The 57,671-nt window shown below is 40.7% G+C and carries 58 protein-coding genes, 6 tRNA genes, 1 other RNA gene, 2 pseudogenes and 1 riboswitch (1 of these 68 running past the window's edge); of the genes and pseudogenes, 41 read left to right on the forward strand and 26 right to left on the reverse strand.

All coding sequences use genetic code 11. From position 1 onward, the window contains the following. A pseudogene (locus tag FTU16_RS16455) lies at positions 1 to 138 on the reverse strand (hypothetical protein); the annotation flags it as partial. A gap of 84 nt (positions 139 to 222) precedes the next feature. Beyond that, positions 223 to 1,113 (reverse strand): annotated as a pseudogene (locus tag FTU16_RS00130) (MBL fold metallo-hydrolase); the annotation flags it as partial. Positions 1,114 to 1,374: 261 nt separating this feature from the next. On the opposite strand from FTU16_RS00130, the gene FTU16_RS00135 reads away from it, so the two are divergent. Continuing rightward, positions 1,375 to 1,749 carry a diacylglycerol kinase gene (locus FTU16_RS00135; protein WP_078191329.1) on the forward strand — a complete coding sequence of 125 codons (375 nt, stop codon included), beginning with the start codon at positions 1,375 to 1,377 and terminating at the stop codon, positions 1,747 to 1,749. A 140-nt stretch (positions 1,750 to 1,889) separates the two neighbouring features. Here FTU16_RS00135 and FTU16_RS00140 read toward each other — a convergent pair whose 3' ends face one another. After that, complete coding sequence (locus FTU16_RS00140; protein ID WP_168378085.1) at positions 1,890 to 3,494, reverse strand: isocitrate lyase; 1,605 nt, start codon at positions 3,492 to 3,494, stop codon at positions 1,890 to 1,892. A gap of 683 nt (positions 3,495 to 4,177) precedes the next feature. Here FTU16_RS00140 and FTU16_RS00145 point away from each other — a divergent pair. From FTU16_RS00145 to FTU16_RS00155, 3 genes are all read left to right on the forward strand, one after another. Beyond that, positions 4,178 to 5,170, forward strand: a complete 993-nt coding sequence (locus FTU16_RS00145) for a LysR family transcriptional regulator (protein ID WP_078191331.1) — start codon at positions 4,178 to 4,180, stop codon at positions 5,168 to 5,170. Between the two features lie 129 nt (positions 5,171 to 5,299). Further along, positions 5,300 to 6,628: a hemolysin family protein gene (locus tag FTU16_RS00150; protein WP_180055751.1), complete on the forward strand. Its 1,329-nt coding sequence runs from the start codon at positions 5,300 to 5,302 to the stop codon at positions 6,626 to 6,628. 599 nt (positions 6,629 to 7,227) lie between these two features. Then, positions 7,228 to 8,568: a CitMHS family transporter gene (locus tag FTU16_RS00155; RefSeq protein ID WP_180162442.1), complete on the forward strand. Its 1,341-nt coding sequence runs from the start codon at positions 7,228 to 7,230 to the stop codon at positions 8,566 to 8,568. A gap of 97 nt (positions 8,569 to 8,665) precedes the next feature. Here the strand turns inward: FTU16_RS00155 and FTU16_RS00160 are convergent, their stop codons facing one another. Beyond that, the gene (locus FTU16_RS00160) at positions 8,666 to 9,172 is read right to left on the reverse strand and encodes a hypothetical protein (protein WP_180055753.1); all 507 of its coding nucleotides are present in this window, start codon (positions 9,170 to 9,172) and stop codon (positions 8,666 to 8,668) included. Positions 9,173 to 9,367: 195 nt separating this feature from the next. Here FTU16_RS00160 and FTU16_RS00165 point away from each other — a divergent pair, with 195 nt between their 5' ends. From FTU16_RS00165 to FTU16_RS00175, 3 genes are all read left to right on the forward strand, one after another. After that, positions 9,368 to 10,102, forward strand: coding sequence for a hypothetical protein (locus tag FTU16_RS00165; RefSeq protein ID WP_180162443.1), 735 nt, complete (start codon positions 9,368 to 9,370; stop codon positions 10,100 to 10,102). Between the two features lie 169 nt (positions 10,103 to 10,271). Next, positions 10,272 to 10,357: transfer RNA gene (locus FTU16_RS00170), tRNA-Leu, on the forward strand. A 506-nt stretch (positions 10,358 to 10,863) separates the two neighbouring features. Further along, positions 10,864 to 11,115, forward strand: coding sequence for a hypothetical protein (locus FTU16_RS00175; RefSeq protein ID WP_180162444.1), 252 nt, complete (start codon positions 10,864 to 10,866; stop codon positions 11,113 to 11,115). A 59-nt stretch (positions 11,116 to 11,174) separates the two neighbouring features. On the opposite strand, the gene FTU16_RS00180 is transcribed toward FTU16_RS00175, so the two are convergent. From FTU16_RS00180 to rlmE, 4 genes are all read right to left on the reverse strand, one after another. Beyond that, entirely contained in the window at positions 11,175 to 11,489 is a 315-nt protein-coding gene (locus FTU16_RS00180; protein ID WP_180109489.1) for a DUF5713 family protein, read from the reverse strand. An 87-nt stretch (positions 11,490 to 11,576) separates the two neighbouring features. After that, positions 11,577 to 12,431 carry a dihydropteroate synthase gene (gene folP, locus FTU16_RS00185; protein WP_218955597.1) on the reverse strand — a complete coding sequence of 285 codons (855 nt, stop codon included), beginning with the start codon at positions 12,429 to 12,431 and terminating at the stop codon, positions 11,577 to 11,579. A 112-nt stretch (positions 12,432 to 12,543) separates the two neighbouring features. Beyond that, complete coding sequence (gene ftsH, locus FTU16_RS00190) at positions 12,544 to 14,442, reverse strand: ATP-dependent zinc metalloprotease FtsH (RefSeq protein ID WP_078191443.1); 1,899 nt, start codon at positions 14,440 to 14,442, stop codon at positions 12,544 to 12,546. Between the two features lie 136 nt (positions 14,443 to 14,578). Then, entirely contained in the window at positions 14,579 to 15,229 is a 651-nt protein-coding gene (rlmE, locus tag FTU16_RS00195) for a 23S rRNA (uridine(2552)-2'-O)-methyltransferase RlmE (RefSeq protein WP_078192159.1), read from the reverse strand. Between the two features lie 195 nt (positions 15,230 to 15,424). Here rlmE and FTU16_RS00200 point away from each other — a divergent pair, with 195 nt between their 5' ends. Together FTU16_RS00200 and FTU16_RS00205 are read left to right on the forward strand one after the other, a co-directional pair. Then, complete coding sequence (locus tag FTU16_RS00200) at positions 15,425 to 15,748, forward strand: YhbY family RNA-binding protein (RefSeq protein WP_168378090.1); 324 nt, start codon at positions 15,425 to 15,427, stop codon at positions 15,746 to 15,748. Between the two features lie 6 nt (positions 15,749 to 15,754). Beyond that, a complete protein-coding gene (locus FTU16_RS00205) occupies positions 15,755 to 16,294 on the forward strand; it encodes a DOMON-like domain-containing protein (protein ID WP_078192160.1) in 540 nt (179 codons plus the stop codon). A 239-nt stretch (positions 16,295 to 16,533) separates the two neighbouring features. On the opposite strand, the gene FTU16_RS00210 is transcribed toward FTU16_RS00205, so the two are convergent. Further along, on the reverse strand, positions 16,534 to 17,019 hold the full coding sequence (locus tag FTU16_RS00210) for a hypothetical protein (protein WP_180162445.1): 486 nt from the start codon (positions 17,017 to 17,019) through the stop codon (positions 16,534 to 16,536). Between the two features lie 309 nt (positions 17,020 to 17,328). Between FTU16_RS00210 and carA the strand changes: the two genes are divergently transcribed. The 3 genes from carA to greA all read left to right on the forward strand — a co-directional run bounded on the left by carA (position 17,329) and on the right by greA (position 22,299). Then, entirely contained in the window at positions 17,329 to 18,471 is a 1,143-nt protein-coding gene (carA, locus tag FTU16_RS00215; RefSeq protein ID WP_180162446.1) for a glutamine-hydrolyzing carbamoyl-phosphate synthase small subunit, read from the forward strand. 13 nt (positions 18,472 to 18,484) lie between these two features. Continuing rightward, positions 18,485 to 21,715: a carbamoyl-phosphate synthase large subunit gene (gene carB, locus FTU16_RS00220; RefSeq protein ID WP_180162447.1), complete on the forward strand. Its 3,231-nt coding sequence runs from the start codon at positions 18,485 to 18,487 to the stop codon at positions 21,713 to 21,715. Positions 21,716 to 21,822: 107 nt separating this feature from the next. After that, a complete protein-coding gene (gene greA, locus FTU16_RS00225) occupies positions 21,823 to 22,299 on the forward strand; it encodes a transcription elongation factor GreA (protein ID WP_078192164.1) in 477 nt (158 codons plus the stop codon). A gap of 78 nt (positions 22,300 to 22,377) precedes the next feature. On the opposite strand, the gene FTU16_RS00230 is transcribed toward greA, so the two are convergent. Continuing rightward, a complete protein-coding gene (locus tag FTU16_RS00230; RefSeq protein ID WP_180021942.1) occupies positions 22,378 to 22,965 on the reverse strand; it encodes a TetR/AcrR family transcriptional regulator in 588 nt (195 codons plus the stop codon). A 139-nt stretch (positions 22,966 to 23,104) separates the two neighbouring features. Here FTU16_RS00230 and FTU16_RS00235 point away from each other — a divergent pair, with 139 nt between their 5' ends. Further along, the gene (locus FTU16_RS00235; RefSeq protein ID WP_180005422.1) at positions 23,105 to 23,515 is read left to right on the forward strand and encodes a RidA family protein; all 411 of its coding nucleotides are present in this window, start codon (positions 23,105 to 23,107) and stop codon (positions 23,513 to 23,515) included. Between the two features lie 84 nt (positions 23,516 to 23,599). Next, a complete protein-coding gene (locus tag FTU16_RS00240) occupies positions 23,600 to 24,223 on the forward strand; it encodes a CatB-related O-acetyltransferase (RefSeq protein WP_180009716.1) in 624 nt (207 codons plus the stop codon). Here the strand turns inward: FTU16_RS00240 and FTU16_RS00245 are convergent. Further along, positions 24,220 to 25,641, reverse strand: coding sequence for a P-loop NTPase fold protein (locus FTU16_RS00245; RefSeq protein WP_180048746.1), 1,422 nt, complete (start codon positions 25,639 to 25,641; stop codon positions 24,220 to 24,222). The genes FTU16_RS00240 and FTU16_RS00245 overlap by 4 nt on opposite strands. Before the next feature lie 161 nt (positions 25,642 to 25,802). On the opposite strand from FTU16_RS00245, the gene FTU16_RS16460 reads away from it, so the two are divergent. Both FTU16_RS16460 and FTU16_RS16465 read left to right on the forward strand, forming a co-directional pair. Continuing rightward, on the forward strand, positions 25,803 to 26,066 hold the full coding sequence (locus tag FTU16_RS16460; protein WP_257227071.1) for a hypothetical protein: 264 nt from the start codon (positions 25,803 to 25,805) through the stop codon (positions 26,064 to 26,066). Beyond that, on the forward strand, positions 26,039 to 26,380 hold the full coding sequence (locus tag FTU16_RS16465; RefSeq protein ID WP_257227072.1) for a hypothetical protein: 342 nt from the start codon (positions 26,039 to 26,041) through the stop codon (positions 26,378 to 26,380). Before FTU16_RS16460 ends, FTU16_RS16465 begins: the two co-directional genes overlap by 28 nt. Positions 26,381 to 26,447: 67 nt before the next feature. On the opposite strand, the gene FTU16_RS00255 is transcribed toward FTU16_RS16465, so the two are convergent. The 4 genes from FTU16_RS00255 to coaD all read right to left on the reverse strand — a co-directional run bounded on the left by FTU16_RS00255 (position 26,448) and on the right by coaD (position 27,760). After that, positions 26,448 to 26,524 (reverse strand) — tRNA-Met (locus FTU16_RS00255). 73 nt (positions 26,525 to 26,597) lie between these two features. Next, positions 26,598 to 26,977, reverse strand: an RNA gene (rnpB, locus tag FTU16_RS00260) — RNase P RNA component class A. 26 nt (positions 26,978 to 27,003) lie between these two features. Then, entirely contained in the window at positions 27,004 to 27,267 is a 264-nt protein-coding gene (locus FTU16_RS00265; protein ID WP_180076745.1) for a YfhL family 4Fe-4S dicluster ferredoxin, read from the reverse strand. A gap of 1 nt (position 27,268) precedes the next feature. Further along, positions 27,269 to 27,760: a pantetheine-phosphate adenylyltransferase gene (gene coaD / locus FTU16_RS00270; RefSeq protein WP_078191350.1), complete on the reverse strand. Its 492-nt coding sequence runs from the start codon at positions 27,758 to 27,760 to the stop codon at positions 27,269 to 27,271. A gap of 137 nt (positions 27,761 to 27,897) precedes the next feature. Between coaD and smpB the strand changes: the two genes are divergently transcribed. Continuing rightward, positions 27,898 to 28,371, forward strand: a complete 474-nt coding sequence (gene smpB, locus FTU16_RS00275; RefSeq protein WP_078191351.1) for an SsrA-binding protein SmpB — start codon at positions 27,898 to 27,900, stop codon at positions 28,369 to 28,371. A 53-nt stretch (positions 28,372 to 28,424) separates the two neighbouring features. Here smpB and FTU16_RS00280 read toward each other — a convergent pair whose 3' ends face one another. From FTU16_RS00280 to rluD, 4 genes are all read right to left on the reverse strand, one after another. Further along, positions 28,425 to 29,774 carry a hypothetical protein gene (locus FTU16_RS00280; protein WP_373683875.1) on the reverse strand — a complete coding sequence of 450 codons (1,350 nt, stop codon included), beginning with the start codon at positions 29,772 to 29,774 and terminating at the stop codon, positions 28,425 to 28,427. A 229-nt stretch (positions 29,775 to 30,003) separates the two neighbouring features. Next, a complete protein-coding gene (locus FTU16_RS00285; RefSeq protein WP_180162448.1) occupies positions 30,004 to 30,555 on the reverse strand; it encodes a flavodoxin family protein in 552 nt (183 codons plus the stop codon). 40 nt (positions 30,556 to 30,595) lie between these two features. After that, positions 30,596 to 31,336, reverse strand: coding sequence for a peptidoglycan editing factor PgeF (gene pgeF / locus FTU16_RS00290; RefSeq protein ID WP_180023235.1), 741 nt, complete (start codon positions 31,334 to 31,336; stop codon positions 30,596 to 30,598). A 45-nt stretch (positions 31,337 to 31,381) separates the two neighbouring features. After that, complete coding sequence (gene rluD, locus FTU16_RS00295; protein ID WP_078191355.1) at positions 31,382 to 32,434, reverse strand: 23S rRNA pseudouridine(1911/1915/1917) synthase RluD; 1,053 nt, start codon at positions 32,432 to 32,434, stop codon at positions 31,382 to 31,384. 71 nt (positions 32,435 to 32,505) lie between these two features. Here rluD and FTU16_RS00300 point away from each other — a divergent pair, with 71 nt between their 5' ends. Together FTU16_RS00300 and FTU16_RS00305 are read left to right on the forward strand one after the other, a co-directional pair. Further along, entirely contained in the window at positions 32,506 to 33,498 is a 993-nt protein-coding gene (locus FTU16_RS00300) for an outer membrane protein assembly factor BamD (RefSeq protein WP_078191356.1), read from the forward strand. A 211-nt stretch (positions 33,499 to 33,709) separates the two neighbouring features. Continuing rightward, positions 33,710 to 35,638, forward strand: a complete 1,929-nt coding sequence (locus tag FTU16_RS00305) for a DNA primase (RefSeq protein WP_180162449.1) — start codon at positions 33,710 to 33,712, stop codon at positions 35,636 to 35,638. Between the two features lie 55 nt (positions 35,639 to 35,693). Here the strand turns inward: FTU16_RS00305 and hemA are convergent, their stop codons facing one another. Continuing rightward, the gene (hemA, locus tag FTU16_RS00310) at positions 35,694 to 36,977 is read right to left on the reverse strand and encodes a glutamyl-tRNA reductase (RefSeq protein WP_180162450.1); all 1,284 of its coding nucleotides are present in this window, start codon (positions 36,975 to 36,977) and stop codon (positions 35,694 to 35,696) included. 78 nt (positions 36,978 to 37,055) lie between these two features. On the opposite strand from hemA, the gene FTU16_RS00315 reads away from it, so the two are divergent. From FTU16_RS00315 to panD, 11 genes are all read left to right on the forward strand, one after another. Further along, positions 37,056 to 38,768: a hypothetical protein gene (locus FTU16_RS00315; protein WP_180162451.1), complete on the forward strand. Its 1,713-nt coding sequence runs from the start codon at positions 37,056 to 37,058 to the stop codon at positions 38,766 to 38,768. Between the two features lie 9 nt (positions 38,769 to 38,777). After that, positions 38,778 to 39,356 (forward strand): lipoprotein insertase outer membrane protein LolB, encoded by a 579-nt coding sequence (gene lolB, locus FTU16_RS00320; RefSeq protein WP_180005450.1) that lies wholly within the window; start codon positions 38,778 to 38,780, stop codon positions 39,354 to 39,356. 28 nt (positions 39,357 to 39,384) lie between these two features. Beyond that, positions 39,385 to 40,224: a 4-(cytidine 5'-diphospho)-2-C-methyl-D-erythritol kinase gene (gene ispE / locus FTU16_RS00325; RefSeq protein WP_180162553.1), complete on the forward strand. Its 840-nt coding sequence runs from the start codon at positions 39,385 to 39,387 to the stop codon at positions 40,222 to 40,224. 3 nt (positions 40,225 to 40,227) lie between these two features. Continuing rightward, a tRNA-Gln gene (locus FTU16_RS00330) sits at positions 40,228 to 40,302 on the forward strand. A gap of 38 nt (positions 40,303 to 40,340) precedes the next feature. Then, a tRNA-Gln gene (locus tag FTU16_RS00335) sits at positions 40,341 to 40,415 on the forward strand. Between the two features lie 28 nt (positions 40,416 to 40,443). After that, a tRNA-Gln gene (locus FTU16_RS00340) sits at positions 40,444 to 40,518 on the forward strand. A 91-nt stretch (positions 40,519 to 40,609) separates the two neighbouring features. Next, positions 40,610 to 40,684: transfer RNA gene (locus tag FTU16_RS00345), tRNA-Gln, on the forward strand. Positions 40,685 to 40,721: 37 nt separating this feature from the next. After that, entirely contained in the window at positions 40,722 to 41,675 is a 954-nt protein-coding gene (locus FTU16_RS00350; protein ID WP_078191360.1) for a ribose-phosphate pyrophosphokinase, read from the forward strand. 98 nt (positions 41,676 to 41,773) lie between these two features. After that, the gene (rplY, locus tag FTU16_RS00355) at positions 41,774 to 42,070 is read left to right on the forward strand and encodes a 50S ribosomal protein L25 (RefSeq protein ID WP_180005449.1); all 297 of its coding nucleotides are present in this window, start codon (positions 41,774 to 41,776) and stop codon (positions 42,068 to 42,070) included. A gap of 20 nt (positions 42,071 to 42,090) precedes the next feature. Next, a complete protein-coding gene (gene pth, locus FTU16_RS00360; RefSeq protein WP_180162452.1) occupies positions 42,091 to 42,666 on the forward strand; it encodes an aminoacyl-tRNA hydrolase in 576 nt (191 codons plus the stop codon). Positions 42,667 to 42,816: 150 nt separating this feature from the next. Continuing rightward, positions 42,817 to 43,197 (forward strand): aspartate 1-decarboxylase, encoded by a 381-nt coding sequence (panD, locus tag FTU16_RS00365; protein ID WP_078192181.1) that lies wholly within the window; start codon positions 42,817 to 42,819, stop codon positions 43,195 to 43,197. Between the two features lie 135 nt (positions 43,198 to 43,332). Here panD and FTU16_RS00370 read toward each other — a convergent pair whose 3' ends face one another. Together FTU16_RS00370 and FTU16_RS00375 are read right to left on the reverse strand one after the other, a co-directional pair. Then, complete coding sequence (locus FTU16_RS00370) at positions 43,333 to 43,944, reverse strand: GDYXXLXY domain-containing protein (RefSeq protein WP_180162453.1); 612 nt, start codon at positions 43,942 to 43,944, stop codon at positions 43,333 to 43,335. Next, positions 43,944 to 45,785, reverse strand: a complete 1,842-nt coding sequence (locus FTU16_RS00375) for a DUF2157 domain-containing protein (protein ID WP_180162454.1) — start codon at positions 45,783 to 45,785, stop codon at positions 43,944 to 43,946. The genes FTU16_RS00370 and FTU16_RS00375 overlap by 1 nt, the downstream gene beginning before the upstream one ends. 170 nt (positions 45,786 to 45,955) lie before the next feature. Further along, a riboswitch (FMN riboswitch) is annotated at positions 45,956 to 46,109 on the forward strand. A 103-nt stretch (positions 46,110 to 46,212) separates the two neighbouring features. Here FTU16_RS00375 and ribB point away from each other — a divergent pair. Further along, the gene (gene ribB / locus FTU16_RS00380; RefSeq protein WP_078191365.1) at positions 46,213 to 46,872 is read left to right on the forward strand and encodes a 3,4-dihydroxy-2-butanone-4-phosphate synthase; all 660 of its coding nucleotides are present in this window, start codon (positions 46,213 to 46,215) and stop codon (positions 46,870 to 46,872) included. A gap of 86 nt (positions 46,873 to 46,958) precedes the next feature. Here ribB and FTU16_RS00385 read toward each other — a convergent pair whose 3' ends face one another. After that, positions 46,959 to 47,570: a LysE family translocator gene (locus FTU16_RS00385; RefSeq protein ID WP_180162455.1), complete on the reverse strand. Its 612-nt coding sequence runs from the start codon at positions 47,568 to 47,570 to the stop codon at positions 46,959 to 46,961. 62 nt (positions 47,571 to 47,632) lie between these two features. Continuing rightward, positions 47,633 to 48,121, reverse strand: coding sequence for a DUF1289 domain-containing protein (locus FTU16_RS00390; RefSeq protein ID WP_168378110.1), 489 nt, complete (start codon positions 48,119 to 48,121; stop codon positions 47,633 to 47,635). Between the two features lie 188 nt (positions 48,122 to 48,309). Here FTU16_RS00390 and FTU16_RS00395 point away from each other — a divergent pair, with 188 nt between their 5' ends. The 5 genes from FTU16_RS00395 to FTU16_RS00415 all read left to right on the forward strand — a co-directional run bounded on the left by FTU16_RS00395 (position 48,310) and on the right by FTU16_RS00415 (position 51,679). After that, positions 48,310 to 49,242 (forward strand): rhodanese-related sulfurtransferase, encoded by a 933-nt coding sequence (locus FTU16_RS00395; protein WP_180162456.1) that lies wholly within the window; start codon positions 48,310 to 48,312, stop codon positions 49,240 to 49,242. Between the two features lie 194 nt (positions 49,243 to 49,436). Further along, entirely contained in the window at positions 49,437 to 49,733 is a 297-nt protein-coding gene (locus tag FTU16_RS00400; protein ID WP_180162457.1) for a hypothetical protein, read from the forward strand. Between the two features lie 362 nt (positions 49,734 to 50,095). Beyond that, positions 50,096 to 50,707, forward strand: a complete 612-nt coding sequence (locus tag FTU16_RS00405) for a DedA family protein (RefSeq protein WP_180162458.1) — start codon at positions 50,096 to 50,098, stop codon at positions 50,705 to 50,707. 21 nt (positions 50,708 to 50,728) lie between these two features. Further along, positions 50,729 to 51,139: an ABZJ_00895 family protein gene (locus tag FTU16_RS00410; RefSeq protein ID WP_078191370.1), complete on the forward strand. Its 411-nt coding sequence runs from the start codon at positions 50,729 to 50,731 to the stop codon at positions 51,137 to 51,139. A 123-nt stretch (positions 51,140 to 51,262) separates the two neighbouring features. After that, a complete protein-coding gene (locus FTU16_RS00415) occupies positions 51,263 to 51,679 on the forward strand; it encodes an ABZJ_00895 family protein (protein ID WP_180162459.1) in 417 nt (138 codons plus the stop codon). An 80-nt stretch (positions 51,680 to 51,759) separates the two neighbouring features. Here the strand turns inward: FTU16_RS00415 and FTU16_RS00420 are convergent, their stop codons facing one another. Together FTU16_RS00420 and FTU16_RS00425 are read right to left on the reverse strand one after the other, a co-directional pair. Beyond that, complete coding sequence (locus FTU16_RS00420; protein WP_078191372.1) at positions 51,760 to 52,284, reverse strand: YecA family protein; 525 nt, start codon at positions 52,282 to 52,284, stop codon at positions 51,760 to 51,762. Between the two features lie 69 nt (positions 52,285 to 52,353). Next, positions 52,354 to 52,563: a PA3496 family putative envelope integrity protein gene (locus FTU16_RS00425; protein ID WP_078191373.1), complete on the reverse strand. Its 210-nt coding sequence runs from the start codon at positions 52,561 to 52,563 to the stop codon at positions 52,354 to 52,356. Between the two features lie 399 nt (positions 52,564 to 52,962). Here FTU16_RS00425 and rpoD point away from each other — a divergent pair, with 399 nt between their 5' ends. From rpoD to FTU16_RS00450, 5 genes are all read left to right on the forward strand, one after another. Then, positions 52,963 to 54,852, forward strand: coding sequence for an RNA polymerase sigma factor RpoD (gene rpoD, locus FTU16_RS00430; RefSeq protein ID WP_078191374.1), 1,890 nt, complete (start codon positions 52,963 to 52,965; stop codon positions 54,850 to 54,852). Positions 54,853 to 54,979: 127 nt separating this feature from the next. After that, on the forward strand, positions 54,980 to 55,267 hold the full coding sequence (locus tag FTU16_RS00435) for a YbeD family protein (RefSeq protein ID WP_078191448.1): 288 nt from the start codon (positions 54,980 to 54,982) through the stop codon (positions 55,265 to 55,267). A 157-nt stretch (positions 55,268 to 55,424) separates the two neighbouring features. Continuing rightward, entirely contained in the window at positions 55,425 to 56,084 is a 660-nt protein-coding gene (gene lipB / locus FTU16_RS00440; protein WP_180183115.1) for a lipoyl(octanoyl) transferase LipB, read from the forward strand. 75 nt (positions 56,085 to 56,159) lie between these two features. Further along, entirely contained in the window at positions 56,160 to 56,693 is a 534-nt protein-coding gene (locus tag FTU16_RS00445) for a hypothetical protein (protein ID WP_180011534.1), read from the forward strand. Between the two features lie 3 nt (positions 56,694 to 56,696). Further along, on the forward strand, positions 56,697 to 57,671 hold the 5' portion of the coding sequence (locus FTU16_RS00450) for an iron-containing alcohol dehydrogenase (protein WP_111885299.1). 210 nt of this gene lie beyond the right edge of the window; the window shows 975 of its 1,185 coding nt (coding positions 1-975); its start codon is at positions 56,697 to 56,699; the stop codon falls past the right edge of the window.

Raw genomic sequence — 57,671 nt, forward strand, 5'->3', positions numbered from 1 at the left:
AGCTGTCGGAGCTGTCGGAGCTGTCGGAGCTGTCGGAGCTGTCGGAGCTGTCGGAGCTGTCGGAGCTGTCGGAGCTGTCGGAGCTGTCGGAGCTGTCGGAGCTGTCGGAGCTGTCGGAGCTGTCGGAGCTGTCGGAGCTAAATTTAGCGGGTTCCAACGGAACTGACCATCATTCATTTCACTTATTTTACCAATACCGGGAAATGGTAAATGTGCAAATGCGACAAAAGTTTGCTCTTGAGCAAAACGTTTAAAAATTGCTAAACGAGTTTCACTGGCTTTGACCGGATCGACATCAAAATCGACAGATAATTTGGGTTGTTCAAACTGTAAATGATAGGAATGAACCACATCACCGAGGATGGCAAAACTTTTAGCTTGCGATTTTAAGATAAAAGAATAATGCCCCGGTGTATGTCCAATACTCGGTAGTACTTCTAATCCATTAATCACTGAACCAACGCTAAAAGTCTTAAAACTCCGCATGGTTTGATAAGGTGCAATCGCAGCTTTAATTTTCGCAACAGTTGCTATATAACCTTCACGCTTTTCAGCAGCTAAAGTGTCGACGGTGCTTTCACTTAACCAATACTGACTTTCTTGCTCATTGACGTAGATCGTTGCATTTGGAAATACGGCCTTACCTTGTTTCGCAATGCCACATGCATGATCAGGATGTAAATGGGTTAAGAAAACACTGCGTACACGATTAAGCTTATAGCCGGCCGCTTCAATATTTTGTGCAATAGAACCTAAGTTCGGACCAAAACAACTGGCTGCACCACTATCAACAAGACTGATACCGCCTTGTCCATCATCAATCAGATAGGCATTGACACTGGTTTGTATGCCTTTGCTCTGATCAACTGCAAGCTTTTGGAATAAAGCACTAACTTCTTCTGGAGTTAAATTTTGTTTAAACAAATCAGGACTTAATTCGAGTGTCCCATCTTTTAAAGCGATGACTTTATATGCACCCACTTGGAAAGGATAAAATCCCATGGGCTGTGTCACATTCGATTTGATTTCCGTTTGAATAACTGCCGGCTCTGCACTGACAAACTGGCTGGTTAAAAGTGTTGCTGCAAGCACAGCAAAACTAAAGTTTTTCATTGTTGACCTATATCACTTTTATTATTTCATGCAATGAAGCAAAGGCTTCAAAATTAAAAATTTTAAACGCCTGTATTGTGCCTGAAATTCAGGCAAATTTTAAGTCCAATACTGGATAAACATAGCACTAACTTGATATAGGCTTATGTAAATCATCCTAAACTTTAATGCCCAATAAAATAAAAACTGAATGCAAGAAAACTTTAAGCTTGGCATGCTATATTTTCGCCAGTTTTTAAATCTATACGTCTGTACAGTACTATGAGTGAAATTTCCCCGTTTAAAGGTAAATCTGGACTTAAACGAATTTTAAATGCAACGCAATATTCCCTCGATGGATTCAAAGCTGCTTATCAAAATGAAGCTGCATTTCGACAAATTGTCTGGATGAATATGGTGCTTATTCCCACCAGTTGTTTTCTCGATGTCAGTCGTGCTGAACATGCGCTTATGGTGGTGGTGTGTTTATTTGCCTTGATTGTTGAGTTATTCAATTCTGCCATTGAAGCCGTTGTCGACCGGGTATCTTTAGACAAGCATCCACTTTCTAAAATTGCCAAAGATATGGGAAGTGCAGCTCAATTTGTCGCTTTAGCAATTATTTTTTTTACTTGGTTAATTATCCTTTTGCCTTAAATAAAGGCTGTCTCACTCTATTTGCAGGGTTATGCCCTGCTTTTTTATATCGACACACTTTAATAAATGGATTTAAGAAGATTTTAAAGCCATAAAAAAACCCAGCTTTCGCTGGGCTTTTTTTCGAATCAGTTCAATGCTTAGTGAGCAGCGAATTGGTTCATTGTGTTTTTCGCATCGTCACCCGCTTTAAGCGCGTTGTCACCAGCGAAGATTTCTTTGTGGTCGTCACCGATGTCAGAACCAGCCATTGCTTGGTGTTTAACACAAGAAATCGTACCGCGGATTTCTTTACGTTGAACGCCAGCTACATAAGCAAGCATACCTTGGTCGCCGAAGTAACCTTGAGCAAGCTCGTGAGTAGAAAGAGCAGCTGTATGGTAAGTCGGAAGTGTGATCAAGTGATGGAACACGCCCGCTTCACGAGAAGCATCAGCTTGGAACGTACGAACTTTTTCGTCAGCTTCAGCAGCTAATTCAGAGTTATCGTATTCAGCGCTCATTAGTTTAGCACGGTCGTAAGCAGAAACGTCTTTACCTTCAGCAACCCAACGGTCGTAAGCTTGTTGACGGAAGTTTAAAGTCCAGTTGAATGAAGGCGAGTTGTTATAAACAAGTTTCGCATTTGGAACTGTTTCTTTAACACGGTTAACCATGTGAGCGATTTCTTCAACGTTTGGAGTCGCAGTTTCGATCCAAAGAAGGTCAGCACCATTTTGAAGGCTAGATACACAGTCAAGTACAACGCGGTCGATTTGCGTGTCTGGACGGAACTGGTACAAGCCAGAAGCAAGACGTTTTGGACGGTGAAGTTTACCGTTACGCTTGATTAGGATTTCGTCTTCTTGAGCTTCTGAAATGTCAATTTCAGTTGTGTCTAAGTAGCTGATGTATTGAGAAGCGATGTCGCCTGGCTCTTTAACCACTGGGATTTTTTGAGTCAAGTCAGCGCCTTCAGAGTCAGTACGAGCAACGATGATACCGTCATCAAGACCCATTTCTAAGAATGCATAGCGAAGAGCGTGGATTTTCGCGATGAAGTCTTCGTGTGGAACTGTAACTTTACCAGCTTGATGACCACATTGTTTAGCGTCAGATACTTGGTTTTCGATTTGAAGTGCACAAGCACCCGCTTCGATCATTTTCTTAGCTAGTAAGTAAGTCGCTTCTTCGTTACCGAAACCAGCGTCGATGTCAGCAATAATTGGCACAACGTGAGTTTGGAAACCGTCGATTTGAGCAGTGATTTCAGCAGCTTTAGCAGTATCACCAGCTTCGTTTGCTTTTTTAAGCGCACGGAACAAGTCGTTTAATTCTTTCGCGTCAGCTTGACGTAGGAAAGTGTAGATTTCTTCGATCAATGCAGGTACTGAAGTTTTTTCGTGCATAGATTGGTCAGGAAGTGGACCGAATTCTGAACGAAGAGCTGCAACCATCCAACCTGAAAGGTAGATATAGCGACGTTCAGTTGTACCGAAGTATTTTTTGTTCGCAATCATTTTTTGTTGTGCGATGAAACCGTGCCAGCAACCTAATGATTGAGTGTATTTGCTAGAATCAGCATCATAAGCAGCCATATCACGACGCATAATAGCAGCTGTATATTTCGCAATGTCTAAACCAGTTTTGAAACGGTTTTGCATTTGCATACGTGCAGCATCTTCTGGGCTAATATCGCGCCAAGTGCTTCCGAATTTTGCTTTTAATTCACGGATTGCATCAATCGCTGTTAAGTATGTAGACATGATATGTTCCTGTAATAATATTAGGATTTTTCTGCAACGTAAGGCTAAAATCATACCCTCGAATGATTGTTCAGATTTAGAACACTTCGTTGCGATAGACACAGAGTAGATTGACTAAAAAAATTAATCCAATATTCTGCATTAATTTTCAGTATTTATTTAAAAAATATGTAGATTAAAGTCGTATTATAATAATTAACCAATATTTGTAAGTATTTGTATTTAAATACTTTTATTAATATATTTTGCTAATTTTTTTGTCTATTTTTCAAACATTTTGATGAATTATTCTTCATTAGACTTAAGTCGACTGAGCATTCACTTTTAAAAAAAACAGCATTTTTTACGCCATTTTTGCCCAAACTTACCAAACTAAATGCATGGTTATTCCGTCCTCAAATGATCATGTAAATGAGATATTTCATCTAATTTTTTTGTTTTATGAACATCGCATCACATAAACAAAATTGCTCCGTATTTTTATTATATTTATTTAAAAATATCGTTCTAAACGGGTAATAAGTGTTTAAGAAATATGTGCTGTCGCTTCAGCAAATTTGTCTTAAAACTGCCGAATTTTAGTACAATAGTACACGTCATTTTTTCATCCATTTTTTACACAAGCCTTAGTAGTTATGGCATAATCAGATAAATTTCATGATTTTATTGTCGGTATTTATTTTATGAATCTGGAGCGGGTCGATCTCAATCTATTAATTTATCTTGATGTACTTCTTCGTGAAAAAAATGTGACTCGTGCTGCCGAGCAACTGGGTGTAACTCAGCCCGCGATGAGTAATATTTTACGTCGTCTACGCAACTTATTTAATGATCCACTTCTTATTCGTTCTTCAGAAGGTATGACACCTACAGAACGTGCGCTTGAATTACAGCCACGTATCCGTGATGCACTTTCTGACCTTTCGATGATTTTGGAACCCCGTACCGAGTTCCGCCCTTACACCTCAAATCGTGTCTTCCGCATCATGACTTCAGATTATGCTGAAGCAACACTGGTGCCGCGCCTAGTAAAAGCTTTGCGCTCAGAAGCACCCAATGTGGTTCTCGATTTTTTAACGCCTAGTGATGTGTCTTATCGAGATATGGAACAAGGTAAAGTCGACTTGGCGATTAACCGCTTTAATGAAATTCCGCAAAGTTTCCACCAAGTTTTGGTCTGGCGTGACAGTTTTTCATGCCTTTTAAATGCCAAGCATCCTGCTGCAAATAATTTAAACCTGAAAAGCTATCTGGATGCACAACACATTTGGGTGTCTAAAACAGGTATGGGTGTCGGTTTTGGTGTCAACCCAGAAAAACAAGCGGGTCTAGGTTGGATTGATCAAGCCTTAGAACGTATTGGCCAAAAACGTAAAATTTCAGTTTTCACCCGTCATTATCAAATGCCGGGCTTATTGGCATCGAATGTTGACTTGGTTGCAACTCTGCCAAGCCGCATTGCTCGACTTCAAGCCAAAAGTCAAAACCTGTTACTTCGTGATCCACCATTCTATATTCCTGAATTTGAATTAAAAATGGCTTGGTGTCCATTACTTCATCATCACCCCGCTCATCGCTGGTTACGTCAACTTATCTTGTATGTTGCACGTCAAATGATTGAAGAAGAAAACCGCGAATACTTAATGAATAACTCTCAGTTTTCACAGTATCAGTAATTAATTCTTTAATTCCTTATTAATTCAAACGTATACTGTCACTATATAGGTAGTAGTTAAGACTACTACCTTGCCCATTTTTGTGTTAGAAATACAGAAAAATAGAATGAATCACAAACAGGTGTATTCGTGAGCCTTTTCCAAAATATTGTCATTATTATTCTCCTGATCGTCGGTGCGGGTTTTCTTTCACTAACAGAAATTGCCCTTGCGGGTGCACGAAAAGTAAAACTTAAAATTTTGGCTGAATCTGGAGATTCACGTGCACAACGTGTGCTTGACTTACAAGCCAACTCAGCAGACTTTTTCGCTGCATCGCAAATTGGCTTAAATGCCGTGGCAATTCTTGGCGGTATTTTGGGTGAGGGTGCATTTCGTCCTTATTTCATTAGCTTAGTCACTCGTTTTTATCAGGGCCCGTGGACTGAAACTATCGGTTTCACCCTGTCGTTTACTTTAGTCACATCCTTATTCATTCTATTTGCTGATTTGATGCCAAAACGTTTGGCGATGATCGCACCTGAAAAAATTGCCGTTGCTGTTGTTGACCCGATTCAAATCTTTATTAAAGTGTGTAAGCCAATGGCGTGGGTGATTAATGCCATTGCCAATTTGTTGTTTCGTTTATTCAAAGTGAATACAACACGTGATGACAATATTACCTTTGACGACATTTCAGCCGTGATGGATGCCGGTGCTCAAGCTGGTGTACTACAAAAGCAAGAACACCACTTTATTGAAAACGTATTTGAGCTGGAAGAACGTAACGTCCCTTCAAGTATGACTACACGTGAAAACGTGGTGTACTTTACCCTCAAAGAATCAGAAGCCAGTATTCGTCAAAAACTCGCTGAATTTCCATATTCGAAGTTTTTGGTCTGTAGTGAAAATATTGATGACGTGATTGGCTATGTGGATGCCAAAGATATTTTGGTTCGTATCCTCAACAATCAGTCACTTCTACAGCTCAATGAAAATACTATTCGTAATGTCCTCACGATTCCAGATACATTAACATTGTCTGAATTACTCGATCGCTTTCGTTCAACCAAAGAAAAATTTGCCGTAGTAATTAACGAATACGCGTTGGTTGTCGGCGTTATTACCCTCTCCGACATTATGATTACCGTGATGGGCGACTGGGTAACACCGATTGAAGCAGAACAACAAATTATTAAACGTGATGCAGATTCTTGGCTTATCGATGGCAGTACACCAATCGAAGATTTAAAACATGCACTCGCTTTAGATGAAATGCCCGATGAAGAAAACTATGAAACCCTTGCGGGCTTTATGATGTTTAAACTGCGTAAAATTCCACGTCCAGCGGACTTTGTCACCTATCATGGCTACAAATTTGAAGTTGTGGATGTAGACCACTTTAAAATTGACCAATTATTAGTGACTCGCTTAAAGCCGGCTGAGACTGAACTTGATATACCAGAAGAATCGGATTAATTCGATTCTTCTTTTTTCTAAAACAATAAAATAAAAATACGATGGAATACGAAGATGTCTTTTTCACTTAAAGCTATTTTGACTTGCTTTAGTTTTTATACTGGGGCTTATCTAATCTATTATTTTTTCAAAGCTCATCCACAACCTTTATTTCTATTGCTCGGTGTTGCACTGATCGTCACTGCTTGGTTTTTAACGCCTTATCCTTATGAACGCGGCAGACAACATTTTGACGAAACTATGCGTTTTGGTCTGTTTTTTTATAATCCCTTAATTTTTTGGTTCCGATTTTTTAGTTGGCCGATTCGGACGCTACTGTCTATTTTTGCTTAAGCGCACTTATTGTGATCAAACTGGATCTACACACACTTACAGTTCTCTACAGATGTTGAATATATGTAAACAGACCACTTTTTTTGAATAAAAATTAAAATAAATCGAAAAACTACCCCTCCTTAATACCTTCATTATTAATGACTATTTTTCATCAAAATAGTGATGTATTTCACATTTTCTCACCTTTGTTTTGACTGATGAAATTTCTCTTTATGCTCTGCCCTTGGATTTAAAAACAGCTTTATATTTCAAAGGAATGAACCATGTTAACCGTACTCAGTTTGGGCATGATCTTGTGCTTTATGTATTTGATCATGTCGAAACGCTTAAGCCCACTTGTCGCACTGACTTTAATTCCCCTACTTTTTGCCTTGATTGCGTGGTTACTTGGTTTTTATTTTGACAGCTTGTCACACATACAAATAAATGAAATTGGCGACATGATGATTGAAGGTGTAAAAAAACTTGCACCGACTGGCATCATGCTGCTTTTTGCGATTCTGTATTTTGCCATCATGATTGATACAGGTTTGTTCGACCCTTCGGTGAAATTTATTTTAAAAATGGTCAAAGGTGATCCCTTAAAAGTTGTCCTTGGAACCATTACCCTGACGTTAATTGTCTCTTTGGATGGAGATGGTTCTACAACCTATATGATCTGTGTTGCGGCCATGCTGCCACTCTATAAGCGCTTAGGTATGAGCCCATTGATTATGGCATGTTTGATTATGCTCTCTAGTGGAATTATGAATCTTACACCTTGGGGTGGGCCTACTGCCCGCGCCGCCAGCGCGCTTCATGTCGACCCAAGTGATGTATTTGTTCCGATGATTTTACCGATGTTATTTGCCATCGGCTGGTTGTACTTCTTAGGAACGATGTATGGTCGCATGGAAAGAAAGCGTCTAGGAATTGTCCAATTGGATATCAGCCATGGTGAAAACATTCAAATCTCAGATAATCCAGATGCCAACCGCGCAGATCTACGTTGGTTTAATGCACTGTTAACCGTCGTTCTGATGATTTGTCTGGTTTTTAGTATTTTACCTATGCCTATTTTATTCATGGTGGCTTTGTGTATTGCGCTAGTCGTCAACTACAAAAATGTCGACTTGCAGAAAAAGTTAATCGCACATCATGCAGGTAGTGCTTTAAACGTGGTCGGTATCATTTTTGCTGCAGGTATTTTTACCGGTATTTTAGCCGGAACAGGCATGGTAGAAGCCATGTCCAAAGAACTCGTGGCAATTATCCCTGAAAGTATGGGTCCCTATTTAGCACCGATTACCGCTGTCATTAGTATGCCGATGACTTTCTTTATGTCGAATGATGCTTTCTATTTTGGGGTTTTGCCAATTCTTTCCGATGCTGCCGCTCATTATGGAATTGCACCTGTAGAAATGGCACGTGCCTCCATCGTAGGGCAACCTGTACACCTACTCTCTCCACTTGTCCCTTCGACCTATTTACTCTGTGGACTTGCGGGTATCGAGTTTGGACAACATCAGAAATTTACCATTATCTGGGCTGTAATCACGTGTTTTGTCATGTTAGCAGCAGGTTTGATCTTTGGAATGTTTCCGTTTTATTCGAGCTTAACTTAAAAAGTTAAAGATAAAAAAAGCACCATCAGGTGCTTTTTTTATGCTTAACAATACAGAACTAGCCAGTGCTTTACACTCACAGGTTCATTTGTAGTGGTTAATGCTTTGAAATTAATGCTTCTAGAACTGCTTCATAATGTATGCGAATGTCATCTTCTAAAATTTTATAAACATTGTCGAATTGCACCATTGGCCAGCCTTCTTTCCAAAATGGGAAAATGTTATGCAGGTCATGAGTCACCGTTGCGTCTTCACGTACAATCGCTTGTGCAACTTGCGACAATACTTGTGCAGTTTCAGCACCATCAATCGCTAAATAATCGATACCACGAACTTTCAAAATACGGATACGATCTTTTTTGTAGCGGATTTTTTTACTTTGGCCTTCATTTAAGCCTAAAGCCAAAGTCGCAGCTTCAACAAATTTATCTTCAAATGCTTGATTTAATTTCACCAAAGCTTGTTTATGAGCCTCTTGACGACCAGCTTTTCCCCCGCTACGAATCACTTCATTTGCTTCAGTATTTAAAACATCTGATTTCATCGACTGAAGAATGTCTAGAATTTCGATATCGCTTAATGTTTCAGGAGAGTGATCAGTCATAAACTGCCTATAAAAACTTAATATTCAATAAGTATGTATTTTCGCATAAAAGCAGCGTGAAAACTGCGACCTTCGCTATAGAAATTGCGTTTTCTCTTATAATGTTCAGATATACAACATGATTTAGAAAAAAATTATGTCAAAAATATCGAAATCAACTATATTACTTTCACGCTTTAATACTAACGTCACAATATGGCTCAAAAGAAACAGGCTGCACTTTACCTTCAACAACTGAAACAGCAATATCCAGCAGCCTTTAAACATAATTATTTATTTTATAGCCAACTGAAAACTCAAGGCATTTTAGACGAACTCAAAGAGCTTATTCCTTGGGTTTTGGCGGCGATGATTTTTATTTCTTTGAGCATGAGTATTGGACATGCAGTGCAACTGTATTTTCCAGAAATGAGTGAGTTTCGCGCTCATGGTATTGCTGTACTGAGTATTATGCTGTTTTTCATGCTGGTTGTGCCCTTAGTCATCAAGCAAATCAAGCACAGTTCAATGTCCCTGTATCAAAGTTTGAAAAATACGCCGTTCAGACTTGCGATCGTGATTTTATTACAATTACTCAATATCGCCTTTTTACAAAGCCCCTTCGTTCAATCTGTATTGTTCTTTTTCGCCATGAGTTTCGGCTTTGTGCGTTTTTATAAAGAAAATCTATTCAAAGGTGGAAGTAACACGCAAGAATACTATTTTCTACAAGAGACACGTCGTATTGCTTATTGGTCGTATAAACAAATGCTTAAAGCAAAATTACGTTTGACACTCAGTAATCCAAATCAAGCAAATCATAAACAGTTATCTGAGCGCTTTACCCATTTCCAAAATTTACACATACAAATGCTGCACCAGGAAAATCAGCTGTGTAAAAAGCTAAAGCACCAAAATGTTGAACATTATCTTGATGAGTTAATGAAATAAGTCGGCGTTAATGAAGTGCAATGATCTTTCAATCACTGCTTAAAAAGTCATTCAATGCATCACTAGTTTTGAATATTTTCAACTTATATGCATGAATTGATTGATTTTAAAACAAACACCATCAAATACACTTGCCAAGCTCCATTTCGTCCTCTATTATTGCGCACATGCCCGAGTGGTGAAATCGGTAGACACAGGGGATTTAAAATCCCCCGCCCACAAAGCGTGCCAGTTCGAGTCTGGCCTCGGGCACCATTCTTATACTTCTAAGATTGGTGCAATAAAAGATCCAGCAATTTGCTGGTTTTTTTATGCCTAAAATTTAAAAACTTATTATTATTCAATGCCAATACCTTCAGATTTTGATCTCCCTGCACTACAACTTAAGCATCCCGATGCTTTTTATCAACGGTTGCTGTTTGCGCATTTTAAAATCATCAATCTAACGCCCACTGCACCTATTTTAATCTTTAGCTTTTGCCTGATACTTTTTATCTCACTTGGCAGCGCAGCACTTGGGCATATACTTTCAACGGCACTTTCAATTCACGCCCCAAAAATGGCGTTCAATCTTGGTGTATTGATTATTCTTCCTTTAATCTATTGCTATGTCTGGTATGCACATTATCAAGCACGTTTTAGCAGTAAGTTTGCAGTTCAACGTCTGCAAATACAGCTGTATCTCCTTGGGGGATTCACACTTCTCCTTACTATAAACTTTAAGTATCTACAAACAGATGTATTAAACCTCATCAGTCTCTGTGGACTTTTTTTTCAGTCTGTTTTTATGTGTATTTACTGAATTATTTTATAAACCTGAAAGCAGCGCCATTGAAAGAGTAAAACTACAAAAGCTTCGCCAACTGGCATTTTGGTCTTATCAACAATCTTTAAAACAAAAAGAACATCAATCGTATTTCTACGCCCTACACTTACAAGCCATGCAAGAAGAACAGAAACTATCAGCATCGATCAAATCATCGTTTAAAGATTTTATAGACAAAGCTAAATAATTTTTTAAATCCCTAGACACAAAAAAGCCCTGTCACTACAGGGCTTTTTTAAAGTTTAATTACCATTCTCGGTTAGCAACCAACTCTTCCATTTCAATATCCATATAGCCTTCATCTTGCAGCACCATCATCATGGCTTCTGCAATATAATCTGCAGCCGTATCATCCAAAGACGAATCTAAATCTTCAAATTGAGGTTTCATCTTATTGAGCTGTGCAACCGTTTCATTGGCAAAATGGTAGATATCAGTTGAACTTAGATCTGCTTTTGCAATTTTCTTCGCAAATTGAACAACCAATAACTTCACCTCTGCAACCAACACATCTGGGTAATATTCATCATCAAACATGGGTAGCAGTAAATCTGCAAACATACGAAACTCTATCACAAAACATTCAGGGCGCTTATATAACACAAATACTACAATTCACCAAATTTATTGGGATTCAGTATTATCAAATCACACCGCGTTCTGCATGGCTTGCCAAACACGTATCGCATCTATCGTCGCTTTGACGTCATGTGCGCGAACCATACATGCACCTTGTTGAATGCTGAGTAGATGCGCTGCAACCGAGCCTACAGCGCGATTTTGTGCATCTGCACCGCCAAGTGCTTCACCGATAAAACGCTTACGAGATAATGCCGACAGGATCGGATAGCCCATGTCATTCAATTGATAGAATTGCTGTAAAAGCTTTAAGTTTTGCTGCGCATTTTTAGCAAAACCAAAACCCGGATCAATCATAATGTTTTCTGCACGCACACCTGCATCTAATGCATCTTGCACACGTTGCTTTAATTCATCAATGACATCAGCCACAACATCTTGATACTGATCTAGATTATTCATCGTGGTGGGTTCGCCGCGCATATGCATAATGATCACTGGAATATTCAGTTTTGCAGCTGTTTCTAAGGCATTCGGCCGAGTTAATGCACGTACATCATTCCAGATATGCGCACCAGCCTGAACCGCTGCCTCAATCACCTCAGGTTGTGAGGTATCGATAGAAATCACCACATTGTGTTTGGATAAGGCTTCAACGACGGGTACGACTCGTCGAATTTCTTCTTCAACCTCAACAACAGATGCGCCTGGACGTGTTGACTCACCACCGACATCAATCACTGTCGCGCCATCCACTATCATTTGTAAGGTATGTGCTATAGCTTGGTCTTTACCATTATGTTTGCCACCATCACTAAAAGAGTCCGGTGTGACATTTAAAATCCCCATCACATGTGGCTCTGACAAATCTAATTGCAAATTACCACAGTTTAAAATTTTATTAGGCAAAGACACCAACTTCATAGTACACATCCCAGATTTTGCTGCGCTTATTTTAACGCTAAGTTTGCTCAGCATTTCGTTCACATGCATTTATTTTCATATAAAAAAACCACCCGAAGGTGGTTTTAAAATTTTATGCTTTTGGCAATGACGGTAATGGTGGTGGAACATCTGGACCATCCGTTGGTGTGACATCAATCACTGGATTTTCAGCGATGTACACTTTTGGTGGTTGAGGTTCACGTCCTTCCATAATGTCACGGATTTGATCACGATCAATGGTTTCCCATTCAAGCAATGCTTTCACCATGGCATGTGCGATATCTTTGTTATTTTCAAGAATATCGCGAGCAACTTTATATTGTTCATCTAAAATACGGCGAACTTCACGGTCAACTTCAAGCTGAGTTGCTTCAGAAATCACACGACTTCCTAAACCACCCATGAATGACTGCTGTGAATCATCTTCGTAAACCATGACGCCCATTTTATCGGACATACCGTATTTAGTAACCATTGCACGTGCCATTTTCGTTGCACGTTCAAAGTCATTTGAAGCACCAGTCGACATTTGGTTAATGAAGACTTCTTCTGCAATACGACCACCAAACAAAATTGAAAGTTCATTCAACATTTTGTCTTTGTAATGGCTGGTTTGGTCATGTTCAGGCAACTGCCAAGTCACACCAAGTGCCCAACCACGCGGCATAATTGTCACTTTATGCACAGGGTCTGTACCCGGCAAGATTTCAGCAACAATCGCATGACCTGCTTCATGATAAGCCGTCGCACGACGTTCTTCTTCGCGAATCACCATCGATTTACGTTCAGGACCCATGTAAAGCTTATCTTTTGCATCTTCAAAGTCATGCATATCGACCGTATTCTTGTTACGACGTGCAGCAAACAGTGCCGCTTCGTTTACAAGGTTAGCCAACTGTGCACCCGAGAAGCCCGGTGTACCACGTGCTAAGACTTTGACATCTACACCAGTCACAGAAGGTAATTTTTTCAAATGTACATTCAGGATTTGCTCACGACCTTTAATATCAGGTAGAGACACCATCACTTGACGGTCAAAACGACCTGGACGAAGTAAAGCTTTATCCAATACGTCAGCACGGTTTGTTGCAGCAATGACGATAATACCTTCGTTGCCTTCAAAACCATCCATTTCAACCAACATTTGGTTTAATGTTTGCTCACGCTCATCATTACCACCACCTGTACCTGAACCACGGTGACGACCAACGGCATCGATCTCATCGATGAAAATGATACATGGTGCATGACGCTTTGCTTGTTCAAACATGTCACGGACACGAGACGCACCCACACCCACGAACATTTCAACAAAGTCAGAACCCGAAATACTAAAGAACGGTACTTTCGCTTCACCCGCAATCGCTTTAGCAAGTAAAGTTTTACCTGTACCCGGAGGACCAACCATGAGCACGCCTTTCGGAATGCTTGCACCAAGTCGTTTGAACTTAGATGGATCTTTTAGGAAGTCAACGATTTCAACAACTTCTTGTTTAGCTTCATCACAGCCCGCAACATCAGTAAATGTCACTTTGATTTGGTCTTCAGACAGCATTTTTGCTTTTGACTTACCAAAACTCATTGGGCCATTCTTACCACCAGCTCCACCACCCATGTTGCGCATAAAGAACATGAATAACAGAATGATTAAAAGAACAGGGAAACTTGCAATCAGAAGTTGCATCAAAATACTTTGACGCTGTGGCGCTGTACCTTCAACAACAACATTGTTCTTGATTAGGTTCGGCATAAGTTCAGGATCTTGAACCGCAGGACGGATACTTTCAAACTCAGAACCGTTTGATTTTTCGCCACGAATTCTTTCGCCATCAATGGTGACTTGTTTAATCTGACCCGCATTTACGGCTGCCACGAACTCAGAATAGTTCATCGCGGTCGGTTGATTGCGGTCACTGACGTTGCTGAAGATTAAAACCAGCACGCCTAGGATAACCAGCCACAACACGGCATTCTTAAAAAGATCGCTCAAAGCTTTATTCCCATTTCTATCTAATTCGTTCAATCCCATTTACATGGGTGACTCTAATACTTACGCTGCAGAGTAGCTTCGCAATAATTTAAAAACGTACAAAATGCACAATTTTTAACGAGTTGGCAAGTAAACTTTACTTGAAAGCTTTCTTACGTCCCTGCCCGATTAAAAACACTTCTTTAGATCGAGCACGTGAAGCCGCCGGTTTTGCTGTTTTCAGCACATCAAATGTGTCTACAACTTGCTTACGGTATTCATCAAATCCAACACCTTGGAACACTTTAACAACAAACTGTCCATTTGGTCCAAGAACCTTTTGAGCAAAGTCGATTGCTAATTCACAAAGATAGATCTGACGCGGTTGATCTACAGCCTTATTACCTGATGTATTGGGGGCCATATCTGAAATTACAACGTCTACAGTACGTCCATCTAAAATTTTTAACAATTCATCGAACACTTCTTGTTCACGAAAGTCACCTTGCAAGAAGGTCACATCGGGTAAAGCATCCATGGGTAAAATATCAGAAGCAATTACCAAACCTTTGTCGCCAACAAGTTTACCGGCAATTTGCGACCAACTACCTGGTGCAGCACCTAAGTCAACAACGGTCATGCCTGGCTTGATCAATTTGTATTTTTCTTGAATTTCAAGCAATTTATAAGCGGCACGCGCACGATATCCTTCCTTTTGTGCTTTTTTCACAAAGGGGTCATCAAGATGCTCACGCATCCAGTCACGACTACTTTTGGATAATTTCTGGTTAGTAATGCGGGTAGCCATAACTCTCTAAATAAAAAAAACTTCTCAGTCTTGATTGTACGTGAAATTCAGCACTTTTGCAGTAGACATGTGTATCTAAAAAGCATCTTAAATCATGTTTTTTTCAATAATCTTCATCGAGAAAATGCCGATTAAATACAGCGCTTCAACTTTGATTTTGCTATACTAGGTCGTTTTTAAAATTAGGTTATATTTATGGCGGCTTTATCTATTCAAGAACGTAAACGCTTACGTCAAATTGGTCACACCCTAAACCCAGTTGTAATGGTTGCGGACAAAGGCTTATCAGAAAGCGTTATTGAAGAATTAAACCGTGCGTTAAACGACCATGAGTTAATTAAAGTGAAAGTTGTGGCAGAAGACCGTGAAGCTCGTGCTGCAATGATTACTGAAATTGCGACTGTTTCAGGTTCTGAAGTTGTTCAAACGATTGGTAAGATTGCTTTGATTTACCGCAAAGCGGCAAAACAAAATGCAAAACTGTCTAACCTTGTTCGCTACGCACACCTGTCTAACTAAGCATTTATGGCAAGTTTCGAACTCAGCGCTTTTGATCGTCGCTTTCAGGCTGTATCAGTCGTTGGTGCTATCGAACAACAAAGCCCATATACTTTAAATGTGGGTTATTGGATTCGAGACCCAAACCAACTGATTCAATGGCCAGAATTGGTATCAGCTCACCCACGAATCGATTTTTTGTGGGAACAGACCTGCTTAGAAGTTTTTATTGGTGTACGCAATGAAGACTTTTATCGTGAAATCAACCTCTCCCCTTCACAAGCTTGGCAGGCTTACCAGTTTGAAGAATATCGCTATCCAGAAGATATGCCGCCACAAGCTGCTTACGATATCGAACTGAATCAGTTGAAACGGACGCACTATGGCTTAAATGTCAGTCTTGATCTGACAGAATTTATGCTGAAGTACAAACTTAAATGGGAAGATCTCTATATTGGTCTAACTGCTGTACTGAAAACCCCTCAAGGTAAACAGTACTATGCCATGCAGCATAGTAGTCCAAATGCTGACTTTCACAACAAACGTGATTGGCTACATCAGTTCTAAACTTTTTAATGTTTTGACCTTCGATAAAAAGCAAAAGTACGATCTTTTGCTTTTTTATTGCCTGCTTATTTTTAAATAAGTGCTTTGTACTTAAATGTACTATTCACAATAAGGGAGCCATTAATGGCTCCCTTATGCATATATAGCGTTAACTTTAAGTTTAATTCGCTCTCACCCAATCCAGCTCCCTGGAATGACTAGACTTAGCTTAAGCGTATTAAAATTCATGTCATTCACAATTAACTTTTAAGATCTGTGGTTTGATCCGTAACTTCAGCTTTCACTGGTGAAACTTTTTTCCACGCTTCCAAAGTATGTTCCTTAGAACGCTTAAATGTTTCTGTTAGATGATCTTTGTGCTTTCCTGAAATTTGGGTCACATCTTCTTTCAGCTCTTTTCCAAGTTTTGAAAGATCATCAATAACCGTATTAAATTCAGTTTTCACAAACTCTTTGAGTTCACTAAAATCTTTTTGCGATGAACCAAACTGAACTTTTAACTGATCAAGTTTATTCAATACATCTTGCTTCAACTGACGCAATTGATCTTGCATACTGGCATTCAACTGCTTTGCCTCTGCTCCGATCTTTTCTTTGCTTTCAGTGACCGCTTCTGTGGCTTGAACACTCGCCTCTTTTGCAACTTGTTCAAGCTTTTCAGCACCTTCGATAACGACTTCTTTCAGGGAGGATTTAGCCGCTGTTTGTTTTTGTTGTGTTGCCATGACTTTGTACCTATAGTTTTTGCTGACCGCCCCACATTAGCGCTTTTTGATAAATTTTAATTTATGATTTGTCTGACAATAATTAATTGCTTACATTTTTCTACGATTTTGCAAAACCAAACTTTATTCTAAAATGCAAGCGCTTTATCTGCTTTATTCCTGATATTTGCGATGGACTTTCTGTGGCTTTCTGCGTATAATGCCGTGTTAAGTTCAAGCGAGCAGATGTAAGGAGGGTAGGTTTTTAAGCAGCCTTCCTTTTTTTTCGTCTTCTCGCTTTTTTACAGCCTAAATTTCAGGAGCTTTGGTTTGAGCACCCCAGCAATTTTAGCCCTTGCCGATGGTACTATTTTTAAAGGTACTTCAATTGGCGCATCGGGTAGTACGACTGGTGAAGTCGTTTTCAACACTGCCATGACTGGCTATCAAGAAATTTTGACTGACCCAAGTTATGCACAACAACTTGTGACCCTAACTTACCCACATATCGGTAACACAGGTTGTAATGATGAAGACGCTGAGTCAGGTCGAATTCATAAAGTATGGGCCAACGGATTGATCATTCGTGACCTACCTTTATTGCATAGCAACTTCCGTGCAGAGCAATCACTAAGTGATTACCTTAAACAACACAATGTTGTTGCTATCGCAGATATTGATACTCGTAAATTGACGCGTATTCTGCGATCAAAAGGTGCGCAAAACGGTTGTATCCTTGCTGGTGAAAACGCGACTGAAGAAGAAGCGTTAGCTAAAGCACGTGCTTTTGGTGGTCTTAATGGTTTAGACCTTGCAAAAGAATGCTGTGATCCGACCGGTTTCGAGTGGACTGAAGGCTCTTGGGCGCTTGGTAAAGGTTTCGCTCAACCAGAACTTAAATTCCATGTTGTAGCATACGACTACGGTGTCAAAACCAACATCTTACGTATGCTCGCAGACCGCGGTTGTAAATTGACTGTTGTGCCTGCGCAAACTCCTGCTGCTGAAGTACTTGCTCTTAATCCAGATGGCGTGTTCTTGTCGAACGGCCCCGGCGATCCAGCAGCATGTGATTATGCAATTGAAGCTGTAAAAACAATTGTAGAAGACGCACGCAATGTACCTGTATTCGGTATTTGCTTAGGTCACCAAATTCTTGCACTTGCTTCAGGTGCAAAAACTGTGAAAATGCCTCACGGTCACCACGGTGCCAACCATCCTGTACAAAACTTAGAAAATGGTACAGTGATGATTACTTCTCAAAACCACGGCTTCGCAGTTGATGCAGAAACTTTGCCTGCAAACTTGAAAGCTACGCATAAATCGCTGTTCGACCAAACTCTTCAAGGGATTCATCGTACAGACAAACCTGCGTTCAGTTTCCAAGGCCACCCAGAAGCAAGCCCTGGTCCACATGACTGCGCACCATTGTTCGATCATTTCATCGAACTTATCGAAGCATCTAAGAAGTAATTAAGGAAGCATCATGGCTAAACGTACAGACATTAAAAGCATCTTAATTATTGGTGCTGGTCCGATTGTCATCGGTCAAGCATGTGAGTTTGACTACTCAGGTGCTCAAGCATGTAAAGCCCTTCGTGAAGAAGGCTACCGTGTTATTTTGGTAAACTCTAACCCAGCAACCATTATGACTGACCCTGCTATGGCAGACGCAACTTACATTGAGCCGATCACTTGGCAAACTGTAGCTGCAATCATTGAGAAAGAACGTCCAGATGCAGTTCTTCCTACAATGGGTGGTCAAACAGCATTGAACTGTGCCCTTGCACTCGATGCCAACGGTATTTTAGAAAAATACAATGTTGAATTGATTGGCGCGACGAAAGAAGCGATCGAAAAAGCGGAAGACCGTAAACTTTTCGATATCGCAATGCGTAAAATCGGTTTGGAATGCCCTCGCGCTGACGTTGCAGAAAGCATGGAACACGCACTTGAAATTCAAGCGCGTTTCGGCTTCCCTGTAATTATCCGTCCATCATTCACCATGGGTGGTTCAGGTGGTGGTATCGCGTACAACCGTGAAGAGTTCATTGAAATCTGTGAACGCGGTTTCGATCTTTCTCCAACCAAACAATTATTGATCGATGAATCTTTAATTGGTTGGAAAGAGTACGAAATGGAAGTTGTTCGTGACAAAAACGACAACTGTATCATTGTATGTACCATTGAAAACTTTGACCCAATGGGCGTACACACTGGTGACTCAATCACTGTTGCTCCTGCGCAAACATTGACAGACAAAGAATTCCAACTTCTACGTAATGCATCTTTAGCAGTACTTCGTGAAATTGGTGTAGAAACGGGTGGTTCGAACGTTCAGTTCGGTATTAACCCGAAAGATGGCCGTATGGTTGTGATCGAGATGAACCCTCGTGTTTCTCGTTCATCTGCTTTGGCATCTAAAGCAACCGGTTTCCCAATTGCAAAAATTGCAGCGAAATTGGCAGTCGGTTATACCCTTGATGAATTGAAAAATGACATCACTGGCGGTACAACTCCTGCATCATTCGAACCTGCGATTGACTATGTTGTGACTAAGATTCCTCGTTTCAACTTCGAGAAATTCCCACAAGCTGATGCAACTTTAACTACACAGATGAAATCTGTGGGTGAAGTCATGGCAATTGGCCGTAACTTCCAAGAGTCAGTACAAAAAGCGCTTCGTGGTCTTGAAGTGGGTGCTGCTGGCTTTGATGAAAAAATCGAAGTGGGTACTGAAGGTGCGAAAGAGAAAATCCTTCAAGAACTTAAAGTGCCTGGTCCTGAGCGTATTTGGTACGTTGGCGATGCATTCCGTCATGGTTTCACGTTAGATGAAGTGTTCGCTGCGACGAATATTGACCGTTGGTTCTTGATCCAAATCGAAGACATCATCAAAACTGAAGAGAAAATCAAATCTTTAGGTTTTGGTGACTTAAACGCTGACAACATCCGTTCGTTCAAACGCAAAGGTTTATCTGACCTTCGTATTGCGAAATTGATGGGTATTTCACAAAAACAATTCCGTAAACACCGTTGGAACTTGGGCGTGACCCCTGTTTACAAACGTGTAGATACATGTGCGGCTGAATTCGAATCTGATACAGCTTACATGTACTCAACTTACGATGAAGAATGTGAAGCGAATCCGTCTACTCGCGACAAGATCATGGTCATCGGTGGCGGTCCTAACCGTATTGGTCAAGGTATCGAATTCGATTACTGCTGTGTACACGCTGCCCTTGCAATGCGTGAAGACGGTTATGAAACTATCATGGTGAACTGTAACCCTGAAACGGTTTCTACGGATTACGACACATCAGATCGTTTGTACTTCGAACCAATCACTTTGGAAGATGTACTTGAAATCGTACGTATCGAGAAGCCTAAAGGCATTATCGTTCAGTACGGCGGTCAAACTCCGCTTAAATTGGCTCGTGCTTTAGAAGAAGCTGGTGCGCCAATTATCGGTACATCACCTGACGCGATTGACCGTGCAGAAGACCGTGAACGTTTCCAACAAATGATTCAACGTCTACAACTTCGTCAACCAAACAACAGCATCGTAAAATCTGCTGAAGAAGGTATGGCTGAAGCGGCAAAAGTTGGCTACCCACTTGTGGTACGTCCATCTTATGTACTTGGTGGTCGTGCGATGGAAATCGTGTACAACGACGAAGAATTGAAACGTTACTTACGTGATGCGGTTCAAGCATCTAACGAAGCGCCAGTACTTCTTGACCACTTCCTAGATGATGCAATCGAAGTTGACGTAGACTGCGTATCTGACGGTAAAGACGTTGTGATCGGCGGTATCATGCAGCACATCGAACAAGCGGGTATTCACTCAGGTGACTCAGCATGTTCTATTCCTCCTTACTCTTTATCTAAAGAAGTTCAGGACGAAATGCGCCGTCAAACCATCGCTATGGCGAAAGAGCTTGGCGTAATTGGTTTAATGAACGTTCAGTTTGCTGTTAAAGGCACTGACGTATACATTCTAGAAGTGAACCCACGTGCATCACGTACTGTTCCATTCGTATCTAAGTGCATTGGTGAATCTTTAGCGAAAGTTGCTGCGCGTTGTATGGCTGGTCAATCTTTAGAATCTCAAGGATTCACTACAGAGATTATTCCTGAACACTTCTCTGTAAAAGAAGCAGTGTTCCCATTCAACAAATTCCCTGGTGTTGACCCAATTCTTGGCCCTGAGATGAAATCTACAGGCGAAGTGATGGGTGTAGGTAAAACATTTGGTGAAGCGTTCTATAAAGCTGTGTTAGGCTCTAATGACCGTTTACCAGGCCTACCAACGGAAGGCGAAGTAAAACATGCATTCTTATCTGTTCGTCATTCTGACAAGCCTCGTGCTGTTGGTATTGCGAAACAGTTAACAGATCTTGGCTTCAAAGTCATCGCTACTGGCGGTACTTATGATGTGATTAAAGATGCTGGTATTGAATGTGAACGTGTGAACAAAGTGACTGAAGGCCGTCCTAATATCGTAGACCGCTTGAAAAATGGCGAAGTTCACCTCATTATCAATACAACTGAAGGCAAACAGGCTCAAGAAGATTCATTCTCGATCCGTCGCTCTGCATTACAAGGTAAAGTGTATTACACAACTACCCTTAACGGTGCTGATGCAGTATGCCAAGCTTTAGCAATCAAATTGCCAATGGATGTATACCGCTTACAAGACCTTACTAAAGGTTAATTAAGTTACCGAGAAGTCCCGCCACCTCTCGGTGGCGGGCTTTTTTTCATTTCTAGGTCAGTAAAAATTTTACTGATTTTTTCTTTTTACAAACATGAGGGACAACAATGCAACGTTATCCTATGACTCCCGAAGGCAAAATTGCCTTAGAGAAAGAATTACAGCAACTTAAAAGTGTTGATCGTCCACGTATTACTGCAGCAATTGCTGAAGCGCGTGAACATGGGGATTTGAAAGAAAACGCTGAATACCACGCTGCTCGTGAGCAACAAGGTTTCTGTGAAGGCCGTATCCAAGATATCGAAGGTAAATTGGGTGCTTGCCAAGTGATTGATGTTAAATCACTTGAGCAAAATGGCCGTGTGGTTTTCGGTGTGACTGTGACCATTGAAAACTTAGATACTGAAGAACAAAAGACTTATAAAATCGTTGGTGATGACGAAGCAGATTTTAAAATCAACAAAATCTCTGTGAATTCACCAATTGCGCGTGGTCTTTTGGGTAAAAACGAAGGCGACGATGTAAAAATCAACACACCACAAGGTGAAGTTGAGTATGAAATTTCTAAAGTTGAATATCTTTAATTCATTAAGATAAGCAATTTTAAGCCCCTCTTTTGAGGGGTTTTTTATAATCAGACAAATAATTATTATACCCCTGCTCTATCCTTCTTTTAATAATCCTGATGCAAAAAGTTGAAAGGCATGTAATGCTTCTGACAACACCTGCTCAGGATTCTTGCTAGAAGCCACCCAAAGCGCCGCATTCATGGCTGCTCCATTTAAAAATATGGCTGCCGCTTCAGAATTCACTGCTTTAATTCGGTCTGCTGCCAATAACTGTTCTACGCATTCACGTGTAGACTTCAAGCATTTGTTTTGACTCGGCCAATGCGCAGGATCACCCAATACCGCAGGTCCGTCGCGTAATACAATTCGCTGAAACTCAGGATTCAAGGCATTTTCAATATAGGTTTTCCCCTCAAGCATCAACCCCTCCCAAAGATCTTCGGGTTGCTCCAGATACTTCTGGGCAGATAAAGCCATTTCTGAATCAATTTGATTAACCACAGCAGCAAATAAGCCCTTTTTATCGCCAAAATGATGGTACAGCGCACCACGGGTCAGCCCTGCTTCTGCCGTGAGTTTATCCATTGAGGTGTCTGCATAGCCATACTCAGCAAACGTACGGCGTGCCACTTCAATCAGTTTCTTGCGGGTTGCCGCCATTTTTTTTTCACGAACAGACATTGCTTTGATTACCTCATCATCACAAAAATTTTAATTGACATACCAGGCGTATGTCAATTATGTTGACATACGATACGTATGTCAAAAATAAAGCTGCTTTCCCCCCACTTTTAAAACCAGATATTGAATGAGAATAAACATGACTAGAATTGCAATATTTCCCCAAGATCGCCATGCCTTGTATGAACAGCATGGTTACTCTGCTGCTATTAAATCGGAAAATTTACTCTTTGTATCAGGCCAGGTCGGTAGCCGTGAAGATGGCAGTCCTGAACCTGATTTTGAGAAACAGGTAAAACTAGCATTCCAGAATCTTAGCCATACTCTCGCTGCGGCAGGCTGTACTTTCGATGAAATTGTCGATGTCACCACCTTCCATACAAACCCTGAACAGCAATTTGAAGTCATCATGAAAGTTAAAAATGAGGTGTTTACACAAAAGCCTTATCCAAACTGGACAGCAATAGGTGTTAATTGGCTTGCAGGTTTTGATTTTGAAATTAAAGTCATTGCTCGGATCCCAAACCTCCCTACAAACACTTCGGTCTAGCGATTGATTTTTAATAGGAATGAACGACGCATGACATCAGTTCAATTGGTTATAATGGTTTACCCTTTTTAAGTTGTACTGTTTATGTCTGAAAAATTGATTAATTCACCTGTAAATCATTGGTGTGAATTTGAGTTCATCTCTAAAACAGTGAAGAACCCTAATATTCACATCAAAGGTAATTATTCATATTATTCTGCATATTGGGATCAAGGTTTTGAGCGCTGTGTGGTGCGTTATTTGCACGATAAACCTGCAACAGCTGAAAAGCCGATAGACCAGTTACATATCGGTAATTTTGTCTGTTTTGGCGCAGAATGCGTGATTATGATGGGCGGTAACCAACTCCACCGCACAGACTGGATTTCGGCATTTCCGTTTGATACACGGAGTTTTGTCCCTGCGGGTGACACAATCATTGGTGATGGCTGCTGGATCGGCTCACGTGCGATGATTATGCAAGGTGTTACACTCGGTGAAGGTGCTGTAGTAGCTACTGGTGCGGTGGTGACTAAAGATGTGCCACCTTATGCTGTTGTCGGCGGAGTCCCTGCTAAAGTAATTAAATATCGCTTTCCTGAAGAAGATATCAAAAAACTACTTTCCCTTAAGCTCTATGACTTAGATGAAAAGCAGTTTTTAAATATGCGGGAACAGTTGCAGACTGATGATGTAGAACTATTGATAAATTATTTTAAGATTGATTAATCCTCTAGCCATACACTGTTTTCGATATAGTTAAAGTATTGCTGCTGGAATAAATGATATTGCATTTCTTCTGACGGCTTAAATGCATATTTATTTAAAAACTTAGTATATTCTATTTCATAAGTATTATGCTGATAGCGGGTACGTAAGTCTTCCATCGCACTTACGTGTTCAAGATAATCATTAATTATCAATAACTCAACATTAAACTCTTTCTCAACTATTTCTTTAAAGTTTTCTATATTAAAATGAGCCATATTTAGACCAGAAACATTTTCATTACCTTGCTTCATTTTCATTATTAACACAGCAATGCGTTCCATATCATGCAATAAATCCCTTGCCCCTTTAATTACTCCCAAAGCGATAAAAATATTATTTTCTAATTTTTCTTTTTTTAATAAAGCATAAAGATTAATTTTCCTCTTAAGTTCCCGTGTGGATATATCTTTACTAATACTAAGTAGCACGACTAAAGCAATATCTACGGACTCTTCTCCCACCAATTTTAATAATTTTGAAATTACTTCTAAATTAGATTTATTTTTATCCAGAATATTTACTTGATTTCTCAAGGGAATCTCAAAGTCGATAAATTTTTCTAAATATATTTTCGAACTCTCATTGTCATATCCATAAATATGCTGAATACCATTTATAAGTTGGTTTTTATTCATTACCAATACAAAAACTATTTTTCTAATATCAAAAAAGTGTTTGATCCTCTCAATTAAACGTATTGCAAAATCAGGGCGGCATCGATCCAATTCATCAATAATAAAGACTAAAGGCTTATCTAAATTTTCTGCTAACTGTGCCAATGTTGCTTTAAAAGCAATTATGGAGTTTTTCTCTTCTTCATAACTATCAATCTTAGCTTGAATTGCCTCAGTAACTTTTTCTCCAATATTTTCTGTTACTTTATCAATTGCATCATCAAGTTTATCTGTAATTTTCTCGCTATCAATTTTAATCAGTGGAATTAGCCCACCAGTTAAAGCACAGCTAATCATTGAAGCAATGAGTGTTGGAGCTAAGGTTAAAAGTCCTTGTTGCATAACTGCTGCTGCTTTCTTAAATTTATGCACTAAGGGCTTATTTTCGGCTGTTTTATCTAACTTTGAAGCAATTTCAGATGCAATAACCAAAAATGGATCTTCCAAATAATCATTTGCAAACGCATCCAAATAAATCACGTTATGCTGAGTATCATCTAAATGTTTCGCCCAGTTACGAACAAACCACGTTTTACCCTCACCCCATCGTGCATCCAAAGCAAGAACAGCACCGCAGTTTAAGCGATCAACATAACTTGTAAGCTGCTCTCCTAAACGACGGCGATGCCAAAGATCACCTTCCCATGCAGTTTCAATATTCTCAAAATTATCTTTAGGCCAGTTTAATTGGTTATCCATCATTTCTATTTATATTCATCAAGTTAACTATGTATTGAGTATAGCAGTAGCGCTATAAATTAACATTTAACCCATGAGCATCTCGTAACTTGTCATAGCCTTTTCCCCAAATAAAGACTATAAAGAACACATAAAATAAAAAGACCCACTTTTCAGGATGAATGATGACGAGAACCACTCAATTCTCAGGCATATTTATACTTGCCCTGCTGGCAGCAGTCGTCGCAACTTTTTGCGATGCGATTCATGTCTATACAAAAACACTTAGTTATCCCAACCCATTATTTTTCCATCAGGCTTGGTGGGTATTCCCTGGCTTTTTTATTGCCTTTGCTTTCATGGCATTTAGCTATATTCAATTTACACAACTACTCAAACACTATGTGATGACTCAGCTCAGTTGCCTCACGATGGTACAGCTCCATTAGTTGAGGCTTTAGTACTCTTTGCGATTGTCTACATACTCAGTGGTTTTGGTAACTTCCACCCTGAAGCATTGTGCTGGATTTTCTATATTAGCTTTTTTATTCGCTGGTTATTTAGCTATGAGCGTACATGGCTACTGATATTAGCCATTATGCTTGCCATTGGCGGCAAGTTCTTTGAAGGACTATTGGCTGAGTTTGCTTTAGTTAAATATCGCCATGAAGATATTTACAATGTGCCGTATTGGCTCGGTGGCTTATATATGCATGGCGCATTTGCCTTACGTGCAGGTATGCGTCGTTTTGTTTATCGTTAATTTTTTAAATTTGGAAAATTGAGACATAAAAAAAGACCACCCAATCGGAGTGGTCTTTTTTTGAATATGGTGGCTATGACGAGACTTGAACTTGTGACCCCCGCATTATGAGTGCGGTGCTCTAACCAACTGAGCTACATAGCCTTAAACTGTGCGCGCATTATGGAGGGATATTTAAATATCGTCAAGCCCATAATGCGCGTATTTGATCAAAATTTGTTGAAGTGAACCGATAAGCCGGGTTCTGTCGAGGACGATCATTCCTCTAGGCGTACAATCACTCATACGCTCAAGCGACCTACCCGGATCCAGCATGGGCCATGCCTAAAGGATCCCTATTTGGTCTTGCTTCCGGTGGGGTTTACCATGCCATGAACTGTTACCAGTCATGCGGTGCGCTCTTACCGCACCCTTTCACCCTTACCTCCGATTTTGATTGCTCAAAACCATAATGAAGGCGGTCTACTCTCTGCTGCACTTTCCGTCGGCTCACACCGCCCAGGCGTTACCTGGCACCTTGCCCTATGAAGCCCGGACTTTCCTCCCCTGCTTTAGTCACGGAGACCTATACACAGCAGCGATCGTCTGGTTCACTTCGGGGCGCATTCTAACAAATCTGACAACTAATTGCTTGATGTTTTTTGAGCAATTAGTTTTTCGTACTTCTGTTGAAGCTGTTCCTGAGTTTCAGGATGTGCCGGATCCAATGGAATACAGTCCACCGGACAGAACAACTGACACTGCGGTTTATCGTGATGCCCAACGCATTCCGTACACAAATCAGGGTTAATCTCATAAATGAGTTCCCCCATGAAAATCGCCTCATTGGGGCATACAGGTTCACAGACATCGCAGTTGATGCATTCATCAGTGATATATAAAGACACTCTACCAACCTTGCTGTTGTTTACGCTTAAAGGCTTCCACGACAGCTTGTGGTACAAACTGAGTGACATCACCATTTAAACGTGCAATTTCACGCACGAGCGTAGATGAAATAAACGAATATTGCTCTGATGGGGTTAAGAATACGGCTTCAAATTTACTGTCCAAACGGCGATTCATATTTGCCAATTGAAATTCATATTCAAAATCTGAAACTGCACGTAAACCACGTAACACGGCTGTTGCTTTTTGCTCGTTAAAGAAGTTGACCAACAGCCCATCAAAACCTACAAACTCAACATTTGACAAATGACTTAAAGACTCTTGCGCTAGTGCAACACGTTCTTCCAGACTAAACACAGGGTTTTTGTGATGTCCAATTGCAATTGCCACGACAACTTCGTCAAACATGCGTGATGCACGTGTCACTAAGTCGATATGACCATTAGTAATTGGATCGAATGTGCCCGGATAAATTACACGAGTTTTAGACATCCAGTTGTACTCTGTTATTTTGTAGATGGGTATTTTAACAAAATCTTGATTTATAGGTGAAGTCAGCTTGTAAATTTAAAAACTTCATCTTATTTAAAGTTCGGGTACAATAGTGCTAAGTTTGGAAGTTTTTGATTATGACGAAAGCAGTAGTTAAAAAAAATAGTAGCAGTACGATTGCCCTAAATAAGCGTGCGCGTCACGATTATTTCATTGAAGAAAAATTTGAAGCGGGCCTTTCATTACAAGGCTGGGAAGTCAAATCAATGCGTGCGGGTCGAATGACTATCGTAGAGAGCTATATTACGTTTAAAAATGGTGAAGCATTTTTATTCGGCGCTCAAGTGCAACCTTTACTGAGTGCTTCGACACATGTAGTGCCTGAAGCAACACGTACTCGTAAATTATTGCTGAACCGCCGTGAAATTGAAAAACTACAAGGTGCAATTAACCAAAAAGGTTATTCATGTGTGCCTTTGGCATGTTACTGGAAAGGTCCTCATGCCAAACTTGAAATTGCCCTAGTAAAAGGTAAACAGCTTCACGACAAGCGTGCAACGGAAAAAGACCGTGATTGGCAGCGCGATAAAGCCCGTATTTTTCATAAATAAGTTCAATAAAAAAACCTCCATCTTGGAGGTTTTTTTATTTTTAAATTGCAGATTTAGCAGAATTTCAACCCACCAAAACAGTTAGTCCGAACTTCCTGATTCCCCAAGACCTGATTTTTTAACGTTAAATTGGCCGCACCGGCATTACTAAGGTTAATTGAACCGACATTTTTATAAATCGGTAAACCAAATGCTGCACCAACAGCAGAACCTAAGGGAATATAAATCGGTTCATTGGTTAAAATTTGCGATACTTTTTGAGCAACTTGTGGCAAGACGCCTGAGATATCCACTTCAGATGTTGGATTTAATTTGCCAATATTAATCGGGTCTTTAAATGACATCCACCAACCTGTACGTGCAATATCATCTGCATTGGCATCTGGCCAACTGATATCTTGAGATTGAAGCGATAAATAACCTGCTGTGCCATTTAATGGAATGTTATGAATCATATTTAAGGCTTGCTCAAAGGTAATGTTCATTTTCAAACCATCAATTGATGAACCCGAATCCATAAAGAACTGCGCCCCTTCTACCCATAACAAATTACGGTCAAGTTTGACCTGCAAACTACCACTATCACGGTTGAGTTGAATCGACGGTACAGTCGCACTGATATTTTTGGCAACGGCTTGAGTTTGTCGTTTTCCGTTGATGGTAATTTCAGGGACGGTAAACGGCACATTCATTGAAGGAATTTTTAAACCCTTACTATTTTCAGGTTGGCTGACAAAGCTACGATCATTGTTCCAAATCGTATTAATCACCAAGTTCCCCGATAAAATCTCGCTGCTACTATCACCAAAGAGCGCTGCTTGGGTCTTTGCTGTTCCTGTGGTCGGTGCAATTTTCATATAACCACTCAGTGACTTAATCCCGTCTGTTGACGCACCTGTATTTTGAATACCTGTGGTCAATAAACCCGTAATAGATTCAGCACTGACACGAAAGCCTTTAACTTCGCGTAAAGCGGCTTGTTTTGGGTTTTTAATTGCAAATTCAATAAACGGATTTTTCAGTTCGGCACTGGTTGACGCTCGATCACCATTAAAGACGGGATTACCGTTGGCATCAGTTGAAGTAGCATTACCACTCAACGCCAGATGACGAATATCAATATCACAGCCATTTGACCCATTTACTCCACCACAGCCGAGTTGCAGACTTTTGACATTGACGTTCAGATCCATGACGGCATCTAAACTGAGTTTGTAGAAACCAATATTTTCATCGACCATTTGTTGGTTGACCAAAATAGGATCGGTATAGGACATATTCATCAATGCAGCACCATTGATGGCAGACAATTCTTCATCGGCTAATCCCACCAATCCTTCTGCTGCAAAAACAACGTCAGAAACACATAAGGTCAATGCCATTGCGACTATTGTTTTTTTCACGATTATTTAATCCTTTTTAATATTCATCACTCATCCCGAGTGAAATTTATGAGAAGATTAAATCAATAGCGTTGGCGTAAATGAATGGCAATTTGTGACACGCATCACAACTCAATTATACAAAATGCCAATTTTCACGAATTTTAGGCCAATAAAAACCCCAATAACATTTCCATCACTAGGGTTTTCAAAGATTTATAAATGATAGTTCAAACGATTTATTTACAAATTAATTAGCTTTATTTAACAACAGTCCCAGATATTCACCAAACCAAATAGCGGTTTCTAAATCGCCCGCAGGTGGCGTGACTTCAACAGGCGCATTATCCGATTGTGTCATTAAACCTAAAAAGCTCGACATCCGATTTAAATCTGTTGTGCTTCGTCCAGTTGGCATCAATGGAAGACCGCTCCACAACATGCCGTGCTGCATGGCGAATAAATTGATTTGCTGCAATACTGCCAATTTATCTCCACTTAAGCCGCCACCATTGGTAAAACCAGCGGCTAACTTGCCTTGCCATGTCCGTGCTAACCAGCGTTTAGATGATTGCTCCATGAATAATTTCATTGCCGCACTCATACTGCCCATATAGGTTGGGCATCCAAAAACGATGGCATCTGCACTGTCCAATTCATCCCAATCCACATGCTCTACATTCATGAGATGGACTTTTACACCGGCTTTTTCTGCACCTTGTACAATGAAATTCGCCACTTTGGCAGTGTGCCCATAGGGACTGTGGTAAACAACAGCAAGAGATTTAGCAGTCAAAGACATAACATTTAAAAGTCGATAGATTCAGTCAAGTTTAGCATTTTCAAAGCATAAAGACGAATGTTGCCATACGTCCTGTTTTCGCTTCTCGGCGATAAGAAAAATATTCATCAGCTTGCAAAAAGGTACATTGGTCGCCACCAGTTACAGCTTTAACCCCATGTAATGCAAGAATATAACGCGCTATCGCATAAAGATCAGCATAATATTTGCCTTCCTTTACACCAGCTTTAAATGCACTTTCAAGTTCTGGATATTTGGAACAAAAGGCAGCTTTGACTTCTGCGCCAATTTCAAAACTCTCTTGGCAAATGGCTGCCCCCAACCAAGCCCATGTTGGCTGAGTGTGCATGGCTGCAATGGTGTTTTCCACAATACCATTAGCCAAGCCCTTCCAACCTGCATGCAGATTGGCAACTTCTGTCCCGTCAGCATTACCCAAAACCACGGGTAAGCAGTCTGCGGTCATCATCATCAGGGCATGATGTTTAGACTGCGTGACCATACCATCGCCTTCGGGTGCAACAAAGTTGATCTGTTCATCAATGCGATGGCATAGCGTACTGTGCGTTTGGTTCATCCAGCTGATTTTATTCACGCCATATTTAGCAAAGTCTTTGAGCAATTGCATCCGGTGCTTTTGCACACGCGCTGCATCATCTCCTACATGCAATGCCAGATTAAATCCTGCCAGTTCAGGTTGTTCAGCGGGTTGCGTCTGATCATGATGAACTCGAGTTTGTCCCACAAAAACACCCTGTGGAAGTCCCTGAACAAATTGCATGTTGCCGTCCTTTTCTATCTATGGCGTGTAAATCAGTTTTAAAACTTAATACGCTTTGTTTTCGCTACGTAAAACTTCAACCAATTGGTTAAAGTCTTCAGGCCATGGTGCTTCAAACATCATGTCTTCACCTGTACGTGGATGAACGAGACCCAATTTAACCGCATGTAAGGCTTGACGTTTAAAGCCACGTAAAGTGTCATCTAATAACATCGACGCGCCTGCAGGCATACGTACACGTGGTACATACACTTGATCGCCCACAAGACCATGACCGATATAAGTAAAATGCACACGAATTTGATGGGTACGACCCGTTTCTAGACGTGCTTGAACGCGGGTAAAGTTTTGGAAACGTTCTTTCACATTATAGTGAGTCACTGCATCTTTACCGCCTGGCAAGACAGCCATTTTAATGCGATCGACAGGATGACGTTTAATTGGTTCATCGACTGTACCGCCGGCAATAATGTTGCCATATACAATCAAATCGTAAATACGGTAAACCGATTTCTTCGCCAATTGTTTACTTAAAGAAAATTGGGATTCGAGGTTTTTCGCAACCACCAACAGACCTGAGGTATCTTTATCGATACGATGCACCAAACCTGCACGGGTCAACTCTGAAGATTTTGGGTAGTGATGCAAAATTGCATTCACCAATGTGCCTGTACTGTTTCCAGCGCCTGGATGAACAACCATACCGACAGGTTTATTAATCACCATAATATCGTCATCTTCATAGACAATATTAAGTGGAATATCTTCAGGTAAGCTACGGGTTTGTGCTTCTAACTCGACGTCTAAAGTCAGTAACTCTGTGCCTTCGCATTTGTACTTTGGTTTCACAGTGTTACCATTGACCAACAAATGGCCCTCTTTGAGCCACTGTTTTAGCTTTTCACGAGAAAAATCAGTCCAAACCAGTGCTGAAACCTGATCAATACGTTGTCCTAAATAGCTTTCATCCAATTGAAATTGCAACGATAAACGTGTTGCAGTTGAGTCTGAAGTATGGTTATCTGCATCCTCAGAATCTTCAAGTAAATTGAAATCAGTTTCAGGGAAATTAGAATTGGAAGATTGTGCTTGACTCATTTGCTCATTCAGACAAAAGTGGTTTAATAGTTCAATTGTAGCTCATTGCCCGTATTAACAGAGGAATTTTTATGTCGCTACCAAAATATAAAATGACAATGCTTGCTCTAACAATAGGCATTGCATCGGCAATGGTAGGCTGTAGCAGTAATCCAAAGAAAGAAGTGGTCGACACAGGTCCACAATCAAGCGAACAGATTTATATCGAAAAAGCACAAAAAGCGCTTGAACGTAACCAATATACAGATGCAGCAAAACACCTTGAAGCTCTAGAGACCTACTACCCTACAGGTAACTATGCGCAGCAAGCACAACTTGAACTATTGTATGTAAAGTTTCAGCAAAAAGACTATGAAGGTGCGATTGCTCTTGCAGACCGTTTTATTCGTATGAACCCACAACATCCGCAAGTTGATTATGCGTACTACGTGCGTGGTGTTTCAAACATGGAGCAAAACTACAATGGTTTGCTTCGCTATACTTCTTTAAAGCAATCGCATCGTGATGTGAGCTATCTCAAAGTGGCTTATCAAAACTTTGTCGACTTTATCCGTCGCTATCCATCGAGTGAATATGCAGTCGATGCCGCACAACGTATGAAGTTCATTAGTCAAGAATTGGCTGAAAGCGAAATGAATGCGGCACGTTTTAATGTGAAGCGTAAAGCATGGTTAGCTGCTGTTGAACGTTCACTTTGGGTGATCGAACATTATCCTCAAGCACCACAAGTTCCAGAAGCTCTAGCGACTGTAGCCTATGGTTATGACAAACTTGGTGATAAAACCACGTCTCAGCAATACATTGACGTACTTAAACTGAACTATCCAAAACTTGTGAAGTCAGACGGTACAGTCAATATGCGTGCTGCACGTAGTGAAGGCAGCTTCCTTAACCGTGCAACCTTAGGTATTTTCGGTAAAGAAGCACAAACGATGTCTGAGCAAACCTCTACAGACGCGGTTGAAACTGATGAAGAAAAACGCAGTTTAACCAATCGTTTAAGCTTTGGCTTATTGGATCGTCCTCATAGCGAAAAAACTGAGTCGTCAGAATCAGCTGAATAATATAGTCGCAATGAAGGTCGATTTTTCACAAAGGGCAAGTTAGAATACTTGCCCTTTTATCTTTTCAGGATCTACAGATTCGGTTAGATTAAAAGGTATACAATAGTTCGATGGACGATGCTGTACTGCATCCCCACTGAACTTACAGCATTGCTGATTTTAACATATTTCACGAACTGCCCAAATTCAATAGATAGACAGATAAAACAGCATGGCCATTCCTCAACATACAATTGATCAAATTTTAGATCGCACCGATATTGTCGATGTGATTGGTCAATTTGTGAAATTGAAAAAGACTGGACGCACCTACTCAGGATGCTGCCCATTCCATCAGGAAAAATCGCCATCTTTCCATGTCTATCGTGATAAACAATATTTTCACTGCTTTGGTTGTCAGGCCAATGGTAATGCCATTCGCTTTTTAATGGATATTGGTAGTCGTAACTTTATCGAAGTGATGAAGGATTTATCAAGCCAAACGGGTATTGAACTACCGAAAGACAATAACGATTCCAATAAACTCAAATATAAACGCGAATCTAAACCCAAACCTGTACAAAAACCTGCAATCGAAGCAAAAGCTCTGCCGCCCCAAACAGGCGAAACCGACACAACTCCTGCTGCAGTAAATTTCGAACACGACCCATTTGCTGAGTTTCAAAATAACGAAGATGCCTTTTATGGGAACGATCCGTTTGCTCACTTTGACCAAGTTGCCAATGGTTTTGAAGATGTGCCGCAAGACGGAAACTTATATGACTTGCTGGAAAATGTCGCACAGTTTTATGAGCAACAACTGCCGCTCAGTCCAATTGGGCAAGCTTATTTTAAACAACGGGGTCTCAGTGCAGACACCATCGCCTATTGGCGCTTAGGCTATGCCCCTGAAGATTGGCAACATTTAGAAAAAGCCTTTCCACAAGATATCGAAGGACTCAAACTTCTCGGTTTGATTCGAACCAGTGACAGTGGTCGTGACTTTGACTTACTGCGTGAGCGGGTGATTTTCCCGATTCGAGATGCGAAAGGTCGTGTGGTCGGTTTTGGTGGTCGTGCCCTAAATGATGAAATCAAACCGAAGTATATCAACTCTCCAGACTCTGAAGTTTTCCATAAAAACCAGTTACTTTATGGTTTATATGAAGGCCGTAAACAAAAAGCCCCAGACTGGTTAATGGTCGAAGGTTATATGGATGTCATTGCCCTTCAGCAATATGGCATTCATGGCGCTGTAGCAACTCTTGGGACAGCCAGTAATACAGAACATTTAAACATTTTATTTAAGCAAAATAGCCGTATTACCATTGCATTTGATGGTGATGCCGCGGGTCAAAAAGCAGCTCGTCGTACGCTTGAAATTGCCCTGCCATTACTGAATGATGGACGAGAACTTAAATTCTTTGTTTTGCCGAATGACCACGACCCAGATTCATTGATCCGTCGTGAAGGTATCGAAAATTTTCGACGTTTATTGGACACCTCACCGCTACTTTCTGAATTTGTTTTTGCACATTTAACGCAAAATCATAATGTTGCTTCGCCTGAAGGTAAAAGTCAGGTGATGGGTGAACTGAGACAACTGACTGAACTGTTACCGAAAGGTGGTTCATATCGTTATTTGCTACAACAATATTTCCGTGAAAAATTAGGGTTTAGCCGAAAGTGGCAGCCTCAAGTCAATAATGATGCGTCTCTGAGCTTTAGTACAAAAATTGATGCTGAAGAATATGTGATTGCGATTTTAATCAATCATCCTTATCTCTACATTCATTTTGAGCCTTTACGCGCCTTAGTTTCACAAGATCTCTTGCTTTATCACGTTTTAAATATTTTCAATGTGATTTTTGATGAATTGCCTGATGACCCAGAGTTATCGACCTATTATGTACTCGGTGCTTGCGCAGCACATCATCATGAATTACAACATATTTTAGAGCATGCCAATATCAGTGACTATACATCATCACCTGAACAAGCAGATAAACTCGCAGCAGATTTATCGACAAAATTGCAATATCAATTCTTACAACTCAAGATCAAGTCGAATAAGTTTTCTAGCCTTGCAGAAATGCGTAATTTAAAACAACGTATTTATGATATTGATAAAAAAAGATCGCTCACACTCCTTGAAGATTAAGTTTTAACTTCAAGTTCAAGCTGTGAACAACATACTTTTCAATGAATCAGCTTATTTATTTCTTTGGTTTACGGCGATTTTCAGCCACATTAACTAAATCTTGCTCTATCATTTCAAAATATGCTGGGTCTTCCGCCATCGCCGCATTACGCAGCACAATAGAGGTTGGATGCAGCAGCTTTTGGGTTAAACGATGCGACATTTCTTGCATAATCTTCGCAGCATCTTCACCCTTTTGTAGACGATTCAGCGCCAAAGTCAGTTCTTCTTGACGTAATGACTCACCATGTTCACGGTATGCATGAATCGTCGAACCAGCCAAATTCACTTTTTGCTGTGTGATTAAATCTGTCGCAAGCTGATTGACCATCACTTCGGCTTCAACTGCCGCCTGACGACGCTGAGCCAAATTTTCTTCAATGACAGTTTGCAGGTCATCGACACCATATAAATAAACGCCATCTAGACTTTCAACTTTGGCTTCAATATCTCGTGGTACAGCCAAATCAACCAATAGCATTTGTTTATAACGACGTTTTTTCAGTGCTGCTTTGACATCCGCAAAATAAATCACTTGATGCAAGCTTCCGGTACAACTTGAAATTACATCTGCACGATGTAAATTGTCTGCCAAATCTGCAAAATCAATTATTTCAATTTCTACACGATGAGCAATCTCTTGCGATAAAGCTTCGGCACGGGCACGTGTACGGTTACAGATAATAATTCTGCCCACACCCATTTCGGCCAAATGCTTTGCAACCAAGCTATTCATTTCACCAGCAGCAACAATCATCACCGTCAATTTTTCAGGCTGACTAAAGACCTGTAAAGCGAGCTGAGCAACAGCATAGCCCATCGACACCGCATGACTTCCAACGGCTGTTTCAGAACGCACACGTTTTGCCGCATAAAAGGCATATTCAAAAATACGGTTTAAATTTGGGGAAACGGTTTCGGCATCTTTGGCTAAGGACAAAGCCGTTTTGACTTGACCTAAAATTTGAGGCTCACCAAGCATGAGCGAATCCAAGCCGCTAGCCACACGCATGAGGTGTGTCACCGCTTGTGCATTTTCATAACGATACACATGATTTGACAATTGCTTTACATCGATACCATTTGATTGGGCGAGCCAATTCAATACCACGTCTGCATTTTCAGACATCGCATAGACTTCGGTACGATTACATGTAGACACCACCACCATGTCATTGAGTTCAGGCGTATGGCTTTGCTGTTCAAGCAGTGCAGTTAACTTTTCAGGGTTAAATGCAATCTGTTCACGCAGCTCTACAGAAGCGGTTTGATGGTTGACACCCAATGCAAAGAAAGACATATCAGATCATCATTTCGCTAAATTTATGCTATTGTGCAACATCGGTGTCATAAAAAGCATTACTTGGATCAAGAAAAATTGCGTCTAACAAATAGCCGACTGAACGGCCAGACAATAAAGCAGTATTCTACCACATTCTTACTTGTCGGTAGCATGGCTTCTACTGCCCCAATTCGGGCCGTGGGAGAAGTTTACCATGCAAATTCAGGATATGATGCAATTAAACAAAGTATGATTGCGGAATTTGCCTTAGCCTATAACGACATTCCAACCGCGCTTCATAACTACACCGTGCTTGCAATCAAAAGTAAATCCACCATGGTCAAACAACGTGCTTTAAACGTTGCAATTGAGCAAAATGATCTACAAGCAGCTTTAGACATTGCCACACATTGGGTCGTCCAAGAACCTGAAGATGTCCCGGCATTATTTTATTTATCACATATTGCCCTGAAAGCCCATGAATATGAGCTTGCCGCAGAAACACTTGATAAAATTTTAACCATTGACCCGAATGCAGATTTAGAACAAATTTTGGCGGGTATTTCCCCTGAGTCAGAGGAAGATCGTGCTTATCTGATCCAAGCACTGACCGCCAGCAAAGAAAAAACCAATCCCTCTATTTTGGTCTTAGTCGCAGGTTTACAAGCTCAAAATGGTGCCTTTGCTGATGCCTTAGACACAATTAATTTAGCACTAAAAAAACGCCCGAAAGTGACTGGCTATATCTTAATGAAAGCCAATTTACTTATGTCGTTAGGTGATGAAGAAGAAACCTTAAAATGGTTCGAAAAATCCAGCCGTAAACACCGCAACAATATGGAAGTTCGCTTAGCAGAAGCAAAATATTTAATTAAAATCAATCAGTCAGAATTAGGTCTAGAAAAACTCGAAGATATACTAAAGAAGTGGCCATCTGCTGAAGAACCGCTATTTATGGCAGGTTTGACCAGTATTGACTTAGAGCTTTATGAAAAAGCCGAAAAGTATTTGGTGGAGTTACGCTATTCGAGCAAATACCAAAATGAGGCGTATTACTATCTCGCGGTAAATGCTGAACGCAAACAACATTATGAAACAGCGAAAGCCTATTATCGCCTTGTAGATGGCAGTCTTTATACGGTTTCACGTCGCAATATGATCAGCATTTTTAGCCAGCAAAATAAGCTGCATGATGCACTGCGCTTTTTAACCCAAGAGCGGGTTAATTATCCTCAACATGCCAGTTTTTTATATCTTGCTCAGGCAGATATTTTAAAACGCATGAACAATAAAAAAGCAGCAGTTCGTTTACTTGATGAAGCGGTAAAAAACTTACCTGAAGATCCAGAGCTCATTTATGCCGAAGTTCTACTGCTCGACGCCCATCAAGATAAAGATAGACTCGACCAATTACTAAAACAATTACTTGAAATTGAACCCAATAGCCCGACCTATTTAAATGCATATGCCTATACTTTGGCGGTACAAAATAGACGCTTAGATGAAGCCCGAAAATATGTCGAACATGCCTTGGAATATGCTCCTGAGCAAGCCTCAATTTTAGATACGTTCGGTTATATTTGTTATTTGCAAAATGATTTTAGTACATCTGCATCTATTTTGGCCAAAGCGTATGAACTGAGTAATAGTTTAAAAATTGGCATTCGCTACGCACGATCAGTCTTCATGCAAGGTGATATGAATAAATTTGACGCGTTGTTACAACAACTCCAACAAAAACATCCGAATGATCCGCAATTAGAGCAACTACATTCGTTATTGTTACCCCAACCCATGAAAAAGAGTTAGAAAGAGTTTATGCAAGTATCTTCAAAATTTGGGGTATCTGCCCTGACCTGCTGCGCTTTATTTTTTACCGGTTGTCAGCAATATGTTAAAACACCCGATCAACCCAGCCCTGAAGAAGTCGCTGCAAATCAATTCAACTTACAAGGTAAGATTGGTGTGCGCACGCCACAACAGTCAGGAAGTGCTTTTTTTACTTGGGTTCAAGACCGCAATGAATATGATATCGAACTGAGTGGCATATTAGGTGTTGGAAAAACTCAAATCAGCGGTAAACCCGGTCAAGTTCAGTTAAACAGTGCAAAAACCGGTTTAATTGAAGCAGAAACACCTGAAGAATTACTGGAACGTGCTACTGGTTGGCAAGCTCCCATTACCCACCTCGTCGACTGGGTACAGGCGCGCCCTGCAACCACACAAGCAAAAATTCAACGCGATACTGCACAGCGCCCACAACAGATTATTGAAGATGGTTGGACGGTTGACCTAAGCTATAACGAGACTGCGACGGTACCGAACAAGTTAATTTTAAAACAAGCACTTGAATCCGGTCAGGAAAACCGTATTACAATGGTGATTCAAAATCGTTAATTTGCCTAAAAGCTGAGCTATGACTTCTGTGATTCGTGTACCTTCTCCTGCAAAACTTAATTTGTTTTTGCACATTACTGGCCGACGTCCTAATGGATATCACGAATTACAAACGATTTTTCAGCTCATCGATTTATCTGATTGGATGGAATTTCACCCACTTGCAAATTCTGCTGATGAAAATTTTATTCAAATTGAGGGCTTAAACAGCGTTAATCTAGAGCAAAATTTAATTTATCGTGCTGCTCAAATACTCAAACCGTTTGCTAAAGCACTGACTGCACAAAAAATCCACATCGAAAAAAATATTCCGATGGGTGCAGGGCTCGGTGGTGGTTCATCCAATGCAGCCACCACCCTTATTGTGCTCAATCAACTATGGAAATGTGGCCTAAATACCGAACAACTTGCAGAACTCGGTTTACAACTTGGGGCAGATGTTCCCGTGTTTGTACATGGTCTAAATGCATGGGCTGAAGGCATCGGTGAACACTTAACATTCATAGATTTAGCTAAAAAACAGTACATCGTGCTGAAACCTGACTGTTTTATCAGCACTCAACTACTTTTTTCACAAAAAACGTTGACAAGAGACTCAAAGCCCACTAAATTTTGCGGCTATCAGGAAACGCCATCTGATTTTGGAAATAACTTTGAGCCTGTGGCACGAAGCTTATATCCCGAAGTCGATGAAGCAATGCGGTACTTAGATCAGTTCGGTACAGCAAAGCTTACAGGTACAGGTGCTTGTGTATTTACTGAAGTGACTGAAAATATGAATATTGATGACATATTGAAAAATGCACCATGTAAATCTTACTTGGTTCGCAGTTTGCAAGAATCACCATTACGTCATTTTGAAGTTTGATATAGGGGCGTCGCCAAGTGGTAAGGCACCGGGTTTTGATCTCGGCATCCGTTGGTTCGAATCCAGCCGCCCCTGCCATCATTTTTCACCTGTAGATGTAATTGCTGTAAAGTATTAGGGGCGTCGCCAAGTGGTAAGGCACCGGGTTTTGATCTCGGCATCCGTTGGTTCGAATCCAGCCGCCCCTGCCATTTACTTTATTCGCTATTTCATCAATTTAGGGGCGTCGCCAAGTGGTAAGGCACCGGGTTTTGATCTCGGCATCCGTTGGTTCGAATCCAGCCGCCCCTGCCATTTACTTCAAAAAAGACAGAGCATAATTTGCAGTATCTTTGTTGTTTCAACTTGACAAAATACTGTAAAAATATTAAAGTTCTGCCGCATTAGGGGCGTCGCCAAGTGGTAAGGCACCGGGTTTTGATCTCGGCATCCGTTGGTTCGAATCCAGCCGCCCCTGCCATCTAATTCTCCAATTTGCCAACCGCCAAGGGTGCTTCATGCCCAATCTTGTCGTTTTTAGTGGATCTGCACATCCACAATTCGCCCAAAAAGTCGTTAGCCACCTTCACATCCCTCTAGGTGCTGCATCTGTAGGTCAATTTTCTGACGGTGAAATCGCTGTCGAAATTACTGAAAATGTTCGTGGTAAAGACGTATTCATCGTACAACCAACTTGTGCCCCAACTAACGATAACCTTATGGAAATCTTAGTTATGGCTGATGCTTTGCGTCGTGCAAGTGCTGGTCGTATCACTGCTGTCATTCCTTACTTTGGTTATGCTCGTCAAGATCGTCGTCCACGTTCAAGCCGTGTGCCAATTACAGCAAAAGTTGTTGCAGATATGCTCACAACTGTTGGTATTGACCGCGTTGTCATGATCGACCTTCATGCTGACCAAATCCAAGGTTTCTTCGATATTCCTGTAGACAACATCTACGGTACTCCTGCGCTTTTAGCAGATCTTCGTCAACAGTCACACGACAACTTAATGGTTGTTTCTCCTGACGTTGGTGGTGTAGTACGTGCGCGTGCTGTTGCTAAGCAAATGGGTGATATCGATCTTGCGATCATCGACAAACGCCGTCAAAAAGCGAATGAATCTCAAGTAATGCACTTGATCGGTGACGTTAAAGGCCGTGACTGTGTCATCGTTGATGATATGGTGGATACAGCAGGTACATTGTGTAAAGCTGCTGACGCACTAAAAACTTTTGGTGCTCGCAAAGTTGTTGCTTACGCAACTCACCCAGTACTTTCTGGTAAAGCTTTAGAAAACTTGAAAAACTCTGTGATTGACGAATTGGTTGTAACAGACACCATTCCGCTTTCAGAAGAAGCTCAAGCTCTTGGTAAGATTCGCCAAGTTTCAGTTGCAAGTATGGTTGCTGAAACAATTCGTCGTATTAACAACGAAGAATCTATTAGCGCAATGTTCGATTCTTATCTATAATATAGCGCTAAATTTAAAAGCCCTGCCTTTTGGTGGGGCTTTCTATCACTAGACTGGTCGAAGGTCTAGTCAATTAAACTTAAATAGGAATGTCTATCATGGCAAACTTCGTATTAAATGCAGTAGCACGTGAAGAAGCAGTACAAGGGAAAGGTTCGAGCCGCCGCCTTCGTCTTCAAAATAAAGTACCAGCAATCATCTACGGTGGTGCAGCTGAACCTGTAGCAGTTACTTTAGAACTTCGCGAACTTGTTAAAGCTTTAGAAAACAACGCTTTCTTTGAAGAAATTGTTGAAATCAACATCGACGGTAAAGCTGAAAGCGTTAAAATCCAAGCTTTACAACGTCACCCAGCTAAAAACACTCCTATGCACGCTGACTTCAAACGCGCATAAGTGTTAAATGGTGTAAATGAGTGAGTAAACTTTCACTGATTGTTGGTTTGGGTAACCCAGGTTCTGAGTATGCCCAAACCCGCCATAATGCAGGCTTCTGGTTTGTAGAACGCCTTGCAGAACAATATGGCATCCAACTCAAAGCTGATCCTAAATATAAAGGCATCAGTGGTCGTGGTAATATCGAAGGTCAAGACGTTCGTCTACTGTTACCTACAACCTTTATGAACCTCTCTGGTCAAAGTGTTGTTCCCTTCGCCAAATTCTATCAAATTGCTCCCGAAGCAATGCTTATCGCACACGATGAACTTGATATGAACCCTGGTGTCATTCGCCTGAAAACTGGCGGTGGTCATGGTGGTCATAATGGTTTACGCGATATCGTCCCGCATATTGGTCCAAATTTCCATCGTTTACGTATTGGTATTGGTCATCCTGGTTCTAAAGAACGTGTCTCAGGCCATGTCTTAGGTAAAGCACCAAGTAGTGAACAAGGCTTAATGGATGATGCTATTGCACATGCCTTATCACGTACTAAATTGTTGGTAAGGGGTGAGATTCCGCAAGCCATGAACCAGATCAACGCTTACAAATAGAACTGACAATTCCACAAATTGTTGAACAATACTTATTGCCATCTGAATGATTTCAGAGCAAAATGCGCTTGCATTTGACTGCTCACCCAGCATTCAAGAGATTGTTCCACCATAAGATACGATCTTAGGTCTACCAAGGAGACGCTAGCCATGCTATCTCGTTTATTAAAAGCTAAAATCCACCGTTGCGTCGTTACACAAGCAGAATTACATTATGAAGGTTCTTGTGCAATTGACGGTATTCTTCTAGATTTAGCCGGTATCCGTGAATATGAAGAAATTCATATGTGGAACGTGACTAATGGTAAGCGTTTTACCACTTACGCCATTCGTGGTGAAGAAGGTTCTGGCATTATCTCTGTAAATGGCGGTGCTGCTCACCAAGCAGATATTGGCGACTTGATGATTATCGCAACTTTTGGCGATTTCACAGAAGCTGAAGCAAATGCACATAAGCCACGTTTAGTCTACGCGAACCCAAACAACACTGTGAACCACACAGCGAACTGTATTCCAGTTCAAGTTGCATAAGTTAAAGCATTTAAAGATTCTAAAAAGCCCGCAATTTTGCGGGCTTTTTTATGGCTGAAATATGCATTATTGATTACGAAAATTCAGTATTAGACGCATATCACTACATACAACTCAACAGCTCAATTTATTTGTCTACCCTGCTCTCGGGCCCTTCCACCATGCTTGATTTTGTTTACAATCAAAGGGCTGTAAATGCTCTCCGACCAACCCCACCAACAAAGGCTGACCATTTTCTTGTACCTTTAGCTCTGCATATTGCGCATCGCGATAGCACTCTTCCAAGCCTTCAGCAAATAAAAAACTGCTCGCAGCGGGATATAAACCCTCAAATCTATTGTCAGGATTTTTGAGCACCAGTTTTGTAGATGAGCTTGGATACTGCACTAATAACTTTGGATTGAAACTGGTTCGAATCACTCTACGCTGTGCATCAAGCTGCACATAACTCACAATACTTTTTTGATCTACAAAATAGTCACGGTGTACATTTTCTTCTTTGTTCGCTTTGGCAGCCTGCCCATTAGCAGATTGCTCTTCAGAAGGCTGACCACCAAAATAGAGCTGATAATTCAAGGCCATATAATCCCCTTGAATCAAAGAGCGCGGATCGACAGGTTGCAACTTTACATAAATACTCTGACTGTTTGCCAAATGCCATTCATGCCGTGCAATCATCAGTACAAATAAAAGAATACTGAGTACAGCCAAACCAATAGGAAGCATTTTTTTATTGAGTATGTTCATCACACATCTCCCCCTTGTTTAAGCTGTATCGCAGATAACATCTTGGTGATACCAAGCAACAATAGACCAGAAATCAAAATCGTTAAACTTTTCAATAAAAAACTCAGACCCAAATTGTAATACAGCATCCATAAGCTAAAAATGATCAACAAGATGCTCAAGGCTTTAACCAAAGATTGCTGATAGACCTGCGCCCATGCCAATAAAACCAATAACAAGAAAATTCCAAAATAGCCCATCGCAATCAGCACAAGGCCCAATAACAGTAACGGCCATTTTTCGCTCCCCACCTGTTTTTGCTGATTTGCGATGTAAAGGCCAAGCCAAACCACAGGCAGCAGGTAACCGACACACAGGTCAAGAACGCCATGTTGGGTCTGTTCAAACTGTAGAACGTTATTTGACAGCGTCTGCAACACCACAAACGCCAATACGATGCATAACATCCACAACACAATGCTTTTTCGATACATCGTGTGCAACCAAGCTGTTGCACTCCCGAGCAAGAAAATCAGTAGAATATAATTCAATCCAATCACAGCTAAGATGACATGTTCATTGCTCATAAAAAGATCGGCATCAAATAGTGTGGCCACTGCAAGGCCGTATCCTGCAATGAGTTGAATAAAAACAATAAACCAATGCATTCGACTAAACAAACAGAGCAATATAACGCCAATTTGCAACACTAAAATAAACGAAATGCTATTGGTTAAGCTCTCTGTATGAATGAAGACCGCAGATTGGCCACATACCCATAAGCAGTAAGCAAATTGGCGACTAAAGATACTTTTAGCTCGTCGAATCAACCACCAAGCCACAGCTACAAAAACTAAGCCCATGACGATCGAAAACGCCTTCCAATAGGTCAGCAATAAGCTCGATAAAATAATGCCTGCCAACCATGCCCCAATCGCTAAAGGAATAACCGCAAATTTAGTCTGTGGCAGAAATTTCATCAGTGCCCAACTGATCACCGCAAACCAAGCAAATATCAGCAAAGCAAAAACCAGCAATCCTGCAATCGAATCTGATAAAATATGTTCTGCCCATTGGAAAATCAAAATACTGAAACTCGCGGCAAGACCCGCGGCTTGTAAACTGGTTTCTAATGCACGCTGTTGTCGATAAAAATAGATAATCAGATATGTTGGAAGCAACAAGGCAAAAATTAAATATTGCCATTGATACTGCTCTACCCCATTTCCGCAGTATAAAAACATGCAATACATCGAGATTAGTGTAATGAATGCAATAAATACTAAGCGCAGTGCAGCATAATATTTCAAACAATAGGTCACACAAATTGCCGTCAATACATTCATACAGAGTAAATACCACCATGAATGATCAACGATTAAATAGCTTTGTTTAAAATATAAAAATAATGCCAATTGGCTGATCAAACACAGTAACGCAAAGACTCCGATATTCGGTCGATATAACCAAGGTAAAAGCAGCAAAGCCCAGACCAAAAATAACAGATAACTGTCTGCTCCTGTTTGATAAACCTGCCCAATCACAGCCAAACTCAATCCGAGCAACAAAGCACTTAAAGCATCTAAACTTTGCTGAATCCAAGTATGCTTTGCAAAATATACACTCGTCACAGCACTCAGTACCAACAGCACCATTGGAATTGCCAATTGGATGAATTTTGGCAACATCAGCCAGTTTGCCGCGATCAAATACACGAAACTGGCTGCTATCAGTGCAACACCGATCACTTGCAGATACCGAATGACCTGTACATCTTGGAACAGATCTGTTGAAAACTCTTGATCTAAATGTGAACGATGCAGCTTTATATTCTGCTGCTGAGAATGCTGAGGAGCGGTCATTTTTTATCATTATGCAATCATGGTTGATTTATCGGCACGATAGCATGCTTTGGCACACTTTATAAAAATGCTTACAAATCCAATCTTATAACATTACTTATCTAAAATTTTGCAAAGGATTCTAAGCAATAATCCCCCATCAGCACTCAAACAGGTCTATACTCAAGACACATCGCTTCAGGGCGGGGTGAAATTCCCCACCGGTGGTAAATTTGCTGGGTTGAAAGCCCTGCAAAAAGCCCACGAGCCAATCGTTTAAACGCGATTCGCAGATCAGGTGCAATACCTGAGCCGACGGTATAGTCCGGATGAAAGAAGACGACGTCACATCTCTATATCATTGATCATTTTCAATATATATCGTAACGCCACTATTTCACACGTCCTGAAATGTTCAACCGTATCTAAAATTTACGCGAGCGTTTCAATGTCTAGTTTAATTCAACCCGAAATTTTCTTTTCTGCCCTTCCACCTGCAGAACAGCGCATGCTGCAAGCCTTAGAAGACATTCGTCAAGGCAAGCCTGTTTTAGTCATGGACGATTTTGACCGTGAAAATGAAGCCGACCTGATTGTTGCTGCAGAAACACTCACTGTAGAAACCATGGCACGTATGATTCGTGACGGTTCAGGAATTGTCTGCCTGTGTTTAACCGATGCTCAAGCCAATCATTTAGAACTTCCACCCATGGTGTCTGATAACTCTAGCCATTTTAAAACTGCCTTTACTGTCACCATTGAAGCTGCGGAAGGTGTTACTACTGGCGTTTCAGCAAAAGACCGAACAACAACAGTCAAAGCCGCAATTAAAGATGGTGCTGTGGCTAGTGACTTAAACCGTCCGGGTCATGTTTTTCCTTTACGTGCGCGTGAAGGCGGCGTATTGACCCGTCGTGGACATACTGAAGGGACTATTGATTTGGCACGTCTGGCCGGTTTAAAACCCGCAGGTGTTTTGTGTGAATTAACCAACCCAGACGGCACAATGGCCAATGGCGTACAAGTTTTAGCGTATGCACAAACCCATCATTTGACTGTACTCACCATTGAAGAAATTGTGCAATATCGTTTACAGCACAATCTCTAGTGCGAATTAATTAAAGCTCTACACGTTCATAAAAAGGCTGACTGAATCAGCCTTTTTATTTTTTACTGCATATTTCAAATTAAGAATTAAACCGTGAATATGCTATAGATCCCGTAGATGGCAACTACCACTAAAATCAGCCCACACAGTGCCAACAATTTTTTATACCAGCGAGATTTCGACAATCGATGAAAAGACAAATACACCAAAGACAAGGTTGCGAAATCTAAAACGATCCAACTCAGGGTCAACACAATTAAACTCAGATTAAGATGAGGAGTAATTCCTACAAACTGCGGAAAAAATGATGCGAAAAAAATAATATCCTTAGGATTTGAAATTCCCACGATCAATCCTTTCTTAAAGCCCCCTTGTGCTGCTTTTAACTGCAGAGATTGCTCAGTGGGCTGTGTCATCACTTCTTTTAAAATATCAAACCCAATATAAGCAATATATAAACAACCCAATATTTTGATGCCATCGAGCCAGTGCGCATTCACATTTAAAATGCCTTTTAAAATACACACAGACAGTACGATCAAAATCAATGACGCAAAATTCGTCCCCACAATGGTTTGAAATGCCTTTTTATATCCGCCTTGTAAACCTGCACTCGCGACCAACAGCATCACAGGTCCAGGTGTTGCAATCATCACGATGACTGCAACACAATATAAAAAGTACTCCGAATAATTCACGCTGAGATTCCTTCACTTATTTTTTTACATCACGATAAATTTCATAAATAAAAAAAGAGGACTTAGTCCTCTTCATCCATGTTTTGCAATAAATGCAAGCGAATGGCATCTGCTCTTAAAAATGCCAAATCATAGCTGGCTGTGGCGAGTGCTAAAACACGACGCTCAAATTCATCCCACAACGGTCGCACCTGTTTGTAATGTATCCCGAGTCCACTTTCATCTGTGAAATGACGGTTTTTTTCGCAGAGCTTGAGTGCGTGATACAGTTTACGGCCTTTGCTTGCATCTGGACGTAAGCGAACTCGCTTAGACAAGACAAAGCCTTCGACATGGATGATATCTGCTTGCGGCAACATCGGTATTAAAATTTGATCTAATTGTGCATCTAAACGACACCAAATGGCCGTGTGTTGCTCTGCTGTATAGGTATTCCATTTTATGACTTCATGGTTAAAGCGGCGGCAACCACGACAGACTGAATCACCAAATACCGTAGAACAACGCCCTGCACATGGGGTTAACGAGGCAATTCGACGATCAGTACTCAAAACCGGCTCCATTCAATCAATATTTATGGGATAAAAACAACTCGGCATGACTATACACGCTAAAACTACTGAAATGAAGCTATGATCAAATGTGTGGTTAAAAGCCATCGCTTTACTCGCTTATTCATCCAAATCACGGTAGAATGTGCGCCTTAATTTTTATCCTGTTTATTCATTTGGAGTACTCCATGAACGCTACTGTAGAACAGCTTGCACCTGTAGAACAGCAAGCGACCTCTGGTTGGGTTGTTGCCGCACTTTATCAATTCAAAGAAGTTCAAGATCCTGCCGATCTTCAACAACGTCTTTTAGACTTGGTAATAACCATCAACCTTTGCGGTACTCTAATTGTGGCAGGTGAAGGTATTAACGGTACTGTTGCCGGTGACCGTAAATCTGTAGATATCATCCATCAGTTCCTTCTCAATGAAGGCTTCAATGCGATGGAATACAAAGAATCGCATAGTACGGATAAACCATTCCGTAAAATGAAGATCAAACTGAAAAAAGAAATCGTGACTTTAGGTGTGGAAGTGAAACCACGTGATTTAGTCGGTCACTATCTTGATCCTAAAGAATGGAATGAACTAATTGCACGTGATGACGTAATCCTAATTGATACACGTAACGACTATGAATACAAAGCAGGTACATTTAAGGGTGCGATTGACCCGAAAACTGAGACTTTCCGTGAATTCCCTGAATACGTGAAAAAAGAGCTTGAGCAGCATAAAGATAAGAAAATTGCCATGTTCTGTACAGGCGGTATTCGCTGTGAAAAATCAACCTCACTTTTACTTCAAGAAGGCTTTAATGAGGTTTATCACCTTAAAGGCGGTATCTTAAAATATTTAGAAGAAACCCCTGTTGAAGAAAGCATGTGGGAAGGTGAATGTTTCGTATTTGACGGTCGTACTGCTGTCACTCACGGTATGGAAGAAGGCGAAAATATCAAATGTCACGCATGCGGTTGGCCACTGGCTCCTGCTGAAGTTGAACTTCCGAGCTACGAACACGGCGTATCATGCAAATACTGTATCGACAAAACTACTGAACAGCAAAAAGCAGGCTTCCGTATGCGTCAATCACAAATTGTGGCAGCAAAACGTAAGCGTCTCTAAGGAAAATTTGTTGTAACGATATATAAATAAAAGCCCTATTTTTAGGGCTTTTTTTACGCATTCTCAACAGTGACTTAATTTTTTTGACAAAATAACTATATCTGGTTATTTACGAGAATCAGTTCGCGCATTTATGCTTATTCTGATCAATTGATCCGAGAAAATCATTATAGATAATTGAAAAGGAAAGCATTATGCCAAAATTAATCAACTCTCCAATTGCAACCTCAAGGCGCCTTGCTTTACCCGCTCCCCGTGTAAAAGAAAGTGTAGGAGAATTAAAACACCTCCTTAACCAACAGTCGCATATTTTGATAGTCAGTATTGCTACATGCATTGGTGCAATTTTTGCCTTATTTATTGCTTATACATTGCACTTACAACCCACTATGCTCAACATTCTTGGACTTTGTGCGATTCCATTTGCTTTATCTCTGAGCTTACGCCAAGTCTATATTCACACCCTGTTAAATATGGAACATGATGATTAATTTGCGCACCTTGCAAAGCTACTTATTGCAACTTTGTCCTACGCTGTTCAGTATATAAAACGATTTTTAAGGCTGCTAAAGCTCCGACATCAAAATAAAATCCAAACTGAACAGCGTACACTCTTTACTTTAAAAACTATGATCTAAGCCTTTCAATTATTCAGTCTTATATCATTCAGCATTGCTTAATGCCATCGCGTATTCATACTTTTCCTTCTAATTCAGCCTACGTGCTACTTAATACAAGATGAACTCAATATTTGTTGTTTTACTTAGGTGGTTTCAGGAATATTTAAAACGGAACTTTACCCACTGCGCTTTTCAACATAGGATAAATACACTTTTTCTCTGCCTTAGCTACCATGACTTTAACTGAATGGATCATTTCAATCATGGAACAATTGGGTTATCTCGGTATTGCCCTGCTCATGTTCCTTGACAATGTCTTCCCCCCAATCCCCTCAGAAATCATCATGCCCTCGGCTGGCTATTCTGCCTCCCAAGGTCAACTGCTACTCATTGGTGTCATTATTTCAGGCTGCATTGGCTCTTTACTGGCGGCAGCATTGCTGTATTGGATTGGCTATAAATTTAAGCATGAATCCATCTTCCGCTTCGTCGATCGTTATGGAAAATATTTATTCATCAAATCTGCAGATGTCAAAAAATCTCTAGCATGGTTTGAGCAATACGGTCACCGCATTGTATTTTTTGGCCGAATGATTCCGGCTGTGCGTTCTCTCATAAGTATTCCTGCAGGAATGAGCCGCATGCCATTTTGGAAGTTCATGTTTTATAGTGGTTTAGGTACGATTATTTGGACCACCTTTTTAGCATGTGTAGGCTTTTATTTAGGTGAAAACCAGCAGTTAATGCAGCAAATATTTAGCAAAGTTGGACATGTGATTATTCTGATCACAGTCATCATTATTGCTTGGATTTTGTATCGCCGACATCAACGTCGACATCGTTAATTTTTTGTTTTTGGGGCTTTCATGAAACACTATCTCCTGCACTTTGCTGCTGTTTATAGCATTGCCTTGGTGCTTTTGATTACCGTATTAATCTTTGGATTAAATCTTGGCGGTATCACCTTAATTCCTACATTGGTGGCATGTGCATTAATCAGCGTTGGGCATTTTGTAAAGAAAGAACAACGTGTGCCGAGCAACCATGAAAAGATCCAACTGGTTTGGGGCTCGAGTGCTGTTGCAATCATCATTGGTAGTTTTTTTGTGCTGTTCTTGGTGCTGATGAATCCCAATGCCGAAAGCATTATGAAGTCTGTAGATAATGCAGGCATTGGGCTAACTGCTGTGGTTATGCTTTGTTTGGTCGCCATTCATGGCACGATATTTCATATTGCCTACGGTTGGTATGCAGACTACTGTGCTAAAAAATTATAAATTTTTTTAACTTATTCCGTTAGAATTTGAATCAATACCCTTCACTGAAACTTAAAATTCAGTGAAGAAACTTCGGGCAAGCTATACTCGCTCTTTATAAAACGAAAACATGAACATTAAATAATGAAAAAATACATCATCACATTTAGTATTGCTTATGCCCTCGCCATGGTAGCTGTCGCAGCCATCGAGTCTTTCTTTGATTTACCCGGTGGTTCATCCATTACCTGTCTCATCGTGGGCGGTTTCGCTGCGGCATCTAGCTTTGTCAAAGACCATCAGCGAGTGCCAGATAAGTTTGAAAAGAGAACTTTGATTTGGAGCTGTATTTTAGCTTCGGTTCTCATCAGTGTCGTTGCTACAGTCATTTGTCTCTTAATATTCCCTGAAACCCAAGCCTTTATTCAAATGGCGCTAACGCAATTACCCGCTTGGGTCTGGCTGCTTGCTATCAGCTTTACGCTACTGATCCATTATCTTGTGTTGGCTTTATCTTTTGGATGGATGTCGAAAAGCTTTTTAAAAGCCAAACGCAGTTAAGCATTAAGATTGATTTTGAATTAAAAAAGTACGGCGCTAAAAAAAGCACCCCAAGGTGCTTTTTTTAAATTTCGTCGAAATTAATTTGGTGTGTGATACATCAAATATAATTCGTTCAAATTGGTTGGGATTTCTTCTGCAAGTTCATCCATCAACTGCCCATTGCGACGGAAAGATTCCATTTGTGGATCTTCTTCATCAATGCCGCTGAACACCATGATTGGCAAAGTTAAATCAACCAATTGTTCTTCAAACTCGTCGGTGAACCATGCATCTTCGTTTAGGAACATGGCATCAACGAAGCCAACACTCCAGTCACCAAGACTTGATTCAACATCGGCTTCTTCAATTTCAAATGGAAATTCAATACCATCTTCATTGGCAAGATTCTGACGAATCGATTCGAGCCATGCTTTTACTTGCGCAATAATTTCAGCAGGTACTTTTTTCTGATTGTTATCAAAAAGTTCGTCTAGCCATTTATCAAAAGCTGGGCCTACTGCAATTGCACACAAAAAACCATGAGTCGCTGCAAAATCTAGACCATGCTCGTTGTCATCGCCGTCTAGATAGTCACTCAAAAGGTCTAAATCTAAAGCACTCATTTCAAATCCAGAGTTAGAAAAACTTAATGCGTAAGCATAGCATTTTCAAGCGCTATGCTAAATCGCTATTTAGTCTTCTTCGTCATCAAAATCATCGTCATCGTCGATGTCGTAATCAAAATCTTTAAGCTCACGTTCAAGACGGCGCTGAGCCAGAAGGTCATCAATAAGTCGGCGCTTTTCTAACGATTCTTTCGCGCTAGTTTTTGCACTGGCCTCATCGAAATTCACATCATCATCACCGTAGTTATCATCTAGTTCAAAATCTGTAGAAGACACCAAAACTACCTCATAATGAAAAAAATTGAAGGGGTCTAGCCGCTATTTATATGGGATATAAAATATTGTCAAGTTTTATTTGTTTTTTTAACAACTAAACTTTAAAAATAGGTCTTTTTTTCTTACCAAAACCTGTGGCATGATATAATCCACCCTGCGTCCTTCATTTTTATGACAGTCAAAGATGACTCGTAAAATAATCGATGCATGGGATGAACTTGAAAACAACAATTTCAGCCCCACCTAAATTACTGAATTTAAATTTTTAATATCTCATTGGACAGCTTGATGCTGTACCGTCCTAATGGGATAAGCCAGCTATTAACAAGATTTAATGAGACGATCGTGCTAAAATGCACGGTTTTTTACTGCCACAGATTCAACGAAGAGTAAGCAAAGATGAGCGATATGACTTCCCCTACTTCTCAAGTAGCGGCTCTGATTAGCCGAGGCAAAGAGCAAGGTTACCTAACTTTCGCCGAGGTTAACGATCATCTCCCGGACTCAATCACTGAAAGTGAACAGATTGAAGACATCATTCAGATGTTGAATGACGTGGGTATTCCGGTACATGATCGTGCACCAGAATCTGACGATACAATGTTTGAAGGTGGCAGCGAAGCGACTGACGAAGTTGCTGAAGAAGAAGCCGCTGCTGTACTTGCATCTGTTGAAAATGAACCCGGTCGTACCACTGACCCTGTGCGTATGTACATGCGCGAAATGGGTACAGTTGAACTTTTGACACGTGAAGGCGAAATTAGCATTGCAAAACGTATCGAAGAAGGTATTCGTGACGTTTTACACTCTATTGCTTATTGGCCAAATGCGGTCGAAGTTGTACTGCAAGAATACAAAGATTATGAAGCGGGTGAACGCCGTTTAGCTGATATTCTTTCTGGTTATTTAGATCCTGAATCTGACGAAGCCATCCCTGAAGTGATCGACGAAGAAGATTCTGAGATCGATGAAGACGAAGCGTCTACCAACAAGCCGACCAAAGATGTCAAACTTGATGATGACGATGAAGACGAAGAGTCTGAAGGTGATGATGATTCTGAAGGCGAATCTGGTCCAGATCCTGAAATTGCTAAAGCACGTTTTACTGAGCTCGAACAAGCATGGTTAGTGACTAAAGCTGCTATTGAAAAAAATGGACGTAACAGTAAAGAAGCTGCTGCTGCACTTGAAGCACTTGCGACTGTGTTCATGATGTTCAAATTTACACCACGTTTATTCGACATCATCTCTGATTTGATCCGTAATACCCATGACCAAATCCGTACTTCTGAACGTGAAGTCATGCGTTATGCCGTACGTCGTGGTCGTATGGACCGTACTCAATTCCGTACGTCTTTCCCAGGTCAAGAATCTAACTTTGCTTGGTTAGATGAACAAATTGCTAAAGCACCTGCAGAAATGAAAGGCTATCTTGAAAAAGTCCGCCCTGACGTTCTGGCATTCCAACAAAAAATCGCTGACATCGAAAAAGAACTTGGCTTAGATGTTAAAGGCATCAAAGACATTTCTAAACGTATGTCGATTGGTGAAGCAAAAGCTCGCCGTGCGAAAAAGGAAATGGTTGAAGCCAACTTACGTTTGGTAATTTCGATTGCGAAAAAGTACACCAACCGTGGTTTGCAATTCCTCGACTTGATCCAAGAAGGTAACATCGGCTTGATGAAAGCGGTGGATAAATTCGAATATCGTCGTGGTTATAAGTTCTCTACTTATGCAACTTGGTGGATTCGTCAGGCGATTACACGTTCGATTGCCGACCAAGCACGTACTATTCGTATTCCAGTACACATGATCGAAACCATTAACAAGATCAACCGTGTATCTCGCCAACTTCTTCAAGAAATGGGTCGTGAACCGACACCTGAAGAATTAGGTGAACGTCTAGAAATGGACGAAGTGAAAGTTCGTAAAGTGCTTAAAATCGCGAAAGAACCAATTTCAATGGAAACACCAATTGGTGATGATGAAGATTCGCATCTTGGTGACTTCATTGAAGACGGTAATATCACCTCTCCTATTGACGCTGCAACGTCAGAAGGCTTAAAAGAAGCAACACGTGAAGTTCTTGAAAACTTGACTGAACGTGAAGCGAAAGTCTTGAAAATGCGTTTCGGTATCGATATGCCAACCGACCATACCTTGGAAGAAGTGGGTAAACAGTTTGACGTAACACGTGAACGTATTCGTCAGATTGAAGCGAAAGCATTGCGTAAATTACGTCATCCTTCACGCTCAGAACATCTGCGTTCATTCCTTGAGAATGATTAACCTATAACTAGGACAATGCAGGCTTGAATATGGGGTTTTCCGCCCCATATTATGAGCATGTAGCAAATAATTCCAAATACCTGCTCATTGCAGGTATTTTTAAATAATGAGGTGTCCCATGACTGATATGACTAATCGCGCTCCTTCACGTGAATTGCAAGAGCATCTTTGGGTCTTCCCTATGGACTACCCTATTAAATTGATTGGTAATGCAGGTGAAGAACTTCGCCTTGCAGTGAATGAAATTTTTGTTAAACATTTTCCTGATTTTGATGGCAGTAAAATGACTGTGACTCCATCTCGTACAGGTAAATATCATTCAATTACTGCTCAATTACGTTTCGAAGAGTTAGAACAAGTACATGCGGTCTATGCGGATTTAGCAGCTTGTAAACACATTCGTACCGCGCTGTAATTCTGTTGATTTAAATAAAAAAGCACGCTTTCGAGCGTGTTTTTTATGTCTAAGTATAATAGTAATACCCTCAAGTAATTCAGTATTTAACCCCCCTTTTGTACGTCTAATTCATTATAATCCATACATGACTTTGATAGAAAAGGACACGAAATACGTGACTGAAACTGTTCAAAAACCCGAATTAATCATTCGTCAATATAACCACCTTACCCCTTATGCAGACCGCTTTTTAGAGATGAAAACTCTCACTGAACAGCGAGATGAAAACTCACCTGATGAGCTGTGGATATTGCAACATCCCGATGTATTAACTCAGGGGCAAGCTGGCAAACCTGAACATATTTTGGTGCAAAGTAACATCCCTGTGGTACAAACAGACCGTGGTGGACAAGTCACTTGGCATGGACCGGGTCAGTTGGTCGCTTATTTCATGTTTGACTTAAATCGCTTAGGTTGGAACGTGCGTACGCTGGTTTCCTATGCAGAAAACTTGATGATCGAACTGCTGAAAAAGTACGGCATCGACGCTTATGCCAAGCCTGATGCACCCGGTGTTTATGTTGCAGAACGCAAAATTGGTTCTCTCGGTTTTAAAATTCGTAAAGGCCGCAGTTATCACGGTTTGGCACTGAATATCGATTGTGATCTATTTGGTTTTCATACCATTAATCCATGTGGCTATGCTGGATTAGAAATGGTTCGTATACAAGATTTGGTGCAAGATTACCCTAAATTTGAAAACTTATGCGTCGATATCATTGATACTTTGAAAAACAGTGGTTACTTTAAAGACGTAACAGTCAAACAACTATAAAAGACTTTGCTTTCTCAAATAAAATAATTTAGAGTAAAAGCTCTAAATTAATAATTATAGATAAGGGATGTACACGTGATTGCAACTAAATCCGTTAAACCCGCGCTCCAGCAGGCCTATGTCAAACTCATGATGGATGTGATTGGCAGAGGTCTGGTCATGGCGAGCCAGGTCGATGAAGAAATTAAACAAGAAGTTGCTAAATTTCCAGTTAATTTTATTTTATCTATGAATGTTTTTCCTAATGGTGCTGCATTTGTCGCGCAAGTCACGGAAGACCATCAACTCAAACTCCTCACACCCGGCACTCAAAAGCCTGACTTAACCATTACGTTTAAGCATTTGAATCATGCCTTTTTGGTCTTCTCATTTCAAGAAAGTACCGCACAAGCCTTTGCCAATGACCGCATGATCGCCGATGGTGATTTGTCTTATGCCATCCGACTGGTGCGTTGTCTCAACAAAATGGAAGCGTTAATTTTACCTAAATTGGTGGCTGAATTGGCTGTCAAAGAATATCCAACACATTTAAGCCTAAAAGAAAAACTGAGCGGTGCTGCAAATATTTATTTAAAAGTAGCCCAGTCTTATTTAAAACGGAGCGCATAACACATGGCTAAACCATATTACGAATTTTTCTGTCCTGTAAAAGTGATTGCTGGCCATGCTGCTTTAGAACACATTCCATTCGAACTGTCTACTTTAGGTGCTAAACGCCCCATGATCATTACTGACAAAGGCGTTCGCAGTAATCAATTACTTGCACCGATTGAAGCGGCATTTGAAAGTACCGAGACGGTGATTGGCTATATTTTTGATGATGTTCCGCCAGACTCAAGTCTAGAAACCGTACGTAAAGCGGCTCAACTTTACCGCGACAACCAATGTGATGCCATTATTGCCGTCGGTGGCGGTTCAGTGATTGATACCTCTAAAGCAACCAACATCTTGGTATCTGAAGGTGGTGATGACTTACTGAAATACTCAGGTGCGCACAACTTACCTAAACCTTTAAAACCATTTTTTGTGATTCCAACAACCTCAGGGACAGGTTCAGAAGTGACTATGGTCGCTGTGGTTTCTGACCCTGAAAAGAATGTTAAAATGGCTTTTGCATCGAATTATTTGATGCCACATGCAGCAATTCTTGACCCACGTATGACGCAAACTTTGCCGCCTCATCTTACAGCAATGACAGCGATGGATGCGATGACGCATGCCATTGAAGCCTATACGTGCATGGCGGCGAACCCGATTTCAGATGCCTATGCAACTGCCGCAATCAAGAAAATTAGCAATAGCTTATTTGGTGTATTAGATAATACCAGCGATGCACATGGGCGCTTAGAACTTGCACAAGCCTCTACGATGGCAGGAATTGCATTTTCGAACTCAATGGTCGGTTTAGTGCATTCATTAGGTCATGCGCTGGGTGCAGTCGCTCACCTGCCCCACGGCTTATGCATGAACTTATTCTTGCCGTATGTGTTGGAATACAACAAAGAAGTGAATGGCGATAAGATTGCTGAATTGCTATTACCACTGGCTGGTCCTGATATTTATGCACAAACACCGGCCAACCTCCGC

Origin of the sequence: Acinetobacter sp. YH12069, assembly GCF_013419675.1 — a bacterium.
GTDB classification, from domain to species: Bacteria; Pseudomonadota; Gammaproteobacteria; order Pseudomonadales; family Moraxellaceae; genus Acinetobacter; species Acinetobacter amyesii.

What these genes read in the sequence shown, in the direction of transcription:
- FTU16_RS00415 (WP_180162459.1), top strand. Translation starts at nt 51,263, where the DNA reads ATGAAAAAATACATCATCACATTTAGTATTGCTTATGCCCTCGCCATG.
- FTU16_RS16460 (WP_257227071.1), top strand. Translation starts at nt 25,803, where the DNA reads ATGACGAGAACCACTCAATTCTCAGGCATATTTATACTTGCCCTGCTG.
- FTU16_RS00165 (WP_180162443.1), top strand. Translation starts at nt 9,368, where the DNA reads ATGGCTCAAAAGAAACAGGCTGCACTTTACCTTCAACAACTGAAACAG.
- FTU16_RS00375 (WP_180162454.1), bottom strand. Translation starts at nt 45,785, where the DNA reads ATGACCGCTCCTCAGCATTCTCAGCAGCAGAATATAAAGCTGCATCGT.
- FTU16_RS00230 (WP_180021942.1), bottom strand. Translation starts at nt 22,965, where the DNA reads ATGTCTGTTCGTGAAAAAAAAATGGCGGCAACCCGCAAGAAACTGATT.
- panD (WP_078192181.1), top strand. Translation starts at nt 42,817, where the DNA reads ATGCTATCTCGTTTATTAAAAGCTAAAATCCACCGTTGCGTCGTTACA.
- FTU16_RS00205 (WP_078192160.1), top strand. Translation starts at nt 15,755, where the DNA reads ATGGCAAGTTTCGAACTCAGCGCTTTTGATCGTCGCTTTCAGGCTGTA.
- folP (WP_218955597.1), bottom strand. Translation starts at nt 12,431, where the DNA reads ATGAAGTTGGTGTCTTTGCCTAATAAAATTTTAAACTGTGGTAATTTG.
- FTU16_RS00240 (WP_180009716.1), top strand. Translation starts at nt 23,600, where the DNA reads ATGTCTGAAAAATTGATTAATTCACCTGTAAATCATTGGTGTGAATTT.
- rlmE (WP_078192159.1), bottom strand. Translation starts at nt 15,229, where the DNA reads ATGGCTACCCGCATTACTAACCAGAAATTATCCAAAAGTAGTCGTGAC.
- rpoD (WP_078191374.1), top strand. Translation starts at nt 52,963, where the DNA reads ATGAGCGATATGACTTCCCCTACTTCTCAAGTAGCGGCTCTGATTAGC.
- FTU16_RS00245 (WP_180048746.1), bottom strand. Translation starts at nt 25,641, where the DNA reads ATGATGGATAACCAATTAAACTGGCCTAAAGATAATTTTGAGAATATT.
- FTU16_RS00160 (WP_180055753.1), bottom strand. Translation starts at nt 9,172, where the DNA reads ATGACTGATCACTCTCCTGAAACATTAAGCGATATCGAAATTCTAGAC.
- FTU16_RS00210 (WP_180162445.1), bottom strand. Translation starts at nt 17,019, where the DNA reads ATGGCAACACAACAAAAACAAACAGCGGCTAAATCCTCCCTGAAAGAA.
- rplY (WP_180005449.1), top strand. Translation starts at nt 41,774, where the DNA reads ATGGCAAACTTCGTATTAAATGCAGTAGCACGTGAAGAAGCAGTACAA.
- FTU16_RS00180 (WP_180109489.1), bottom strand. Translation starts at nt 11,489, where the DNA reads ATGTTTGCAGATTTACTGCTACCCATGTTTGATGATGAATATTACCCA.
- FTU16_RS00410 (WP_078191370.1), top strand. Translation starts at nt 50,729, where the DNA reads ATGAAACACTATCTCCTGCACTTTGCTGCTGTTTATAGCATTGCCTTG.
- rluD (WP_078191355.1), bottom strand. Translation starts at nt 32,434, where the DNA reads ATGAGTCAAGCACAATCTTCCAATTCTAATTTCCCTGAAACTGATTTC.
- FTU16_RS00285 (WP_180162448.1), bottom strand. Translation starts at nt 30,555, where the DNA reads ATGTCTTTGACTGCTAAATCTCTTGCTGTTGTTTACCACAGTCCCTAT.
- smpB (WP_078191351.1), top strand. Translation starts at nt 27,898, where the DNA reads ATGACGAAAGCAGTAGTTAAAAAAAATAGTAGCAGTACGATTGCCCTA.
- hemA (WP_180162450.1), bottom strand. Translation starts at nt 36,977, where the DNA reads ATGTCTTTCTTTGCATTGGGTGTCAACCATCAAACCGCTTCTGTAGAG.
- FTU16_RS00200 (WP_168378090.1), top strand. Translation starts at nt 15,425, where the DNA reads ATGGCGGCTTTATCTATTCAAGAACGTAAACGCTTACGTCAAATTGGT.
- FTU16_RS00135 (WP_078191329.1), top strand. Translation starts at nt 1,375, where the DNA reads ATGAGTGAAATTTCCCCGTTTAAAGGTAAATCTGGACTTAAACGAATT.
- greA (WP_078192164.1), top strand. Translation starts at nt 21,823, where the DNA reads ATGCAACGTTATCCTATGACTCCCGAAGGCAAAATTGCCTTAGAGAAA.
- FTU16_RS00145 (WP_078191331.1), top strand. Translation starts at nt 4,178, where the DNA reads ATGAATCTGGAGCGGGTCGATCTCAATCTATTAATTTATCTTGATGTA.
- pgeF (WP_180023235.1), bottom strand. Translation starts at nt 31,336, where the DNA reads ATGCAATTTGTTCAGGGACTTCCACAGGGTGTTTTTGTGGGACAAACT.
- FTU16_RS00400 (WP_180162457.1), top strand. Translation starts at nt 49,437, where the DNA reads ATGCCAAAATTAATCAACTCTCCAATTGCAACCTCAAGGCGCCTTGCT.
- ribB (WP_078191365.1), top strand. Translation starts at nt 46,213, where the DNA reads ATGTCTAGTTTAATTCAACCCGAAATTTTCTTTTCTGCCCTTCCACCT.
- carB (WP_180162447.1), top strand. Translation starts at nt 18,485, where the DNA reads ATGGCTAAACGTACAGACATTAAAAGCATCTTAATTATTGGTGCTGGT.
- FTU16_RS00305 (WP_180162449.1), top strand. Translation starts at nt 33,710, where the DNA reads ATGGCCATTCCTCAACATACAATTGATCAAATTTTAGATCGCACCGAT.
- FTU16_RS00405 (WP_180162458.1), top strand. Translation starts at nt 50,096, where the DNA reads ATGACTTTAACTGAATGGATCATTTCAATCATGGAACAATTGGGTTAT.
- FTU16_RS00140 (WP_168378085.1), bottom strand. Translation starts at nt 3,494, where the DNA reads ATGTCTACATACTTAACAGCGATTGATGCAATCCGTGAATTAAAAGCA.
- lolB (WP_180005450.1), top strand. Translation starts at nt 38,778, where the DNA reads ATGCAAGTATCTTCAAAATTTGGGGTATCTGCCCTGACCTGCTGCGCT.
- FTU16_RS00300 (WP_078191356.1), top strand. Translation starts at nt 32,506, where the DNA reads ATGTCGCTACCAAAATATAAAATGACAATGCTTGCTCTAACAATAGGC.
- FTU16_RS00350 (WP_078191360.1), top strand. Translation starts at nt 40,722, where the DNA reads ATGCCCAATCTTGTCGTTTTTAGTGGATCTGCACATCCACAATTCGCC.
- FTU16_RS00435 (WP_078191448.1), top strand. Translation starts at nt 54,980, where the DNA reads ATGACTAATCGCGCTCCTTCACGTGAATTGCAAGAGCATCTTTGGGTC.
- FTU16_RS00370 (WP_180162453.1), bottom strand. Translation starts at nt 43,944, where the DNA reads ATGAACATACTCAATAAAAAAATGCTTCCTATTGGTTTGGCTGTACTC.
- FTU16_RS00395 (WP_180162456.1), top strand. Translation starts at nt 48,310, where the DNA reads ATGAACGCTACTGTAGAACAGCTTGCACCTGTAGAACAGCAAGCGACC.
- coaD (WP_078191350.1), bottom strand. Translation starts at nt 27,760, where the DNA reads ATGTCTAAAACTCGTGTAATTTATCCGGGCACATTCGATCCAATTACT.
- FTU16_RS00420 (WP_078191372.1), bottom strand. Translation starts at nt 52,284, where the DNA reads ATGAGTGCTTTAGATTTAGACCTTTTGAGTGACTATCTAGACGGCGAT.
- FTU16_RS00235 (WP_180005422.1), top strand. Translation starts at nt 23,105, where the DNA reads ATGACTAGAATTGCAATATTTCCCCAAGATCGCCATGCCTTGTATGAA.
- FTU16_RS00155 (WP_180162442.1), top strand. Translation starts at nt 7,228, where the DNA reads ATGTTAACCGTACTCAGTTTGGGCATGATCTTGTGCTTTATGTATTTG.